Origin of the sequence: Streptomyces sp. 549 (assembly GCF_030124175.1) — a bacterium.
Classification (GTDB): Bacteria; Actinomycetota; Actinomycetes; order Streptomycetales; family Streptomycetaceae; genus Streptomyces.
Genome location: NZ_JASKMT010000005.1, coordinates 225,553 through 283,223 on the forward strand (window position 1 = coordinate 225,553; position 57,671 = coordinate 283,223).

A 57,671-nucleotide genomic window follows, 5' to 3' on the forward strand; every position below is an offset into this window, starting at 1 on the left:
AGTACCGCGGTGCCAGAGGCGGCGGGAACGACGCTCGTGACGGGTCCGCCTCTGTGCTCACCGGCACCCCCTCATGCTCAGACGGCCGCCCGGACGTGATGCGGGGGCAGGCCGGATCGTTCCCGGGCGGCGTGCGTTCGTCCGGGCGGTCACGGTGTGTGCGTCACTCTACGGTGCGTGCACTCGGGTGCGGCAACCCGCGGTTGCGGGGGCTGTGCCCGCGGCCCGCGCTCTGGCAAGCTGCCAAGGTGCTCCTTCCAGACGCTCATCCCGCAGCAGACCGGGCCCGCTACGACCGGGCCACCGCTCACCTGGACGCGCCACTGGCCGTGGTGGACCTGGCGGCGTTCGACGCGAACGCCGCCGACCTGGTCCGCCGGGCGGCCGGCAAGCCGGTCCGGGTCGCCAGCAAGTCGGTGCGCTGCCGCGCACTGCTGGAACGGGCCCTGGCCATGGAGGGGTTCGCCGGCGTGATGGGCTTCACGCTGGCGGAGTCGCTGTGGCTGGCGCGGTCCGGTGTTCCCGACGTGCTGCTGGCCTACCCGTCGGCCGACCGGGCCGGTTTCGCGGAGCTGGCGGGTGACCCCAAGCTGGCCGAGGCGGTCACCGTGATGGTCGACGACCCGGCGCAGCTGGCGCTGATCGACGCGGCGCGGGACGGCGGCACGGAGGAGATCCGCGTCTGCCTCGAACTGGACACCTCGCTGCGGCTGCTGGGCGGCCGGGTGCGGGTGGGCGCGCGGCGCTCGCCGCTGCACTCGCCCGAGCAACTGGCGGAGCTGGCCCGGTCGGTGGCGCGCAGGCCCGGGTTCAGGCTGGTGGGCCTGATGGCGTACGAGGGTCATGTCGCCGGTGTGGGGGACGCGGTGGCGGGCAGTCCGCTGCGTTCACGCGGCGTGCGGCTGATGCAGCGCGCCGCGCGGCGTGAGCTTGCGGTGCGCCGGGCGGCGGCGGTGCGTGCCGTCCGGGCCGTCCAGCCGGACCTGGAGTTCGTCAACGGCGGCGGCACCGGCAGTGTGCAGCACACGGCGGCCGAGGACTGCGTGACGGAGATCGCGGCCGGGTCGGGCCTGCTGATGCCGCGGCTGTTCGACAACTACACGTCCTTCTCGGGTCGTCCGGCGGCGCTGTTCGCGCAGCCGGTGGTCCGGCGCCCCGGAGTGGGCGCGGTGACGGTGCTGGGTGGCGGGTATCCCGCGTCGGGGGCGGCCGGCAAGGACCGGCTGCCCACTCCGTACCTGCCGGAGGGTCTTGCCTACGACCCGCAGGAGGGCGCGGGCGAGGTGCAGACGCCGCTGCTGGGAGCCGCGGCGGACGACCTGCTGCTGGGCGACAAGGTGTGGTTCCGGCACGCCAAGGCCGGCGAACTGGCCGAACGGTTCGCGGAGTTCCACCTGGTGGACGGCGAACGGATCACCACGACGGTGCCGACGTACCGGGGTGAGGGCCGCACCTTCCTCTGAGCGGACCTCGGGGGCTGCTCGGAGCACCCCGCGCGGTGCGGCCGGCTCCCCCTGCGGGGGATCCGGCCGGCTCGGCGGTGGTGCCGGTGGGTCCGGCCCCCGCGTGGTGCGGGAGACCGGACCGGAAGGGTCGGACGGTACTGCGTCAGGCGGCTGGCCGCCGGGTCACTTCGGGGGAACGACCGTCTTCTCCACGTCGGCGAAGGTCTCGGGCGTGACCAGGCCGGTGTCCTCCAGGACCTCCAGGTGGTCCAGGACCGTCTGGTTGGCCTCGCGGGCGTGACGGCGGATCAGGTCGTTCTGGGTGGCGCCGCGGGCCTGCGCGATGGTGGCGAAGACCTTGCCGTGAGCCGCCCGCAGCAGGTTGGTGAAGATGCGGTCGAACTCGGCGCCCTTGGCGTTGCGCATCTCCTCGACCCAGCCCTGCTGCTCCTCGGTGGCCTCGTTGGGGATCTCCACGCCGAGGATCTTCGCGTCCTCACGGACCATCTGGTCCAGCTTGGAGTGCCCGTCCATGAGGTGCAGTCCGGCCCGCTTCACGGCCTCGCTGGAGGCGTTGGTCTGCGCGAGTCTGCCGGCCGGCAGCTCCCACAGGCCGGCCCGGCGCACGGCGACGAGCAGGTCCTTGTCGAGCTGGGTCAGCGGTCCGGCTGCGGAGACGTTGCCGGAAGCGTCGGCCGCGCCCTGCGGGCGGGTGCCGTCGTACTGGTTGCTGCCGGAGTCCGCGGCGGGCAGCGCGCCGACGTCCGCCTGGCTGTTGCTGCCCTGGAGGGTCAGCAGGATCGTGGCGACCGCGATGAGGATCGCGGCGGCGACGGTCACTGCGGTGAAGCGTGGCGGCACGGTACGTGTAGCCAGTCGTCGCCTCAGTCGCATGGGTCCTCCTTCATCACACCGGCCCCCCGGCATGCCCCGCACACTGCACGGTGTGCGGGGCATGCCGGGAAAGTTGCGCCGGAAAGGCAAAGGAATACTCAACTTATCGGCATGTGCGGTAGCGTGAGTCGGCTACTGCGGCGTGACGTAGGCGCCGGCGATGCCGCCGTCCACCAGGAACTCGGCAGCGTTGACGAACGAGGCGTCGTCGCTGGCGAGGAAGGCGACCGCCGCGGCGATCTCCTCCGGTTCGGCGAACCGGCCCACCGGCACGTGCACCAGGCGCCGCTGGGCGCGCTCGGGGTCCTTGGCGAAGAGCTCCTTCAGCAGCGGGGTGTTGACCGGCCCCGGGCACAGCGCGTTGACCCGGATACCCTCCCTGGCGAACTGCACGCCGAGCTCCCGGGACATCGCCAGCACGCCGCCCTTGGAGGCGGTGTAGGCGATCTGCGAGGTGGCCGCGCCCATCACCGCCACGAACGAGGCGGTGTTGATGATGGACCCCCTGCCCTGCTGCCGCATGTAGGGCAGGGCGTGCTTGCAGCACAGGAAGACGGACGTCAGGTTGACCTGCTGCACCCGCTGCCAGGCGTCCAGTCCGGTGGTGAGGATCGAGTCGTCGTCAGGCGGGGAGATGCCCGCGTTGTTGAAGGCGATGTCCACCGAGCCGTAGGTGTCGTGGGCGGTCTTGAACAGCGCCTCGACCTGGTCGGAGTCGGTGACGTCGACGGGCACGAACAGCCCCCCGGTCTGCTCTGCGGCCGCCTTGCCGCCCACGGGGTCCACGTCGGCGCACACCACGTGCGCGCCCTCGGCGGCGAGCCGGCGGGCCGCGGCCAGGCCGATGCCGCTGCCGGCGCCGGTGACCACCGCGACCCGGCCCACCAGCCTGCGGCACACTGCTGCTTCGGTCATGGAGATTCCTTTCGGGTCCTTCGACGTGCTAAGGCGGACGCTCAGGCGCTGAGGAAGACGTTCTTGGTCTCGGTGAAGGCGGCCAGCGCGTCCGGTCCGAGCTCGCGGCCCAGCCCGGACTGCTTGAACCCGCCGAAGGGGGTCCAGTAGCGCACGCTGGCGTGCGAGTTGACGGACAGGTTGCCGGCGGCCACGGCCCGGGACATACGCAGCGCGCGGGAGACGTCCCGGGTCCAGATCGAGCCGGACAGGCCGTAGGGCGTGGCGTTGGCGAGGCGCACTGCGTCCTCCTCGTCGCGGAACGGCACGACCACGGCCACCGGACCGAACACCTCCTCGACCGCGGCCCGGTCCTGCGGGTCGCGTTCCAGGACGGTGGCCGGATACCAGAAGCCCTTGCCCTGCGGCGCGGTGCCCCGGATGGCCGCCGGGGCGTCCTCGGTGACGTAGGAGCGGACCCGTTCGCGCTGGGCCGCCGAGATGAGCGGGCCCATGGAGGTGCCGGCCTCGGTGGGGTCGCCGCAGGTGAAGGCGTGCACGGCCGGTTCCAGTCGGGCCATGAAGTCGTCGTACACGTCGGCCTGCACCAGGATGCGGCTGCGGGCGCAGCAGTCCTGGCCGGCGTTGTCGAGGAACGAGCCGGGCGCCGCGGCCGCGGCCTGTGCCAGGTCGGCGTCCGCGAAGACGATGTTGGGGCTCTTGCCGCCCAGCTCCAGCGTCACCCGCTTCACCTGCTCCGCGCAGGCCGCCATGATCGACTTGCCGACGGCGGTGGAACCGGTGAAGACGACCTTGGCGACGCCGGGGTGGTCCACCAGTGCCGCTCCCGCGACGGACCCGGCCCCGGGCAGCACCTGGAAGAGGCCTTCGGGCAGTCCGGCGGCGAGCGCCAGTTCGGCCAGCCGCAGCGCGGTCAGCGGGGTGGTCTCGGCCGGCTTGAGCAGCACCGCGTTGCCGGCCGCCAGGGCCGGTGCGCTGCCCCAGGCCGCGATCGGCATGGGGAAGTTCCAGGGCGCGATCACCGCGACCGTGCCCAGGGGTTCCTGGAAGGTGATGTTGACACCGCCGGCGACCGGGATCTGGTGGCCGGTGAGGCGTTCCACACCGCCGGCCGCGTAGTCGAGGAGGTCGCGGACGTTGCCGGCCTCCCAGCGGGCGGCGGAGACCGGATGTCCGGCCTCGCGGACCTCCAGTCGGGCCAGTTCCTCCAGGTGCTCGTCGACGACGGTGGCGAAGCGCCGCAGCAGTCGGGCCCGGTCACCGGGAGGGAGCGCCGCCCAGGCGGGCTGGGCGGCGGCGGCCCGCCGTACGGCGGCGTCCACGTCCTGCGGGGTGCTCGCCGGCACGGTGGCCAGCAGCTCCTCCGTGGCCGGGTTGAGCACCCGGTGCTCGGTGGGGGCGGGGTGTGCGGGGGTGGGCTGAGTACGCAAGGGGTGCGGTCCTCACATGCGTTCGAAGGAGCGGAAGCGCTCCCAGTCGGTCACGGCGGTGTCGTAGGCGTCGGTCTCGGTGCGGGCCATGTGGAGGTAGTGCTCCACGACCTCGTCGCCGAACGCGGCGCGCGCCAGCTCGCTGCGCTCCCACAGGTCGGCGGCGTCGCGCAGCGTGGTGGGGACCCGTTCGGCGTCGCCCCGGTAGGCGTTGCCGGTGCACGGCTCGGGCAGTTCGAGCTGCTGCTCCACGCCGTGCAGTCCCGCGGCGATCATCCCGGCCACCGCCAGGTACGGGTTGACGTCGCCGCCGGGCAGCCGGTTCTCCATGCGGTGGCCGCGTCCGTGTCCGATGACCCGGTAGGCGCAGGTGCGGTTGTCCGGCCCCCAGGCGACGGCCACCGGCGCGAAGGAGCCGGGGCGGAACCGCTTGTAGGAGTTGATGTTGGGGGCGTAGAGCAGGGTGAACTCGCGCAGCGCGGCGAGCTGCCCGGCGAGGAAGTGCCGCATGGTGGCGGACATGCCGTGCGGGTCGGTGTCGTCGGCCAGCACGGGCGCGCCCGCCTCGTCGAGCAGCGAGAGGTGGATGTGGCAGGAGTTGCCCTCGCGCTCGTCGTACTTCGCCATGAAGGTGAGGGCCTGGCCCTCCTGCGCGGCGATCTCCTTGGCGCCGGTCTTGTACACCGCGTGCTGGTCGCAGGTGGTGAGCGCGTCGTCGTAGCGGAAGGTGATCTCGTGCTGGCCGAGGTTGCACTCCCCCTTCGCCGACTCCACCGTCATGCCGGCGGCGCCCATCTCGTTGCGGATGCGGCGCAGCAGCGGTTCGACACGGCCGGTGCCCAGCACCGAGTAGTCGACGTTGTACTGGTTGACCGGGGTCAGGCCGCGGTAGCCGGCGTTCCAGGCGGCCTCGTAGCTGTCCCGGAAGACGATGAACTCCAGCTCGGTGCCCGCGTACGCCCGCCAGCCGCGTTCGGCGAGCCGGTCGAGCTGGCGGCGCAGTATCTGCCGCGGTGAGGCGACCACGGGCGAGCCGTCGTGCCAGGCGAGGTCCGCGGTGAGCATGGCCGTGCCTGGATGCCAGGGCGTGCGGCGCAGCGTGGCAGGGTCGCCGTGCATGGCGAAGTCGCCGTAGCCGCGTTCCCACGACGCCATGGCGTAGCCCTCGACGGTGTTGAGGTCGACGTCGACGGCGAGGAGGTAGTTGCAGCCCTCGGTGCCGTGGTCGAGGACGTCGTCGAGGAAGTGGCGTGCGGCGAAGCGCTTGCCCTGGAGCCGCCCCTGCATGTCGGTGAAGGCGAGTACGACGGTGTCGATGTCACCGATGTCGACCAGGCGCCGCAGCTCGCCGACGGTGAGCGGGGGCGTGCGGTCTGCCGGGGGGAATGCCGTGTGTTCTGCCACCAAGGGCCTCCTGTTCGAGCCGCCGGACGCCTTAAGGTAGTGGGAAATACCTTTGCATGGGAAGGGGCGCGATGGAGTCGGGCCGGGCAGTGGACGGCCCCGCGGGGAGCGGGGACGTGGCAGCGGGGGGCACCCCGGCCGGGGCACCGCCGGACGCGGCAGGCGGGCGGACGCACCAACGGCCCGACGCCGAAGACCGGTTGACGCCCGTGCTGCGCCCGGTACGGGCCGGCAGCGGTTTCGAGGAGGCGCTTGAGCAGATACTCCAGGTGATCCGGCTCGGCCTGGTGCCCGGCGGCGGGCGGCTGCCCGCGGAGCGGGAGCTGGCCGAGCGGCTCGGCATCAGCCGGGTGACGCTGCGGGAGGTGCTGCGGGTGCTCTCCGACCAGGGCCTGGTGGAGAGCCGCCGGGGCCGCTACGGCGGCACCTTCGTGCTGCCGCGGCCGCTGCCCGCCGCGCCGGCCCGGGCCCTGCGCGACCGGGCGGAGCCGGCCGAGCTGGAGGACGCGCTGCGCTTCCGCGAGGTGCTGGAGACCGGCGCCGCCGAGCTGTGCGCGGCCCGGGAGCTGACGGCGGCCGAGGCGGAGCGGCTGCGTGCGGCGCTGGCCGCCACCGGAGACGCGGCCCTGGACGACTACCGCAGGCAGGACACGCTCTTCCACCTCACGCTCGCCGAGCTGTCCGGCTCCCCCACCCTGCACACGCAGTACGCGGCCGTCCGGGCCAGGGTCAACGACCTGCTGGACTGCATCCCGCTGCTGGTCCGCAACCTGGAGCACGCCCAGCAGCAGCACGCCGCCGTGGTCGACGCCGTGCTGGAAGGGGACGCGGACGGGGCCCGGGAGGTGGCGCGGGAGCACTGCGCGGGCACCGCGGCGCTGCTCCGGGGCTTCCTGGCCTGACCTGCGCACGACCGGGCGGGCGCACCGAGGGACGCTGGGCGACGCGAGGGGGGCGCGACGCGATGGGCGGCGGGCAGCCGTTACTGCGGTTTAACGCACAGGGGTTGCGCCGGAGCCGGGTCGCACACAAAGGTATGGCCCCACACCAATGGTTTCGGCAGAGCGGGAGCGACCCATGGCCGAGGGAACCGACACATCCACCACCACCGGGGCCGGTCCGTCCCCCTCGGGCACGGACGGCTATCTGCAGCGCCGAACGCTGCGCCGCGGCACCGCCGGCTGGCTGCTGCTGACCGGCCTGGGCGTCGCCTACGTCGTCTCCGGCGACTACGCGGGCTGGAACTTCGGCCTCGCCGAGGGCGGCTTCGGCGGCCTGGCCATCGCCACCGTGCTGATGGGCCTGATGTACACCTGCCTGGTCTTCTCGCTCGCCGAGCTGTCGTCGGTGCTGCCGACCGCGGGCGGCGGCTACGGCTTCGCCCGCCGGGCGCTGGGCACCTGGGGTGGCTTCCTGACCGGCACCGCCATCCTGATCGAGTACATCCTCGCTCCCGCCGCCATCTCGGTGTTCATCGGCGGCTACGTCGAGTCGCTCGGGCTGTTCGGCCTGGAGTCGGGCTGGCCGGTCTACCTCGCGTGCTTCGTCATCTTCATCGGCGTGCACCTGTGGGGCGTCGGTGAGGCGCTGCGCTTCAGCTTCGTCGTGACCGGCATCGCGGTCATCGCGCTGCTCGTCTTCTCCGCCGCCGCCCTCACCCACTTCGACGCCGGTTCGCTGACCGACATCGCCGTCGACTCCGAGGCTCTCGGCTCCAACTCGTGGCTGCCGTACGGGCTGCTGGGTATCTGGGCCGCGTTCCCGTTCGGCATGTGGTTCTTCCTCGGCATCGAGGGCGTGCCGCTCGCCGCGGAGGAGACCCGCGACCCGGTGCGCACCATGCCCAAGGCGATGGGCCTGGCCATCGGCATCCTGGTGCTGCTCGCCGTCCTCACCCTGCTGCCGGCGGCCGGGGCCGCGGGCTCCGACGCCATCAAGGACGTGGACAACCCGCTGGTCGCCGCACTCCAGGCCGCCACCGGCGGCGAACCGACGACGCTCAGCCGCTTCGTCAACTACGCGGGCCTGGCCGGGCTGGTGGCCTCGTTCTTCGCTCTGATCTACGCCGGGTCCCGGCAGCTGTTCGCGCTGTCCCGGGCCGGCTACCTGCCGAAGTTCCTCTCCTTGACCAGCCGCCGCAAGGCCCCCTACCTGGGGCTGCTGGTGCCCGGCGCGATCGGGTTCACCCTGGCCGCGGCGACCGGCGACGGCGCGCTGATGCTGAACATCGCGGTGTTCGGCGCGGCGGTCTCCTACGTGCTGATGTCGCTGTCGCACATCGTGCTGCGCCGCCGCGAACCCGGCCTGCACCGCCCCTACCGCACTCCCGGCGGCCTGCTGACCTCGTCGGTCGCCTTCGTCCTGGCCTGCACCGCGGTGGTGGCCACCTTCCTCGTCGACCCGCGGGCGGCAGGCATCGCGTTCCTGCTGTACCTGGTCGCCGTCGGCTACTTCACCTTCTACTCGCGGCACCGGCTGGTGGCCGCCGCGCCGGAGGAGGAATTCGCCGCTCTGGCGGAGGCCGAGGCAGAGTTGGAACGCGACTGATCCGGAGGTACCCGTGTCCACACCCCTTGTCGGAATCACCACCTACCTGGAGGCGTCAGCCCGCTGGGGCGTGTGGGAACTGCCCGCCGCGCTGCTGCCCGCCGGATACCACCGGCTGGTGCAGCGGGCGGGCGGGCTGGCCGCGATGCTCCCGCCCGACGAGGCGCCCGGCGCCGCCGAGGCGGTGGTGGCCCGGCTCGACGCCCTGGTGGTGTCCGGCGGCCCCGACGTGGAGCCGGTCCACTACGCCGCCGAGCCGGGCCCGCACACCGGTCCGCCGGCGCGGGAGCGCGACCGGTGGGAGCTGGCCCTCATCCGGGCCGCGCTGGACGCCGGGCTGCCGCTGCTGGGCGTCTGCCGCGGCATGCAGCTGCTCAACGTCGCGCTGGGCGGCACGCTCGTCCAGCACGTCGAGGGGCACGGCGGACCGCCCGGCCGGTTCGCGGCCCATCCGGTGACGGTGGTGGCGGACAGCACGCTCGGCCGGGTCCTGGAGGGCCGGGTGAGCGTGCCCAGTTACCACCACCAGGCGGTGGATCGGCTGGGGCGCGGTCTGCGGGTGTGCGCGCACGCCGAGGACGGCACCGTGGAGGCGGTAGAGCTGGCCGGCACGGACCGCTTCGCGGTGGGCGTGCAGTGGCACCCGGAGGCCGGCGACGACCTGCGGGTCATGTCAGCGCTGCTCGCAGCGCGTCGCCCAGCACGGCCGGAGCCCGTACCAGCGACGGGCCGTACCAGGTGAGGTGACGTCCGTCGACCAGCGCGCAGGGCAGCCCGGGGAACGCCTCCGGGCCGTCCTCCGCGGTGAAGCGGTACGGCTCGTCCGGCAGCACCACCAGGTCCGCCCCGCAGCCGTTCAGCTCGGCGAGCGGCAGCGCCGGGTAGCGCTCGGGGTGGTCCTGCCACACGTTGGCCACCCCGAGCCGGGCGAGCACGTCGGCGGCGAAGGTGTCCCGGCCAAGCACCATCCACGGACGGCGCCACACCGGCACCACCGCGCGTACGGGGGCCGCCGGCCGCACGTCCCGCCAGGCCGCGCGGGCCTCGTCCAGCCAGCGCGGCCGGGGCAGGCCGCAGCCGCGGGTCAGCACCCGGTCCAGCTCGGTGAAACCCTCGTCGAGGGTGCGGATGCGGGTGACCAGCACCTCCAGTCCGGCCGCGCGCAGCGCGTCCAGGTCGGCGGGCCGGTTCTCCTCCTCGTTGGCGAGGACGAGGTCGGGGGCCAGCCGAACGATCCGCTCCACGGCCGGGTTCTTGGTACCGCCGACGCGGGTCGCGTCCAGGCCGGCGGGGTGGCTGCACCAGTCGGTGGCCCCCACCAGCAGGCCGGGCCCGGTCTCGGCGACCGCCTCCGTCAGGGACGGCACCAGCTAGACGACCCGCGGCGCACTCACGCGGCCGGTTCCGGCTCGGCGTGCAGCGTGCCCGCCCCGGTGACGCTGATGCCGGTGGTGTCGCCCGGGCGCAGCGCGACCGGGCCGGGGTGCCGCACGTCGACCGTGCCGGGCACACCCTCGACGGCCACCGACACCAGCGCGTCGTGGCCGTAGAAGCACACGTCGCGGACCGTGCCGCGGGCCGCGGCCCCGTCCGGCCCGGTAAGCGCCAGCTGCTCCGGTCGCAGCACCACGGTGCCGCTGAGTCGCGACCCCGCACCGCCGGTGAGCGGCACCCGGCCCAGCGCGGTGGCCGCCGTCTTGCCCTCGACCCTTCCCGCGAGCAGCACGGCGTCGCCCACGAAGGACGCCACCCAGGTGTCGGCCGGCTGCCGGTAGACCTCCTCGGGAGTGCCGCACTGCGTCACCCGGCCGCGGCGGACCACCGCGACCAGGTCGGCGGTGGACAGGGCCTCCTGCTGGTCGTGGGTGACCATGACGGCGGTGGCACCGGCAGCCCGCAGGGCGGCGCGCACGTCCGCCCGCAGGCCCGCCCGGAGCGCGCTGTCGAGCGCGTTGAACGGCTCGTCCAGCAGCACCAGCGCCGGGCTGGGCGCCAGTGCGCGGGCGAGTGCCACCCGCTGCTGCTGGCCGCCGGAGAGTTCGTGCGGCATGCGGTGCCCGTAGCCGCCCAGCCCCACCAGCTCCAGCATCTCCTCGGTGCGGGCGGCGCGTGCGGCGCGGGAGGTGTGCGAGCGCCCGGTGAGGCCGAAGGCGACGTTGCGGGCGGTGCTCAGGTGCGGGAACAGCGCGCCCTCCTGCGCGACGATGCCGATGCTGCGGCGCTCCGGCGGCAGGTTCACGCCGGGCCCGCACACGACGCGGTCGCCGACGGTGACGGTGCCGGCGTCCGGGCGCAGGAAGCCGGCCACGACCCGCAGCAGCGTGGTCTTGCCGCAGCCGGACGGGCCGAGCACGGCCGCGAGCCGCCCGGCGGGCACGGTGAGGTCGAGGCCGTCGAGCACGGCGGGGCCGGGCCCGTAGGACTTGCGCAGCGCGCTGATCCGCAGAGCGGTCACGGGCGGTGCCTCCCCAGGAGATAGGCCGGAACGGCGGCGATGAGGACGAGCGCGGCGGCGTAGGGCGCGGCGCCCGCGTAGGCGGACAGTGCGGTCTGCGACCACAGGCGGGTGGCGAGGGTGTCCATGCCGGTCGGCCGCAGCAGCAGTGTCGCCGGCAGCTCCTTCATGATGACCACGAAGGTGAGGGCGGCGCCGGCGGCGACCCCGGGCGCGGCCAGCGGCACGGTGATCTCGCGCAGTACCCGCAGCGGAGAGCGGCCCAGCGAGCGGGCGACGTCCTCCAGCACCGGCGGCGCCTGGAGCACCGCGGCACGGGTGGCGCCCACCGCGAGCGGCAGGAAGAGCACCGCGTAGGCGGCGAGAAGCAGCGGCAGCTGCTGGTAGAGCGGGTAGGCGTAGCGCACCGAGAAGAAGACCAGCGCCAGGGCGACGGTGATGCCGGGCAGGGCGTGCCCGGCGTAGGCGGCCTGCTCCAGCAGTTGTGCGGTCCGGCCGCGGTAGCGGGCGGCGATCACCCCGACGGGCAGGGCGAGCGCGGTGGTCAGGGCTGCACCGGCGGCAGCCACGGTGACGGTGTTGAGCGCGGTCTCCAGCAGGCGGGGCGCGTCCCAGGTGGCGGTGTTGCCGACCGCGATCCAGTAGCCGAGCGTGGCGAGCGGGAAGCCGACGGCCGCCGCCGCGACGGTGCCGCACCACAGCTGTGCGGGCAGCGCGTGCCGGCCGAGCGGCACCCGGAGGGGCGGGCGGGAGGTGCCGCGCCCGGTGCGGGAGTGCCCGGCCCGCCCCCTGGTGCGGACCTCCGCCAGTACCAGGGTGATGGTCAGGGCCACCAGCACGCAGCCGAGCACCGCTGCGGGGGTGCGGTCGAAACTGGCCCGGTAGGAAGTGTGGACGGCCCGGGTGAACGTCTCGTACCGCATGATCGACACGGCGCCGAAGTCGGAGAGCACGTAGAGGGCCACCAGCAGTCCGCCGCCCGCTGCGGCCGGGCGCAGCTGCGGCAGGGTGACCCGCCGGAACGTCTGCCAGGGGCCGTTCCCGAGGGAGCGGGCGGCCTCCTCCTGCTCGGGGTCGATGCCGCGCAGCGTGGCGGCCACCGGCAGGTAGACGTAGGGGAAGCAGGCCAGGGTGAGTACCAGGGCCGCGCCGGTGAAGCCCGCCAGTCCGGGCAGCGCGGACACCCAGGCGAAGGCCGCGACATAGCTGGGGACGGCGAGCGGCAGCGTCGCCAGCACCGCCCACAGGCGCAGTCCGGGCAGCCGGGTGCGCACCGTCAGCCAGGCGAGCGAGACCCCCAGCAGCAGGCAGCCCGCGACGACCACGGCGGCCAGGCCGGTGCTGCGGGCCAGCAGTTCCAGGGTGCGCTGGTCGGCGGCGATGTCCCAGGCGTAGCCGGGCCCGTGCTCCAGGGCGCGGACGCCGAGGTAGCCCAGCGGCAGCAGGGCCAGGGCCGCGGCCAGCGCCGCCGGCACGGCGAGCACGGCCGGGGGCCTGCGCCTGCCGCGCCGGTGCCCGGCCGGCGCTTGCGCGCCGGCCGGGCGGGTGGTGGTGCTCATTCCGGGTCAGACCATTCCGACGTCTTTGAGCATCTCCAACGTCTGCTCGAGCGAGTCGAGTTCGGTCAGGTCGATGTCCGGTCCCTTGAGGGTGTCCAGGGCGGGCAGGCCCTCGACCGGGCTCTCGACTCCGCTCGCCAGCGGGTACTCCTTCGTCTGCTCGGCGAAGTAGGTCTGGCCCTCCTTCGACAGGAGGAAGTCGGCCGCCTTGCGTGCGGTCTCGCTCTGGTCGCCCTGCAGCACGCCGACACCGGCGACGTTGACCAGCGCCCCGGGGTCGCCGGCGCGCAGGAACTTCAGTGCGGAGTTGAGCTTGTCCTCGCCGACCTCGGAGGCCTTCTCGTACCAGTAGTAGTGGTTGATCAGCCCGAGGGAGACCTCGCCGGCGTCCACGGCGTCGCGCACGGCGCCGTTCTTCTCGTACGGCTTGGCGTCGTTGGCCTTGAGGTCGGTCAGCCACTTGCGGGTGCGGTCCTCACCCTCGGAGACCCTCATGGCGGTGACGAAGGCGTGGAAGGAGGCGTTGGTCGGGGCGTAGCCCACCTTGCCCTTCCACTCCGGCTTGGTGAGGTCCAGGACGCTGTCGGGGACCTCGTCCGTCTCGACCTGGTCGGTGTTGTAGATGAGGACGCGGGACCGGCCGGAGACGCCGACCCAGTCGCCCTTGCCGCCGCGGTAGGTGGAGTCGACCTTGTCGAGGGACTTCTGCGGCAGCTTCTCCAGCATTCCGGCCTTGGACAGCGCACCGAGCGCGCCGGCGTCCTGGGCGAAGAACAGCCCGGCCTTGGTGCGGTCGCCCTCTTCGAGGATCTGCGCGGCGAGTTCGGCGCTGTCGCCGTACCGGACCTCGACGTCGGTGCCGGTGGCCTTCTCCAGTTGCTCCAGCAGCGGCGCCACGAGTTCCTCGTCCCGGCCGGAGTAGACGACCAGTCGGGACGTCCCACCGTCGGTCGCGGAGGTGCCGGCGGACTTGTCGGAACTGTCGTTCCCGCAGGCGGCGGTGGCGGGCAGCAGCACCGCCACCGCGGCGAGCGCCGCGAGCCGTGGTGCGGACTTCTGTCGCATCTGGGTGCCTTTCCGTCTGCCCGCCGTGCCGGACACGGGACTGCGGTCCGGCGGGCGGGAGGGTTCTCATTGAGCACCCTATGGTTAAGGTAATCCTTACCTAAGTGTCAACACGGGGCAAAAATCGTGCTGTCCCCGTGACGTGTGTGAGCCGCCGCACAACCCGCCGCACAACCGTGCGCCCCGGCGCCGACCGGGGTCGGCGCCGGGGGCGCGTGCCTCACGTACCTGTCTGCGAGGGCGCCTGCGAACGTGCCTGCCGTCAGGGCTTCTTGCCCAGCGTGACCGGCTTGCCGTCGGCGTCTCCGCCGCCGCGTCCGCCACCCTCGGAGGAGGCGGACCCGTTCTCCAGGCCCTCCTCGATGGCGGCGACCGCCTGGTCCACGATGCGCTCGTGCTGCCTGCGGCGGCGAGCCGCCAGAAAGGCCTGCCGCTCCTGGTGGAAGGACTTCAGGGTCGCCACGCACATCCCGATCATGACCACGCTGAACGGCAGCGCGATGATGATCGCCATGGTCTGGAGCGTGGTCAGCGCGTCGCCTCCGGTGCCGCTGGCGACCAGCAGCGCGATGGCGACCAGTCCCTCCGCGGCGGCCCAGAAGACCCGGCTCCACACCGGCGGCTCCGGGTCGCCGCCGGAGGCGAGCATGTCCACCACGTAGGAGCCGGAGTCGGAGGAGGTCACGAAGAACAGCACGATCAGCAGAATCGTCACGCCGGCGAAGAAGGTCCCGCCGGGCAGGGTGCCGAGCAGCTGGAACAGCGCGCTGTCGGTGACCACCGATCCGTCCTCGCCGACGATCCCGCCGTCCTGGAACATCTCGTTGTACAGGCCGCTGCCGCCGAAGACCGAGAACCAGAAGAAGGTCAGAAGGGTCGGCACCAGCAGCACGCCGCACACGAACTCGCGCACGGTCCGGCCGCGCGAGATACGGGCGATGAAGATACCGACGAAGGGGGCCCAGGAGATCCACCAGCCCCAGTAGAAGACCGTCCAGCCGTTGACCCAGTCGGTTCCCTCCTGGCCCTGCGAGGCGCCGGTGTCGAAGCTGAGACCGAGGATGTTCTGCAGGTACGCGCCGATGTTCTCCACGAAGTCGCCGAGGATGAACAGCGTGGGGCCGGCGATCAGCACGAAGAGCATGATCAGCGCGGCCAGGCCCATGTTGATGTTGGACAGCCACTTGATGCCCTTGCCGATGCCCGTCACCACGGACACGGTGGCGATCAGGGTGATGCCGATGATCAGCGCCACCTGGAGTCCCTTGCCGGGTGAGTCGACCCAGCCGTTGAACTCCATGCCCGCGGCGATCTGCATGACACCGAAGCCGAGTGAGGTGGCCACACCGAAAACGGTTCCGACGACGGCGACCACGTCGATCAGGTCACCCCACCGGCCCCTGATCCGGTCGCCGAGGATCGGCTCCAGCGCCCAGCGGATGGACACCGGGCGCCCCTTGCGGTGCACCGCGTAGGCGACGGCCAGGCCGACGACGACGTAGATGGCCCACGGGTGGATTCCCCAGTGCAGGAACGTCTGCACCATGGCGAATTCGGCCCGCTCGGCCTCTCCGGTACCCACTCCCGGCTTCGGGCTGCCGTAAAAGCTCAAGGGCTCGGCGACGCCCCAGAAGACCAGGCCGATGCCCATTCCGGCGGCGAAGAGCATCGACAGCCAGGACCCGAGGCCGAACTCCGGCTTCTCGTCGTCCTTACCGAGCTTGATGTCACCGAAACGGCCGACGCCGACCCACAGCGCGAATACCACGAACAGCGAGACAAGAATGATGTAGTACCAGCTGAGACCGCCGATGACCTCGCTGTTGACCGTGCTGACCGTGTTCTTCGCCGACTCCCGGAAGACGACGGCCCACAGGACGAAAGCGAGGATGACAAGAGCGGCAGGATAGAAGACACGCGGTGCGATCGACGGCTTGCGCGCCGCCATGGGTTGTCGGGGGGTATCCGGAGTGTCACTCGGCGCGTTTGCTGGCTGCTTCGCGGGCACGTGCGGCTTCCTTCTCTTTCGAGGGCAGGCGACTGGCAAGCTGGGGGCTCACGCCCCGAGTGGCCATGCCTGCCCCCAAATTATGAACCCACGCGTCACGAACTCGCATCCGGCGATCCGCCGCAGGGCCCGGCGGCAGCCGGGGTGCGGCATGATCGGAGGGTGACGACACCCTCCGATGGCGCCGCCCCCCGGCTGATGCTCCTCGACACCGCGTCCCTGTACTTCCGCGCCTACTTCGGCGTGCCGGAGTCCGTCCGCGCACCCGACGGCACCCCGGTGAACGCGGTCCGCGGCCTGCTGGACTTCATCGCCCGACTGGTACAGGACCACCGCCCGGACCACCTGGTGGCCTGCATGGACGCCGACTGGCGGCCCGCCTGGCGGGTGGCGCTCATTCCCACCTACAAGGCCCACCGGGTGGCCGAGCAGCACGACGGCGGCCCCGACACCGAGGAGACCCCGGACACCCTGGCGCCGCAGGTGCCGATCATCGAGGCGGTGCTGGACGCCCTCGGCATCGCCCGGGTGGGCGTACCCGGCTACGAGGCCGACGACGTGATCGGCACCCTGAGCCGCCGTGCCGCCGGACCGGTGGACATCGTCACCGGCGACCGGGACCTCTTCCAGCTGGTGGACGACACCGCCGGGGTGCGGGTGCTCTACCCGGTGAAGGGCGTGGGCACACTGGCCGTCTTCGACGAGGACGCGCTGCGGGACAAGTACGGGGTGGACGGCGCCGGTTACACGGACCTGTCGCTGCTGCGCGGCGACCCGAGCGACGGCCTGCCCGGTGTCCCCGGTGTGGGCGAGAAGACGGCGGCGAAGCTGCTCGCGCAGTTCGGCGACCTGGCCGGCATCATGGCCGCCGTCGACGATCCCGCGAGTCGGCTGACGCCCGCGCAGCGCAGGCGGCTGGACGAGTCCCGCCCCTATCTGGCGGTCGCACCGCAGGTCGTCCGGGTGGCGGACGCCCTCACCCTGCCGCCCTTCGACCCGGAGTTGCCGGGCCGGCCCGCCGACCCGGAGGCGGTGGCGGCGCTGGGCAGCCGCTGGGGACTGGGAGGTTCGTTGCAGCGGGTGGTGACCACTCTCGCCTCATAGAGCCGCTCCCGCCTCGCAGCCCCATCCGACGGACTGCTAGGTTAGGGTCACCTAACCTAGCAGTGCCCGGGAGGTACCGTGCCAGAGCGACCGGCCCGCAACAAGCCCCGCGTCCGCAGGGCGACCGTACTCCGGACCCAGCAGCTCAGCCCGCACATGGTCCGGGTGGTGCTGACCGGACCCGAGCTGGAGGGCTTCCCCGTCGGCGGGCACAGCGACGCCTACGTCAAGCTGGTGTTCCCCCGCCCCGGCACCGAGCTGCCCGAGCCGTTCGACCTGGCACAGGTCCGCGAGGAGCTGCCCCGGCACCGGTGGCCGGTGACCCGCACCTACACGGTGCGCCGTTGGGACGCCCAGACCGCCGAGCTCACACTCGACTTCGTGGTGCACGGCGAGGAGGGCATTGCCGGCCCCTGGGCGGCGGGTGCCAAACCGGGCGACGTGGTGCACCTGCTGGGCCCCGGCGGCGGTTACGCACCGAGCCGGGAGTCCGACTGGCACCTGCTCGCCGGCGACGAGAGCGCACTGCCGGCGATCGCCGCCGCCCTGGACCGGCTTCCGGCGGACGCTTCCGCCCGGGTCCTGATCGAGGTGGCGGGACCGGCGGAGGAGCAGCGGCTCACCGCCCCGCCCGGCGCCGAGGTGGTGTGGCTGCACCGCGAGGGCGCCCCGCCCGGTCGCCTGCTGGTGGACGCCGTGCGGGCGCTGGACTTCCCCGAAGGCCGGGTCCAGGCCTTCGTGCACGGAGAGGCCGGCTTCGTGAAGGAGTTGCGGCGCCACCTGCGACTGGACCGCAACCTGCCCCGCGAGCTGCTGTCGGTCTCGGGCTACTGGCGGGCCGGCCACGACGAGGACGGCTGGCAGGCGTCCAAATCCCAGTGGAACGCCCAGGTCGAGGCCGAGCAGGAGACAGCGGCGACGCCGGCCGCCCCCTGACCGCTCGACCGGCTCCCGACCGCGTCGCACTGCCTCTCACCCCGCCGCCCTGGCCGCACCGAAACCAGCCCCGCCAAGGGCTCAGCAGTCGTCGGCGGGCGGCGCCGCGCGCGGAACGCCTTCGCCGAACTGCCCGGCGGAGGCGTTCCGCTGGGCCAGCCGGCGCAGCGCGCCCAGCGCGCTGTCACCCAGCAGCGTGCCGACCACCACGGCCTCGGCCATCGCCGCCGTGGACCCGACGTCCGCCACCGAGGCCAGATCCGCACGGGCGATGAGTTCGCTCGCGGCCGCGTACTCCTCCAACCGGTCCGCGAAGGACGTGTATCCCAACCGGTGCATCGCCGCGATCGCCTCGACGAGCACCCGGGCGGACGGGTGCTCGGAAGACACTGCCCAGCCGAGCCCGTCGAGCAGGGCGGTCACCCGCCCGGCCGCCGCCCGGTGGGCCTCGTCCAGCTCTCCCCCGCCGTTCGCCCCGTCCGGTACCGGGCGGGTGATGCTGTGCTGCACCACACCGAGCGCCTTGTGCACGGGCCGGTCGGCCTCCGACACCGCCTGCACGACCTCGCGCACCCGGCCGACGGAGACGCCGCCGACCTCGATGAGCGCCCGGATCAGCCGCAGTCGGCGCTCGTGCTCGGCGCCGTAGCTGGCCTGGTTCGGCCGGCTCAGCTCTCCGGGCGGCAGCAGTCCCTCGCGGACGTAGTACTTGATCGTGGGCACGGACACGCCGGTCCGCCTGCTGAGTTCACCGATGCGCATGCAGTGATCATCCCCGGCCGGCGCCGACGAGGCGAGTGCCCTTGTGTACCCGCTCGACACTATGGATAGTACCCCTATCCATTAACGGATACTTCTACTATCCATTCAGCTGCCGGTCCCGCCACGGGGTGCGGGACCGGCGCCCGGGCCGCCCGTCAGCCGACGGAGGAGTAGGCGACAACACCGCGGCGCATCGCCTCGACCGCCTTGCGGGCGTTCGCCGACACCGTGCTCCCCTCGGGAGCGGCGGCGGCGAGCTGGCCCAGCACGTCGATGACCTGCTTGCACCAGCGCACGAAGTCACCAGCCGGCATCTCGGCCTCGCGCAGCACCGCGTCCAGCTCGTGCCCCTCCGCCCAGCGGTAGGTGGCCCAGGCGAACCCGAGATCGGGCTCGCGCTGGCCGACGCCCTCGGCCTGGTTGATGCGGTGCTGCTCCTCCAGCGCGTCCAAGCGCCCCCAGATGTGCACCATCTCGCCGAGCGCCGTCCGGGCCGCACCACCGGGCACCTTCGGCGGCATCGCGTCGTCTGCCGAGCGGGCCTCGTAGACCAGCGCGGAGGCGCAGGCCGCCAGCTCGGCGGGCGGCAGGCCGTCCCACACCCCTTCCCGCAGGCACTCGGCCGCCAGCAGGTCCAGCTCGCCGTAGAGCCGGGCCAGCCGCTTGCCGTCCTCGGTGACCTCGTCGCCTCGCAGGTACGCAAGGTCCGACAGCAGTGCGTACACCCGGTCGAAGGTGCGGGCGATGGTGTTCGTCCGGCCCTCGATGCGCCGCTCCAGCTGGCGGGTGTCGCGGGTCAGCCGGTGGTAGCGCTCGGCCCAGCGGGCGTGGTCCTCCCGCTCGTCGCAGCCGTGGCACGGGTGGGCCCGGATCTCCGTCCGCAGCCGTGCCAGCTCGGCGTCGTCGGCAGCCGCCGCACGCTGCTGCTTGCGGCGGCGCTGCGGCGATGCGCCGTCCAGGGCCGCGCCCGCCCGGCTGCGCAGAGTCGAGGCGAGATCCCGGCGCGACTGCGGGCTGCGGGCGTTGAACGACTTCGGGACGCGCATCCGGTCCAGCGCCTCCACGGGCACGGGGAAGTCGATGCCGGCCAGCCGCTTCACCTGGCGCTGCGCGGTGAGCACCAGCGGCCGCGGCCCGTCGTGCACTTCGTGGCCCCCGTGGCCGGGGCTGCGCCCGGCGGGCAGACCCGGGTCGAGCACCAGGGCGAGACCGGCGTACTTGCCGGTGGGCACCTCGATGATGTCGCCCGCCCGGAGCTTCTCCAGGGACGCCGCCGACTGCGCCCGGCGCTGCACCACGCCCTGCTTGGCGAGTTCCGTCTCCCGGTCCTTCAGCTTGCGGCGCAGCCGCGCGTACTCCTCGAAGTCGCCCAGGTGGCAGGTCATGGCCTCGCGGTAACCGGCCACGCCCTCCTCGTTCTTCTGCACCTGGCGCGAGATGCCGACCACCGAGCGGTCGGCCTGGAACTGTGCGAAGGACGTCTCCAGCAACTCGCGTGAGCGGTGCCGGCCGAACTGGCCGACCAGGTTGACGGCCATGTTGTACGACGGCCGGAAGGAGGACCGCAGCGGATAGGTGCGGGTACCGGCCAGACCGGCGAGCGCGCCCGGGTCCATGCCTCGCTGCCAGAGCACCACGGCGTGGCCCTCGACGTCGATGCCGCGCCGCCCGGCCCGCCCGGTCAGCTGGGTGAACTCGCCGGGGGTGATGTCGGCGTGCTGCTCGCCGTTCCACTTCACGAGCTTCTCCAGCACCACCGAGCGGGCGGGCATGTTGATGCCCAGCGCCAGCGTCTCGGTGGCGAAGACCGCCTTCACCAGGCCGAGGGTGAACAGCTCCTCCACGACCTCCTTGAAGGTCGGCAGCATGCCGGCGTGGTGGGCGGCGATGCCCCGCTCCAGCCCCTCCAGCCACTCGAAGTAGCCCAGGACGTGCAGGTCCTCGTCGGGGATGGAGGCGGTGCGGCGCTCGGTGATCTCCCTGACCCGCTCGCGCTCGGCGGTGTTGTTGAGCCGCATGCCCGCGTACAGGCACTGCTGCACCGCGGCCTCGCAGCCGGCCCGGCTGAAGACGAAGGTGATGACGGGCAGCAGGCCCTGAGAGTCCAGCCGGTCGATCACCTCGGGACGGCTCGGCGTCCAGATCCGGGACCGCTGACGGCGTTCACGCTCGCGGTCCGCCTCCCGCACGTCCCGGCCGCGTCGCCGCTCCCGCGGCCCGGCCACCCGGCTGTTCTCCATCCGGGCCATCCGCACCAGGTCCGGGTTGACCTCGCGCTTTCCGCCCTTCTCCTCGAACAGGTCGTACAGCCGCCGGCCGGCCAGCACGTGCTGCCACAGCGGGACCGGGCGGTGCTCGGAGACGATCACCTGGGTGTCGCCGCGCACGGTGTCCAGCCAGTCCCCGAACTCCTCCGCGTTGGAGACCGTCGCGGAGAGGGACACCAGGGTCACCGAGTCGGGCAGGTGGATGATCACTTCCTCCCACACGGCGCCGCGGAACCGGTCGGAGAGGTAGTGCACCTCGTCCATGACCACGTAGCCCAGGCCGCGCAGCGCCTGCGAGCCGGCGTACAGCATGTTCCGCAGGACCTCGGTGGTCATCACGATCACCGGCGCGTCCGCGTTGACGCTGTTGTCGCCGGTGAGCAGCCCGACCTGTGCGGCACCGTACCGCTTCACCAGGTCGTTGAACTTCTGGTTGGACAGCGCCTTGATCGGCGTGGTGTAGAAGCACTTGCGGCCCTGGGTGAGGGCCAGGTGGACGGCGAACTCGCCGACGATCGTCTTTCCGGAACCGGTCGGTGCGGCGACCAGCACGCCCTTACCCGACTCCAGCGCCCTGCAGGCGTCGAGCTGGAAGGGGTCGAGCTCGAAGTCGTACATCTCGCGGAAAGGGGCCAGCGCGGTGGCCTGCTCGGCTGCGCGCCGACGGGCGGCGGCGTAGCTCTCGGCAGGGGACATGTCCTCGGTCATCGTGGACCGAGCCTACCGGCCACCCCCGACAACCCACACGATCTTTACCGGCGCCCCGCCACGCCGGCGCCCCACGGCCGGAGCGGCACGCGGGGCGCGTCGGGTGAGCGGGTGGGACGGGCGCGGAGCCCGGGGCCGGCCGGTCAGGTCGCGTCGTCGTAGCCGCCGCGGCGCGGGATGCCGTCGTCGCCCTGCTGCTCGGTGAGCGGGCCGCTCGGGGCCACCGGCTCCGGGGTCAGGTCCAGGTCGGACGCCTCGTTGTCGCTGATCGCGGCCTCGGTGTCCCGGGCCAGCCGGCGGCGGTCGTTGAAGAGCGAGAAGGCGACCGCGCCGAAGTACAGGGCGGTGATGGGTACGGCCAGTACCAGCATGGACAGCGGGTCGGTCGGGGTGACGACCGCGGCGAACACGGCGATGCCCATGACCATGCCCCGCCACCAGCTGAGCATGCGCTGCCCGGTCAGCACCCCGCCGAGGTTCAGCAGGACGAGCACCAGGGGAAGCTGGAAGGCCAGGCCGAAGGCGAGCACCAGCTTGACCGAGATGTCGACCATGTCGTCGACGGTGATCAGGTTGGTCGAGCCGTCGAGGCTGAAGCTGAGCAGCACCGGCACGGCGTGCGGCAGCACCCACCACGCGAGGTAGGCGCCGACCAGGAACAGCGGGGTGCCGAAGGCCACCGTGGACAGCGCGTACTTCTTCTCGTTCCGGTGCAGGCCGGGAGCGAGAAACGCCCACATCTGGTAGAGCCAGACCGGCGCGGCGGCCACCAGGGCGGCGATCAGCGCCACCTTGACGTAGGTGGTGAAGGGCGAAGTGAGGCCGATCTGGGAGAGCACGGCGCATCGACCGCCCTGCCGGGCCGCCTCCGCCTCCGTGGCGCAGACAGGCACGGGGTCGGTGATGAACTCCCCGATGTCCTTGGCGAAGAACAGGGCGACGATCATCAGCGGCACGATGGCCAGCAGCGCCTTGACCAGCCTGTTGCGCAGCTCCCGCAGATGCTCGACCAGAGGCATCCGGCCCTCGGGATCGCTGGGCTCGGCCTTCTTGCGGGCGGACTTGAGCAACCCACGTCCTCGTCTCGTGGGGCGGCCGGCTGGCGGCGCGGCGGCCCGGAACCTGTGGTGTGAACCGAGTGGGCCGGTCAGCCCTGGTTGGTGTGCTTCGGCTCCTCGACAGGGCGCGAGCTGCTGACGTCACCGGGGGCGGCCTTGATCGTCCGGGGCGCGGTGGTCTCCTCCGCGGTGCCGGACTTGGCGCCGTCCGCCGTGTTGCTCTCGTTCTTCATGGCCGCGGTCTCGCTCTTGAGGATGCGCAGCGACTTGCCGAGGGCACGAGCGGTGTCGGGCAGCCGCTTGGCGCCGAAGATCAGCACGATGAGGCCGATGATGATGACGAGCTGCCAGATTCCGATCTGACCGGGCATGAGTGCCTACCTTCTCACCGAGGCCATGTGGATGTTGCCGGGGCGGCCGTGCGGCCAGGTGTCCGACCGTCGTCCGGGCAGTCATCGTAACGCGCGGGGGTAAACACCGGGCAATGCCCGTGCGTCCCCCTGGCCACGGCTTCCCCCGCCTGGCCGTTTGGTCGCCTGTCCAGGGCCCTGAGGCCGCCGGGACGGTACGGGCGGGCCGCCGCCCTCAGCTGCGGCGCTGCCCGTCGGCCGGGGCTCCGGCTCGTCCGGCCAGCGGCACGGCGGCCCGTTCCAGGTCCTCCGCAGCCCGCGTGATGCGTTCCGCGCTGTCCCCGACGGCGGCCGAGAAGCGGCGGACCTCCAGGGCCACCCGTACGGCCAGCACGCCCAGCACCGCGATACCGCAGAAGGCGAGTGTGAGGAAGAACATCGGCCAGAGCATGGGTCGAGCGTAGCCGAGGCCCGCGGCGCCGATCGGAAGGACCCGATCGGCGCCGCCGTCGCGGCCGGTCCCGTCGGTCAGTGGTCGTAGGCGGCCAGTGCCGCCTGCGCCGCGCGGCGCGCGCTGTCGGCCAGCTCGGACGGCGCGGTGATCCGCCCGTCCTGCCCCAGCCGCAGGGCCAGGCGGCGCAGCGACGCCGGGTCGGGGGTGCGCAGCGTGATGCGCAGGCCGCCGTCGGGCAGTTCCTCGGCGCTGTCGTGCGGGTAGTACTCCGCGACCCAGCGTCCGCCCGGCCCCACCTCGACCACCACCTCCGGGTCGTCCGCGGAGGGCTGGACCAGGCCCTCGGACAGGTCGCGCGGGGTCACTGACGGCGGGTCTGCGGGCTCGTCGAGCAGGCGGATCTCCGCGACGCGGTCGAGCCGGAAGGTGCGCCTTGCCTCCGAGAGCCTGCACCACGCCTCCATGTAGGTGTGGCCGAGGACGAAGAGGCGGACCGGGTCCACCTCGCGTTCGGTCAGCTCGTCCCGCGCCGGGGAGTAGTAGCGCAGCCACAGGCGGCGGCGTTCGGCGATGGCCCGGTCGACGTCGGCGAAGACGCCGCCCTCGGACTCGAAGGTCACCGACAGGCGGGAGCTTGCGCCCGCGTTCTCCCCGGCGGCCGTCTCCAGCTTGGCGGTGGCCCGCAGCAGGGCCTCCCGGTCCCCGGCCCGCAGCCCCGGCAGGGTGGCGACGGCGCGGGCCGCGACGAGCAGCGCGGTGGCCTCGTCGGCGGCGAGTCGCAGCGGCTCACCGGTGGAGTCGCTGGCCTCCGCGTTGTGCCACCAGATGTGCTCGCCGTCGGTGTCGATGTCCAGCAGGTCCCCGCCGCGGAAGCTGGTGCCGCACATCGGCAGCACGTGCAGGTCGGAGATCAGCTCGTCGGGGGTGATGCCGAAGGCGCGGGCGACCTCGTCGACCCTCGCCCCCGGGCGCTCCCGCAGGTACGTCACCAGGGACAGCAGTCGCCTGGTCTGGTCGATGGCGTTGGCAGCCATGCCGGTCCTCCCCCTCAGCCCTTGGCCACGGCGCGCAGCCGGTCCACGACGTCGGCCCGCAGCTCGGCCGGTTCCAGCACCACGACGTCGGGCCCGAACTCGACCAGCCAGGCGTCCAGGCCGTGCCCGTACGGGATCTCCAACTCCTCCCAGCCGTCGCCGAGATCGCGCACCTCGCCGGCCCGGGCGCGGAGCGGGTAGCCGGCACCCCGGCGCAGCCGGATGCGCGCGGTGGCCGTCGCGGACTCCCCCGCCCAGCGCTCGACCGTCTCGCGCACCCGTACCTGGTCGGGCACCTCGGCCGTGTACGCGCCGGCCCGGGAGCGCACGGGGCCGGTGATGCGGGAGAGCCGGAAGACACGTTCGGCACGGCGGTCCCGGTCCCAGCCGGCGAGGTACCAGTGCCCGCGCCAGCACTCCAGGATCCACGGCTCGACCTGACGCTTCTGCGGGTGCGGGGAGTTGGACCTGCGGTACTCGAAGACGACCGGGCGCCGGTCCCGGCAGGCGAGCATCAGCGGCTCGAACGCGGCCTCGTGTGCCGGGATGCGCGGTTCGAGGCTGCCGTACCCGCCGTAGGGGTCGTCGGCCAGCGGCATGCCGGCCGCCCTCAGCTTCTGCAGGGCGCCGCTGGCCGCGCCGGCGAGCCTCGCCTGCTGCCAGACCTTGGCGGCGACGCCGAGGGCGGCTGCCTCCGCCGGGTCCAGGGTGATCGCCGGCAGCCGGTTGAGGTCCCGCCGGGCCTGGTAGGCGGCTTCGCCCTCCAGGTTCTCCACCGTGTCGATGACCAGGCCGAGTTCACGCAGATCGTCCTTGTCGCGTTCGAACATCCGGTTGAACGCGTCGTCGCTGCCCGCTTCCAGGTAGGCCTCTATGGAGGTCCTCAGCTCCCGTTTGGTCAGCGGGCGACGGGTCCCGAGCAGGCACAGTGCGAGGTTCATCAACCGCTCGGCCTTGGCGATGGCCATCGAAGCCTTCTTTCTGGCAGGTCCCGACCGATGACCGTACCGCTACCTGACCGGGGTGCCAAAACGCGTTCAACGGAGCCCGGGCCCGGCCCCCGCCTGGTAGCGGGGGCCGGGCCCGGGTACGGGTGCGCCGCGCCCTCGGGGCACGGGACTGGTCAGACCGCCACCAGGTCGCAGACGAAGATCAGGGCCTCGTTGGGCTTGATCACGCCGCCCCCGGCGCCGCGCTCGCCGTAGGCGAGGTGCGCCGGGATGGTCAGCCGGCGGCGACCGCCGACCTTCATGCCCTGCACGCCCTGGTCCCAGCCGGCGATGACCTGGCCGACGCCCAGCTGGAACTGCAGCGGCGTGCCGCGGTTCCAGGAGGCGTCGAACTCCTCGCCGGTGCTGAAGGCCACACCGACGTAGTGCACTGACACGGTGTCACCGGCCTGGGCGACGGGGCCGTCGCCCTCCCAGATGTCCTTGATCTCCAGGTCGGCCGGCGGCTCGCCCTCGGGGAAGTCGACCTCGGGCTTCTCGATGCTCACGAATTGCTCCTAGCAGAGTTGCGCGGAAAACCGGTCAATCCTCGCACGTCACTTCTCGTCGACGCTGATGACGTCCACCGAGAACACGACCGGGGACTTGAACTCCTCGCGCTGGTCCTTGGTGAGTTCGTCCTCGGGAACGATGATCAGGACGCGGCTGCCCGCCTTCTGCCCCTTCAGCCCCTCTTCCCAACCAGGAATCCCGGGCTGGTCGCCGATGCCGGCGACCGGGATCTCCTGCGGGCCGCCCTGCTGCCAGGTGTCCGCCGCCAGCTTGCCGTCGTTCCACAGCACGGCGGTGTAGTGGGCGAAGACGGTGCTCTTGGCGCCGACCTCCTTGCCGTCGCCCTGGATCACCGTGCTGCTGACGATCTTCTTCGGCGCGTCCTGGTCCTTGGGCACCTCGATCTTGGGCGCCTCTTCACCGATCTCGGTGCCGACCTTCGGAAGCTCGGGGTCCTGCTTCTCGACCGGCTTGCCGTCGATCTTGGTGGGGACCGTCTTGTTCAGGTCCACCACGAAGACCAGCGTCGAGTCGGCGGGAATGGTGGGAGGGGAGCCCTGCTCGCCGTAGCCCTTGTCCGGGGGGATGACGAGTTCGATGCGGCTGCCGAGCTTCTGCCCGGCCACACCCTCGTCCCAGCCCTCGATGACGTTCCCGGCACCGACCTCGAAGGTGAACGCGGAACCCCGGTCGTAGCTGTTGTCGAAGACCTTGCCGTCCCACAGCTGGCCGAGGTAGTCGACGTTGAGCGTGTCGCCCTTCTTGACCTCCTCGCCCTTGCCCTCGCTGAGGACCTTGACCTTCAGCTCCTCGGGAGGGTCTCCCTCCCCCTTGGCGACCTTCGGCTTCTTTCCCGCCTCTCCGGTCACGGCCGGAAATTCTTTGGAGTCGCCGTCGCCGTCGCTGCCGCACGCGGCGGCGGAGACCAACAGCAGGGGAACGAGCAGCGCCGCTGCGACGCGGCGCACAGACTTCTTCGGATTCATGGGCCCAACTCGCGGTATCGGGGGTAGGCGGGTACTGCCCTTGCCACCCTACGGGGAAGCTCCGGCCCACCGGCCACCCCCGACACCACGAAGCGACCGGTACCTCACCCGTCGCACACGCCCGCAGGCGGCGTCACATACCCGCGATCAGCTTCTCCACCCGTTCGTCGACCGAGCGGAAGGGGTCCTTGCACAACACCGTGCGCTGCGCCTGGTCGTTGAGCTTGAGGTGGACCCAGTCGACGGTGAAGTCCCGCCGCTGCTCCTGCGCACGCCGGATGAAGTCGCCGCGCAGCCGCGCCCTGGTGGTCTGCGGCGGCACCGACTTGCCCTGGAAGATCTTCAGGTCGTTGCAGATCCGCTCGGCCTGTCCGTTGCGTTCCAGCAGGTAGTAGAGCCCGCGGCGCCGGTGGATGTCGTGGTACGCGAGGTCTATCTGCGCGACCCGCGGGTGGGACATCGTCAGGTTGTGCTTGGCCCGGTACCGCTCGATCAGCTGGTGCTTCATGACCCAGTCGATCTCGGTGGCGATCTTGCCCAGTTCCTGGGCGCGGATCGACTCCAGGGTGCGGCCCCACAGTTCGAGGACCTGCTCCACCACGCCGGTGCGGATACCGCGGCGCTCGCAGAAGTCCACCGCCTTGTCGAAGTACTCCTGCTGCACCTCCAGCGCGGACGCCTCCCGGCCGTTGGCCAACCGCACCTTGCGCTGCCCTGTGGTGTCGTGGCTGACCTCCCGGATGGCCCGGATCGGGTTCTCCAGGGTGAGGTCGCGCATCACTGTGCCCGCCTCGATCATGCGCAGCACCAGGTCGGTGGCGCCGACCTTGAGCAGCATCGTGGTCTCGGACATGTTGGAGTCGCCGACGATGACGTGCAGCCTGCGGTAGCGCTCGGCGTCGGCGTGCGGCTCGTCGCGGGTGTTGATGATGGGCCGGGAGCGGGTCGTCGCCGAGCTGACGCCCTCCCAGATGTGCTCGGCTCGCTGGCTGACGCAGAACACCGCGCCGCGCGGCGTCTGCAGTACCTTGCCCGCACCGCAGATCAGCTGGCGGGTCACGAGGAAGGGGATGAGGACGTCGGCCAGCCGGGAGAACTCCCCGTGCCGGGCGACCAGGTAGTTCTCGTGGCAGCCGTAGGAGTTACCGGCCGAGTCGGTGTTGTTCTTGAACAGGTAGACGTCGCCGGCGATGCCCTCCTCGTGCAGCCGGCGTTCGGCGTCCACCAGCAGGCCCTCGAGGATGCGCTCGCCCGCCTTGTCGTGGGTGACGAGTTCGGTCAGGTTGTCGCACTCGGGAGTGGCGTACTCCGGGTGCGAGCCCACGTCCAGGTAGAGACGGGCCCCGTTGCGCAGAAAGACGTTGCTGCTGCGGCCCCATGACACGACACGGCGGAAGAGGTACCGCGCCACCTCGTCAGGGGACAGGCGTCGCTGCCCCCGGAACGTACATGTGACGCCGTACTCGTTCTCCAGCCCGAAGATTCGGCGGTCCATGAGTGAACATTACGCCTGATGCCCCGTTCTGAAACCGGCTTCGGGCGTGCCGTTGCGATCATTTTCCGCGAGCGGGACCGCCCCGACCGGTGCGCGGGGCGGTGCCAGCGCCCGCTTCGTCAGGAGCAGGACCAGCAGCGCGGCCAACCCCGCGGCGCCCGGCACGGCGAAGCCGCCCGCCGCGCCCGCCCCCTCGATCACCGGGCCCACCACCGCGGTGCCCAGCGCCGCTCCGACACCGAAGGTGGTCACCAGCCAGGAGAAGGCCTCGGTCACCGTGCCGCGCGGCGCGTGCCGGTCCACCACCACGAAGGCGCAGCTCAGTGCGGGTGCCAGGAAGACACCGGCGACGCAGGCCAGCACGGTCATCGCCACCGGCCCGGGGACCGCGGCCAGCGGCAGGTAGCCGAGGGCCAGCAGGCCGATGAGCACCCGGAGCCGGCGCTCCGGCTCGCCCGTCCACTGCCGCGCACCGTAGGTGAGGCCGCCGACGAGCGCGCCGAACCCGATGCCGGACATGATCAGCGCGTAGACGAGGTCGCCGCCGTTTCCGTCCGCGTACGCCACCGCGGCCACCGTGATGGAGCCGAGCGCGATGCCGACGAAGAGGAACGAACCGAGCAGCGCCAGCAGCCCGGACGAACGCAGCGCGCCCAGCCAGTGGGCCTCCCGGGGCGCGCTGCGCCACGCCCTGGAGGGTGCCGAGACGACCACCGAGAGCGCGCCGAGCACCCCGAGCACGTTGACCACCAGGAGCGCGCCGGCCTCCGACCACACCGCGACCGCCAGCGTCACGAGCAGCGGCCCCACGGTGAACATGACCTCCTGGGCCACCGAGTCCAGCGCGTAGGCGGTGTGCACGCGGTCCTCACGCTTGAGCACGCTCGGCCACAGGGCCCGCAGACCGCCCTCCAGCGGCGGGGTGAAGAGGCCCGCGACCAGAACGGCCGCGGCGGCGAGCGGCAGCGGGTCGATGCCGACGAGTGCGAAGGCGGCCATGCCGAGCGCGGACACCACCGCGGACGGCAGGATCACCCGGGGCTGGCCGAGCAGGTCCACCGCGCGGCCGAGCAGCGGCTGGCCCACCGCCGTGGCCAGGCCGTACACCGTGGCCAGCACGCCGGCGAGGGTGTAACTCCCGCCCTCCGCACGGGTGAACAGCACGATCGCGATGTGTGCCGTCGCGTTCGGCAGACGGCCGACGAGCGTTCCGACCAGCAGGCGCACCGCGTGCCTGGCACGCAGCAACTCCCCATAACCCGTCGCCATCCGGCGGCACCTCCACAGGTTTTACGTATAACGTCGGACGCCATACGTACCATGTCCCCAGTCCGCAGGTCCATCCAGCAGCCGGAGTGCCGCAGTGCCCACCGCCCGCTCGCGGCCCACAAGCCGGGACGTCGCCCGAGCCGCCGGGGTGTCGCAGGCCACCGTCTCCCTCGTGCTGCGCGACAAGTGGCGCGGGCGCGTCTCCGCCGCCACGGCGGACTCCGTGCGGGCCGCCGCCCGGCAGCTGGGGTACCGGCCCAACCTCGCCGCCCAAAGCCTGCGCACCGGACTGACCCGGACCGCGCTGCTGGTGGTGCCCGCGCTCACCAACGAGTTCTTCGCCCGGCTGCACACCGGCGCCGCCGGGGTCGCCGCCGAGCACGACTTCGGCGTGGTGCTCTACCCCTCGCCCCAGGGCATCGGACGCGCCCGGGACCCCTTCGCCTCGGCCCGCACCGCCCTGGACGGCGTCATCGCCTCCTCGATGGCCGCGGAGGCCCTGGGCGCGCTCAGCGGGAACGGGCTGCCGCTGGTGATGCTGGACAGCGACCCGGCGCGCACCGACTCGGCGGCGAAGGTGAACGTGGACCTCGCCGACGGTATGCGCCAGACCGTGGCGCACCTGATCGGCCTGGGGCACCGGCACCTGGGCCATCTGGCCGCCGGAGTGCCCAGCTGGACCTTCGAGGTGCGCAGCGAGGCGCTGCACGAGGCGCTGCGGCCCTCCCCCGGCGTCCGGCTGCAACGGGCCGAGTCGCCCTCGCTGAGCGTCCAGGACGGCCTCCAGGCCGCTTGGCGCCTGCTCACCGCCGAGCCGCGGCCCACCGCGCTCATCTGTGATGACGACCTGCTGGCCGCCGGCGCGTGCAAGGCAGCCCGGCGGCTGGGGCTGCGGGTGCCCGACGACGTGTCGGTGAGCGGGTTCGACGACCTGGGCCTGGCCACCGCCGTCGACCCGGAGCTGACCACCGTGCGCCTCCCGGCAGAGGAGGCCGGCGCGGCGGCGATGCGCGCGCTGCTGGCCGTGCTCGCGGGCGAGGCGCCGGCAACGGCGGTGCTGCCCGTCGAGCTCGTGCGCCGCGGCTCCACGGGCCCGGCCCCGGGCTGGATCTGAGCGGTGCGCGCCTGAGTGAGGTGTGCACCGGATCGACGCGTGCCCGAGCGGCGCGCGCCTCGTAGCGCGGGCCGCCGCACAGACGCGCCGCCGTCCCGGGCGGCCCGGCGCGTCAGCGCACGGGTCGCCCGGGACGGCGGCGCCGGGCCGGTCATCCCGACCCGGTCGTCACTCCGACGCGGTGGGACCGGCCTCCGGGTCGGCATCCGCGTCTGCGGTGCCGGTGCTTCCGGCGGTGCCGCTGGTGCCGGTGCTTCCGGCGGCCGGGGACTTCTCCAGCAGGCGCGCCAGCTGCCCGCCCAGCACCCGCTTGAACTTCCGCTGCGGCCGACCGCGGTCCAGTACCGCCACCTCGAGCTGGTCGGCGGTCAGGGTGCGCTCCCCGCCGTTGTTGTCCCTGGTCAGCGCCTCCATGGCCAGTTGCAGCACCTCGGCGAGCGACATGTCGTCGCGGTGCCGCTCCTCGAGGTAGTTGCCGATCTGCTCCGAGTTGCCGCCCACGGCAACCGAGCCGTGCTCGTCGACGATGGACCCGTCGTGCGGCAGCCGGTAGATCTGGTCGTCCTCCGGCGCCTCACCGACCTCGGCGACGATCAGCTCCACCTCGTAGGGCTTCTCCCCGACGCTGGAGAAGATGGTGCCGAGCGTCTGCGCGTAGACGTTGGCGAGCCCGCGGGCCGTCACGTCGTGGCGGGCGTAGGTGTACCCGCGCAGGTCCGCGTAGCGGACGCCGCCGATGCGCAGGTTCTCGAACTCGTTGTACTTGCCGACCGCGGCGAAGGCGATGCGGTCGTAGATCTCGCTGACCTTGTGCAGCGCCCTGGAGGGGTTCTCCGCGACGAACACGATGCCTTCGGTGTACTGCAGCACCACCACGCTGCGTCCGCGCGCGATGCCCTTGCGGGCATACTCGGCGCGGTCGGCCATGGCCTGCTGGGGTGAGACATAGAACGGCGTGGACACCGGCTTTCCCGTCCCTTCCTGTGCCTAGAGAACCGGGGCCTGGGGCCCGTTGGGGAGCTGCAGCCGGCCGTCGTGGACCGCGCGGGCGACCTCGGCGACCTCCTGCTCGGGGAGGCGGCGGTAGCCGTCCTCGGTGATGACGGCGACCACCGGGTAGATGCGGCGGGCCATGTCGGAGCCGCCGGTGGCCGAGTCGTCGTCCGCGGCGTCGAACAGCGCCTGGACGACGACGGTGGCCGCCTGCTCCTCGGTGAGGTCGGGGCGGTGGAGCTTCTTCAGGGAGCCGCGGGCGAAGACCGAGCCGGAGCCGACCGCCGCGAAGGCGTGCTCCTCCGACCGGCCGCCGGTGACGTCGTAGGAGAAGATCCGGCCCCTCGCACGCACGGTGTCGAAGCCGGCGAAGAGCGGGACCACCGCCAGTCCCTGCATCGCCATGCCGAGATTGCTGCGGATCATCGTGGACAGCCGGTTGGCCTTGCCCTCCAGGGACAGCTGCGCGCCCTCGACCTTCTCGAAGTGCTCCAGCTCCAGCTGGAAGAGCTTGACCATCTCCACCGCGAGACCGGCGGTGCCGGCGATGCCGACCGCGGAGTACTCGTCGGCGGGGAAGACCTTCTCGATGTCGCGCTGGGCGATCATGTTGCCCATGGTCGCCCGGCGGTCACCGGCCAGGACCACTCCGCCGGGAAAGGTCACCCCGACGATGGTGGTGCCGTGCGGTGCCTGGACGGCACCCTGCACGGGCGGCAGCGGCCGGTTGCCCGGCAGCTGCTCGGGAGCGTGATCGGACAGGAAGTCCATGAACGACGACGAACCGGGCGTCAGGAAGGCAGCCGGCAGACGCCCGGTGCCACGAGTGTTGGCTTCCACGCGTTTCCTTCCACGTATGCGGCCGTACGCCCCGTGACGTCCGACCGGTGCTTCGACTGCTCCGCCGCCCGGAGGGGCGGCTGGTGCAAGGGTTACGTCGGGGACCCTACCCGCCCGGTGATCGTGATCCACATGCTTTGCCGCAGCAGCTGTGGCGGTACCGCCACAGCTGCGTGTAGGGGCGCGGCGGGCGCGGCATCCCCTGACGGGAGGTACCGGGAAGCCCTGAGACGGCCGGGAGCGCGTCACGCGCTCCCGGCCGTCTCACGGCTGGACGGCGAATTCCGTGCGCCGCGGTCTGCGGCGGACGGCCGAGCCCTATTCGCCGCCCTTTTGCACGAACGACCGGACGAAGTCCTCGGCGTTCTCCTCGAGGACGTCGTCGATTTCGTCGAGAACCGAGTCGACGTCGTCCGTCAGTGCTTCCTGGCGTTCCTTGAGGTCCTCGGAGGCCTGCGTCTCCTCCGCCTGCTGCTCGGTCTCCTCGGTGGAGCGCGTCGCCTTCTGCTGTCCGCCGCCGGTGTCCTTGGTTGCCATACAGCTCACCCCGCTCGGATTAGTCGTTCAAGATCAGACCCTACAAGCAGGGACTGACATCGGACCCTGTTTTGCTACAACGCCCGGGGACGGCCCGGATGATTCCCGGCTCGGGACGTTTTCAGCTGCCTGAGAGCACCCGGACGAGTTCCTCCGCGGTGCGGCAGCGGTCGAGCAGCTCCTGCACGTGCGCCCGGGTACCGCGCAGCGGCTCCAGGGTCGGCACCCGCTGGAGGGAGTCCCGGCCGGGCAGGTCGAAGATCACCGAGTCCCAGGAGGCCGCGGCCACGTCGTCGGCGTACTTCTCCAGGCAGCGGCCCCGGAAGTACGCCCGGGTGTCCTCCGGGGGCTTCGTCCTGGCACGCTCCACGTCGGCCTCGTCCAGCAGCCGGGTGATGCGGCCGCGGGCCGCCAGCCGGTTGTAGAGGCCCTTGTCGGGGCGCACGTCCGCGTACTGGAGGTCGACGAGCTGGAGGCGGGCGGCGTCCCAGTCGAGGCCGTCACGGCGGCGGTAGCCCTCCATGAGCTCCCGCTTGGCCACCCAGTCCAGCTCACCCGACAGGCTCATCGGGTCCCGCTCCAGCCGGGTCAGCACGTCCTCCCACCGGGTCAGCACGTCCACCGTCTGCTCGTCGGCGTCCGCGCCCCAGCGCTCCTCGACGTACTTGCGGGCCAGCTCGTAGTACTCCATCTGGAGCTGCACGGCGGTCAGCGTGCGCCCGCTGCGCAGGGTGACCAGTCGGCGCAGGTCCGGGTCGTGGCTGACCTGGTGCAACGTGCGCACGGGCTGGTCGACGGCGAGGTCGACGGCGATGAAGCCGTCCTCGATCATGGACAGCACCAGGGCGGTGGTGCCCAGCTTCAGGTAGGTGGACAGCTCCGAGAGGTTCGCGTCGCCGATGATCACATGGAGGCGCCGGTAGCGCTCGGCGTCGGCGTGCGGTTCGTCCCGGGTGTTGATGATCGGCCGTTTGAGTGTCGTCTCCAGGCCGACCTCGACCTCGAAGTAGTCGGCGCGCTGGCTGATCTGGAAGCCGTGCTCGCCGCCGTCCTGGCCGATCCCGACCCGGCCTGCCCCGCAGACCACCTGCCGGGACACGAAGAACGGGGTGAGGTGCCGGACGATGTCCGAGAACGGCGTCTCCCGCTTCATCAGGTAGTTCTCGTGGGTGCCGTAGGAGGCGCCCTTGTTGTCGGTGTTGTTCTTGTACAGGTGGATCGGCTGGGCACCGGGCACCTCGGCGGCCCGGCGTGCGGCCTCGGCCATGATCCGCTCGCCGGCCTTGTCCCAGAGCACCGCGTCGAGCGGGTTGGTGACCTCGGGCGAGCTGTACTCGGGATGGGCGTGGTCCACGTAGAGCCGCGCGCCGTTGGTGAGGATGACGTTGGCGAGGCCGATGTCCTCGTCGGTGAGCTGGCTGGAGTCTGCCGCCTCCCGGGCCAGGTCGAAGCCCCGGGCGTCCCGCAGCGGGTTCTCCTCCTCGAAGTCCCACCGGGCCCGCCGGGCCCGGTGCATCGCCGCGGCATAGGCGTTTACCACCTGGGACGAGGTGAGCATGGCATTGGCGTTGGGGTGCCCGGGGACGGAGATCCCGTACTCCGTCTCGATGCCCATTACTCGCCGTACGGTCATGCGGCCCTCCTTGCCCGGCGGTGGCCCGCAGTGGCCCACCGCTCAAGTCCCGCTGCGCATCCGTCCCGTGTGCGGCCTCCTGAACCGCACTGCGCCGGCCGGCGTCACGCCCGAGCCTAGGCGGCTCCGGCGGCGGTGGGGAGAATGCAGCGGACCTTTGTCGAAACGGTCCGGCTGCGGCTGCCCGGTCGGGCAGCCGCAGCCGGACGGTGTCTTCTTACAGGTACTGGCCGGTGTTCGCCACCGTGTCGATGGACCGGCCGGTGTCGGCACCCTGCTTTCCGGTGACAAGGGTGCGGATGAACACGATCCGCTCGCCCTTCTTGCCGGAGATCCGGGCCCAGTCGTCCGGGTTGGTGGTGTTCGGCAGGTCCTCGTTCTCCTTGAACTCGTCGACGCATGCGGCGAGCAGGTGGGAGACGCGAAGACCCTTCTGGTTGTGGTCGAGGAACGCCTTGATGGCCATTTTCTTCGCCCGGTCGACGATGTTCTGAATCATCGCTCCGGAGTTGAAGTCCTTGAAGTAGAGGACTTCCTTGTCGCCGTTGGCGTACGTCACCTCGAGGAAGCGGTTCTCCTCGGATTCGGCGTACATCTGCTCCACGACGGACTGGATCATTCCGGCGACCGCGGCTTCACGGTTGCCGTTGTTCTCGGCCAGGTCCTCGGAGTGGATCGGCAGGTTCGGCGTGAGGTACTTCGAGAAGATGTCCTTGGCCGCCTGGGCGTCCGGACGCTCGATCTTGATCTTGACGTCCAGCCGGCCGGGCCGCAGGATCGCCGGGTCGATCATGTCCTCGCGGTTGGAGGCGCCGATGACGATGACGTTCTCCAGGCCCTCCACACCGTCGATCTCCGACAGCAGCTGCGGGACGATGGTGTTCTCCACGTCCGAGCTGACGCCCGAGCCCCGGGTCCGGAACAGCGAGTCCATCTCGTCGAAGAAGACGATGACGGGTGTGCCCTCGCTGGCCTTCTCACGGGCCCGCTGGAAGACCAGGCGGATGTGCCGCTCGGTCTCGCCGACGTACTTGTTGAGGAGCTCCGGGCCCTTGATGTTGAGGAAGAAGCTCTTCCCGGCCGGCTGGCCGGTCACCTCTGCCACCTTCTTCGCCAGCGAGTTGGCGACGGCCTTGGCGATGAGCGTCTTGCCGCAGCCGGGCGGGCCGTAGAGCAGCACACCCTTGGGCGGGCGCAGCTCGTGCTCCTTGAAGAGGTCCGGGTGCAGGTAGGGAAGCTCGACGGCGTCCCGGATCAGCTCGATCTGCCCGCCGAGGCCGCCGATCCTGGTGTAGTCGATGTCGGGGACCTCTTCGAGGACGAGCTCCTCGACCTCGCTCTTGGGCACGACCTCGTAGACGTACCCCGAGCGCGGCTCCAGGAGGAGTGCGTCACCGGCCCGCAGTGTCGTCTGCAGCAGGGGCTCGGCGAGCCGGACCACCCGCTCCTCGTCGGTGTGCCCGAGGACCAGCGCACGCTCGCCGTCCTCCAGCACCTCCTTGAGCGTGACGATGTCGCCGGCGCGCTCGTACTCCATGGCCTCGACCACGTTGAGCGCTTCGTTGAGCATCAGCTCCTGGCCGCGCCGGAGCTCCTCCAGCTCGACGCCGGGGCTGACGTTCACCCGGAGCTTGCGGCCCCCGGTGAAGATGTCGGCCGTGCCGTCCTCGTTGGCCTGCAGGAAGACACCGAAACCGGCAGGCGGCTGAGCGAGCCGGTCGACCTCCTCCTTGAGTGCGACGATCTGGTCGCGGGCCTCACGCAGCGTGTTGGCGAGCCGCTCGTTCTGCGCGGACACGCCGGCCAGATTGGTCTGAAGCTCGACGATCCGCTCCTCGAGAACTCGAGTGTGGCGCGGAGAGTCGGCGAGCTTGCGGCGCAGGACGGCGATTTCCTGCTCGAGAAAGGCAACCTGGCCAGCCGGGTCTTCGGAACCCCGACCGGGCCGGATGCCGCGGTTCATGTCGTCGTCGTGGGCTGCCACGGTCCTCACCTCCTCCAGGGGGAGCTGGACGCTTCCTGACCCTACCTGGGCCCGCAGTGGTTGAAACCCCTAGATCACAAAGACTGTCGGGGTGTGTCCGATCTTCACCCTTGCGCACTCCCTCACGTCAGGGGGATACCCACCCGGCGACCTCCGGAAGCAGCCGGTTGTTATCGTCGGAGGGGTCAACACCCTTCCAAGTTGGCTTCCATGAGCACCGCAGGCAGGAACGGCAGGCGACATGACCGTGCGACACGAGGCAGCGACCGGCGAGCTCGAGGTCTGGATCGACCAGGACCTCTGCACCGGTGACGGCATCTGCGCCCAGTACGCGCCGGAGGTCTTCGAGCTGGACATCGACGGCCTGGCCTACGTCAAGGGCGCCGACGACGAGCTGCGGACGGCGGCGGGCGCCACCGTCCCCGTGCCGCTGCCGCTGCTGACCGACGTGGTGGACTCGGCCCGCGAGTGCCCCGGCGAGTGCATCCACGTGCGCCGGGTCGCGGACAGCGTCGAGGTGTACGGCCCGGACAGCGCCGAGGCCTCCTGACCGGACCCGCCAGGGCCCCTGCCCGGCGGGTCCGAGTCCGGCGGCCCCTGCTCGCCCGCGTCAGCGCGGCCCGCTCAGACGGGCGCGGTGTGCGGCGCGGCGCGGAGGGCGAACTCGCCCTGCCGCCACTGCCAGCTGACGTCCCGCTCCTGGTCGGGGCAGCAGCGCGGTACGGACTCCGAGGAGTAACCGTGCAGTTTCGCGGAGATACTCCCCTCGTCGACCCGGAAGTCGGAGACGGAGAGCTGCTCGCCGGGGTCCACCAGCGTCTCGGCTATGCGGACGGTGCCGTCCCGGCGTGCCGCGAGCACGTAGACGCCGCTCGGCGGCGTGCCGATACCGCTTGAGCACCGCACCACGGCGACCGTCTCGCGTCGGCCGTCGCCGTCGAAGTCGGTGGCGTGGCGGCTGATCACGTCCGTCCCCCACGGCCCGCAGTCGAGGGGGTAGTCGGCTCTCTCGGGATCGGGGGCGTCACCCGTGCCGGCGTCGGCCGGTTCGGGGTCGCCGGTCGCCTGCGCGCCGGCCGGCATGAGCAGGGCGGCGGCGAGCAGACCGGCGAGCGCGCCCGCGGTGGCGAGCCAGTGCACCGCGCGGGCGCGGGTGTGCGGGAGGTCCTGGCCTGCGGAGGGCTGCACGCGGGAGTTCTCCTGGGAGCCGTGCCGATGGGAGTGCCAGCATGGTGCCACAGGTCACATCGCGTGGGAACGCCGGGGCGGGGCCCAACCGTCCGGGACGGTGATCGGCTTTCCGGCCCCGACACGCCCGCGGCCGGACCCCCGGGGGGATCCGGCCGCGGTACGTGCGGGCTCTCAGGCGCCGGAGCGCGCTGCGGCCTCCTTGCCGGGGCCGGTGTAGTCGTCGCCGTAGGCACCCTTGGAGGGGCGGCGGCGGCGCAGCGGCGGCTCCACGCCGTCGGCGAGGCGCCGGGCGGTGAGCAGGAAGCCGGTGTGGCCGATCATGCGGTGGTCCGGGCGGACCGCGAGGCCCTCGATGTGCCAGTTGCGGACCATGGTCTCCCAGGCGGACGGCTCGTTGAACGTGCCGTGCTCGCGGATCGCCTCGACGGTGCGGGCCAGCTGGGTGGTGGTGGCCACGTAGGCGCAGACGATGCCGCCGGGCACCAGGGCCTTGGACACCGCCTCCAGGCACTCCCAGGGCGCGAGCATGTCGAGCACGACCCGGTCCACGTCGGTGTCGGCCAGGTTGTCCTGGAGGTCGCCGACGGTGAGCTGCCAGGCGGGGTGCTCGCCGCCGAAGTAGCGCTCCACGTTCTGGCGGGCGATGTCGGCGAAGTCGGCACGGCGCTCGTAGGAGTGCAGCATGCCCTGGTCGCCGACGGCGCGCAGCAGGAAGGTGCTCAGCGAGCCGGAGCCGACACCGGCCTCGACCACCCGCGCACCGGGGAAGATGTCGGCCATCGCGAGGATCTGGCCGGCGTCCTTCGGGTAGACGACGGCCGCTCCGCGCGGCATGGACAGGACGTAGTCGGGGAGCAGGGGGCGCAGCGCGAGGTAGGCGACGTTTCCGGTGGTACGGACGACACTGCCTTCGGGAGCACCGATCAGCTCGTCGTGGGGGAAGGCACCCTTGTGGGTGTGGAAGCTCTTCCCGGCCTCGAGCGTGAAGGTGTAGTGGCGTCCCTTTGGGTCGGTGAGCTGGACCTGGTCCCCGACCTGGAAGGGGCCGCGACGGCGGGCGGCACCGGTCGGTTCGGACATGGGGGCAACCCTAGTCCAGTGCGCTGCGGGGACCGAATCGGGGCCGTACCGGCCGCCGTGACCGACCCGCCCGCGCCGTCCGCCGGGGTGCGGGCGGACTCAGCCGGACTGCTTGGCCATCGCGGCCACGAACGCCCGCTCTACGTCGCTGGTGGAGAGCACGCCGTAGATCTCCCCGGTCTCCTCGACCACGAGGTACTCCGTGGCCGGGTTCTCCTTCAGGTGGTCGATGAGCTGCTCGCCGGCCAGTTCGGCGGAGACCCGCATGCCGTCGGTGAGGTCCTGGGCGAGTGTGCCCACCGGTACCCAGGGGCGGCGGTGCTCGGGCACGGGGACGATGCCGCTCTCGCGCACGACGGCGGTCGGGTCGCCCTGGCCGTCGACGACGACCAGCGCCCGCGCACCGGCCTCGTTGGCGCGTCGCAGCGCCTCCGACAGCGGTGTGTCGGCTGTGACGGGGACCGCGCGGCGGGTAAGGCGCCGGGCGCGCAGGTCGGGCAGGCGGGCGCGCAGCCTGGCCATGCGCAGGCTGTTGCCGGCGCCGGTCCAGATGATCGCGGCGAGGATGGCGGCGAGCAGCGCGTCGGTGAGCGAGTTGAGGTTGCTGACACCCTCGCCCCGGGAGAGGCCGCCGGCGTGGGTGGCGAGCGGCAGACCGATCAGCACCGCGACCGCGAGGCCGCGTCCGGTCCAGGCGGCGGCGACGGTGCCGGTCATCGGGTCGCCGCTGAACTTCCACACCACGGCCCGCAGCATGCGCCCGCCGTCGAGCGGCAGGCCCGGCAGCAGGTTGAACGCGGCGACGATGAGGTTGGAGATCATCAGTCCGGCCAGCAGCACGCCGGGCACGCTGCGCGGCTCGACGGGCTGCATGGCGAGGTAGAACACGCCGCCCAGAACCAGGGAGAGCAGCGGCCCGACGAAGGCGAGCACGAACTCCCGCCCCGGGGTCTCGGACTCCTTCTCGATCTCCGAGACGCCCCCGAAGAACTGGAGTTGGATGCGCCGCACCGGCAGCTTGAACCGCAGCGCGGCCACGGTGTGGGCCAGTTCGTGCACCAGGACGGAGCCGTAGAAGGCCACGGCGAAGAAGAGCGCGATGAGGTAGCGGACGGCGCCCAACTCAGGCAGGACCCTGTCGAGTTGCCCGCCGAACACCCAGGTGATCAGGGCCGCGACCAGGAACCAGCTGGGCGCCACGTAGACGGGCACGCCGAAGGGGCGGCCCATGAGGATGTTGCCGCCGCCTTCGCGCGGGCGCCGGGGACGGCCGTTCCCCGGGGACTTCTCCCCGGTCGGCTGCGTCGGCTTCCCGCTGTTGTCCGTGTCTCCCACGGGCTCCCCTCGGTCCTGCTTGGTCGCGCACCACGCGGCGTGTCTGCTGCTGCCCCGTGGGGCCACCGGTGCTCCCGTCGATGGTATGTGCCCCGGTGTCAGTGTCGGGCCTTAGGGTCTTGGTCCATGGGAACCACCGCCGACCGGCCCGCCGCGCCGCCCCGCTCGCTGTCCCCCTCGCGGGCGGCCGACTTCATGCAGTGCCCGCTGCTGTACCGCTTCCGGGTGATCGACAAGCTGCCGGAGAAGCCGAGCGCGGCGGCTGCCCGGGGCACCGTGGTGCACGCGGTGCTGGAGCGCTTGTTCGACAGCCCCGCGGCGCAGCGCAGCGTGCCGCGGGCGCGCGGGCTGGTGGCGGGCGAGTGGGAGCGGCTGCTGGCGAAGCGGCCGGAACTCGCGGAGCTGTTCGCGGCCGACACCGAGGAGGACGCGGAGCTGGCGCGCTGGCTGGCGGAAGCCGAGGCGCTGGTGGAGCGGTGGTTCTCGCTGGAGGACCCGACGCGGCTGGAGCCCGCGGAGCGGGAGCTCTTCGTGGAGGCGAAGCTCGACTCGGGTCTGCGGTTGCGCGGCATCATCGACCGGGTGGACATCGCGCCCTCCGGTGACGTGCGCATCGTGGACTACAAGACGGGCAAGGCGCCGCGCCCGGAGTACGCGGCGGGCCCGATGTTCCAGATGAAGTTCTACGCGCTGGTCCTGTGGCGGCTGCGGGGCGTGGTGCCGCGGCGGCTCCAGCTGGTCTACCTCGGCAGTGGCGACGTGCTCACCTACGATCCGAACGAGGACGACCTCGCCGCGGTGGAGCGCAAGCTGCTGGCCCTGTGGGAGGCCATCCAGCTGGCGACGGACTCCGGCGACTGGCGGCCGAAGCGCAGCCGGCTGTGCGACTGGTGCGACCACCAGGCGCGGTGTCCGGAGTTCGGCGGCACTCCCCCGGCCTACCCGCTGATGATCCAGCCCAGGCTGCCGCTGGACGATCTCCCGTCCGGCCCGGCGGCTGCCGCCCCCGCCACGGAGGCGCCCGCCGGCACGGCTGCCGCCTCCGGTGCGGCGGACGAGGGGACGGCCTCGCAGTCGGGGCCCGACCCGCGTCCGTAGCCGGCCTCGGCGGCCGGTCGGGGGCGGCGGGCAGCCCGGCGGGATCTTCGGCGCGGTGTTGGGCGACAATGGGCGCGTTCCCACCCGGCGGCATGTGAAGGAGTTCCCGTGGCAATCCGCGTCCTGCTGGTGGACGATCAGCCACTGCTGCGCACCGGCTTCCGGATGATCCTGGAGGCCGAAGCGGACCTCGCGGTGGTCGGCGAGGCCGGGGACGGCCTGCAGGCCCTGGACCAGGTGCGGGTCCTGCAACCCGACGTGGTGCTGATGGACATCCGCATGCCGCGGATGGACGGCGTGGAGGCGACCCGCCAGATCACCGGGCCGGCCAAGGACGGCCCGGCGAAGGTGCTGGTGCTGACGACCTTCGACCTGGACGAGTACGTGGTCGAGGCGCTGCGGGCGGGCGCCAGCGGCTTCCTGCTGAAGGACGCCCCGGCCCAGGAGCTGGTGCAGGCGATCCGGGTGGTGGCCGCCGGTGAGGCGATGCTCGCGCCCAGCATCACCCGGCGGCTGCTGGACAAGTACGCCGAGCGGCTGCCGACGGGCGACGACCCGGTTCCGGACACCCTGCACACGCTCACCGACCGGGAGGTGGAGGTGCTGAAGCTGGTGGCCCGGGGGCTGTCGAACGCGGAGATCGCCGCGGACCTGTTCGTCAGCGAGACGACGGTGAAGACGCACGTGGGCCATGTGCTGACCAAGCTGGGGCTGCGGGACCGGGTCCAGGCAGCGGTGTACGCCTACGAGAGCGGCCTGGTGCGTCCCGGCGCGCAGTGAGGCGGCCCGCGGAGCTGTGGACGCCCTCCCCGGCCCCTGGCGGGGGCGGGGAGGGCGTCCACAGCTCCGCGGGCGGCGCAGCCGCCGGGTGGCTCAGTCCTGCGCGTTCTTGCTGATCTCCCAGAAGCGGAAGACGGTGGAGGCGTCGAGCGTCCACTCCAGTCCGGCGATGTTGTCCTGTGCGACGGCGTACTGCTTGCCCTGCCAGATCGGCAGCAGCGGCAGGTCCTCGGCCACCTGGTCCTGGATGGCGGCGAAGTCCTCGACGGTGGCGGACCGGTTGCTCTGAGCGGCGGTCCTGGGCAGCAGGTCGTCGGTGATGCGTCCGGCGTCGTAGTTGTTGTGCAGCACGTTGCCGTCGCCGAAGAAGGGGGCGGTGAAGTTGTCGGCGTCCGGGTAGTCGGGCACCCAGCCCTTCACGTAGACGCCGTACTTGCCCTTGGCGATGTCCGCCTCGTACCGGCTGAGTTCCACGCTCTTGACGTCGGCGTCGAACAGGCCGCTGGCGTTGAGCTGGGCGGCGATGGCCTCCAACTCGGCGTCGGTGGCCGGGCCGTAGCGCACGGGGGTGGACCACAGGGTGAGTTCCACCTTGTCGGTGATGCCCTCCGCCCGCAGGGCCGCGGCGGCCTTCTTGGGCTGGGGGCGCTCGCCGAACCGGTCGAAGAAGGCCGTGTTGTGGCCGGTGATCCCGGCCGGGACGAGGGAGTAGAGCGGTTCGGCGGTGCGCTGGTAGACGTCGCGCATGAGGGTGGACCGGTCGACGAGGTAGGCGATGGCCTCGCGTACGCCGGTCTGTCCGGCCACCGGGTCGTCCAGGTTGAACACCAGGTGGTGGACCTCGGCGCTGCTGCCCTCGACGATCTTGATGCCGTTCTTGGCGCTGGTCGTGGAGTTCTCCAGCTCGGCGATGTCCTCGGCGGACAGTCCGCGGTAGGCCAGGTCGACGTCCCGGCGGTCCAATGCCTCGCGGAGATCGCCGTGGTCGTCGTAGAAGCGCAGCCGCAGCCCGGAGTTCTGCGCCTCGGCGGCACCGCGGTAGTCGCCGTTGGCCGAGAAGACGGCCTCCTCGTCGTTGAAGCTGTCGAGGGTGTAGACGCCCGAGCCGGCAGCCTTGTTGTCCTCACGCAGCGCGTCGGCCGGGTACTCGCGGTGGTCCACGATGGAACCGGCACCGGAGGCGATCTTCTGCGGGAAGGTCGCGTCTGAGGTGTTGAGCTTGAAGACGACCGTGCGCGCGTCGGGGGTCTCCACACTGTCGATCGACTGGAGCATGACGGCCGGGCCGTCCTCGTCGTTGATCTTCAGGGTCCGGTCGAAGGAGTGCTTGACGTCCTTGGCGGTGAGGTCGTTGCCGTTGCTGAACTTCAGGCCGTTCTTGAGCGTGCAGCGGAAGACGCGGCTCTTGCGGTCGGTGAAGCCGCACTGCTCGGCGGCCTCGGGCTGCGGTTCGGTGCTGCCCTTGGGGAAGCTCAGCAACGACTGGAAGACGTTGTTGAAGACCAGCCAGGACCCCGGGTCGTAGCCGGAGGCCGGGTCGGTGGAGAACACCTTGTCGGTCATGCCCATGCTGATCCGGGCGTCCTTGCCGACGCTGCCGTTGTCGCTGGCGCCGCAGCCGCTCAGCAGCACCGCCATGGCGGCCGTGGCCGCGGGCAGCGCCGCCCGCTTCTTTCGGTTGCTCACGCGCACGTTCCCACTTCGTTCGGCGGTCGGCGGGCCGGTGCCCGTCGACCGTGTTTCGCGGCGGCCCGGCCGGCCCGCCCCGGGATCAGCTCTGCGCACCGCGGCCCAGCTCCCACAGCTGGAGCACCGCGGAGGAGTTCAGGGCCCACTCGACGCCGGTGAGGCCGTCGCGCGCGGCGAGGTACTGCTTGCCCTGCCACAGCGGCAGCACGGGCACGTCCTCAGCGATGAGGTCCTGTGCGCGGACGAAGTCCGCCGTGGCCGCGGCCCGCTCGGTGCGGGTCCGGGACTGCGGCAGCAGCTGCTCGGTGATCTTGCGGTTCCGGTACGGCATGTTGAGGAAGTTGTCCTTGCCGAAGAACGGCGCGATGAAGTTCTCCGCGTCGGGGAAGTCCGGGACCCACCCCATGCCGTAGACCTCGTACGCGCGGTCGGTGGCAGCCGGCCGGTAGGACTTCCACGGCACGCCCTTCACCTTCACCTCGAACAGCCCGCTGCGGTTGAGCTGGTCGCGCAGCGCCTCGAACTCCTCGCCGGTCGCGGGCCCGTAGTAGTCCGTGGTGTGCGTCAGCGTGAGGCGCACCGGGGTCTCGACACCCGCGTCGGCGAGCAGCGCGCGGGCGGCTTCCCTGTCGGGCTCGCCGTAGGTGTTGTAGAACGAGTTGCGGTGGGACGGCAGCCCGCCGGGGACCAGGGAGTACAGCGGTTCTGCGGTGCGCTGGTAGACGTCCCTGACCAGGGCCTTCCGGTCCACCAGCTGGGCGACGGCCTGCCGCACGGCCTTGTCCTGGACGGCGGGGGCGTCGGTGTTGAAGACCAGGTAGCGGATGCCCTGACCGGGCATCTCGACCAGGTTCACGCCGTCCGAGTCCTCCAGGCCCGCGATCTGCTCGGGGGACAGTGTGCGGTTGACCAGGTCCACGCTGCCGCTCTTCAGGGCGGACTCCAACTTCTCGGAGTCGCTGAAGAAGCGCATCTCGATCTTCTTGTTCTTGAGTTCGAGCGTGCCGCTGTAGTTGCCGTTGCGGCCCAGGACGGCGCGGTCCTCGTCGACGGACTCGACCGTGTAGGGGCCGGAGCCGACCACCTGCACGCCCTCGTACAGACCCTTGGCCGGGTACACGTCGCTGTCGACGATGGCGGCGGCCGGAGTGGCCAGCTTGTACGGGAAGGTGGCGTCCGGCTTCTTCAGGTGGAACACCACCTCCTTGCCGGAGGGGGCCTCCACCTTGTCGATGTTGCTCAGCAGCGACGAGGGGCCGTTGGGGTCCTTGATCGCGAGCACCCGCCGGATGGAGAACTCCACGTCCTCGGCGGTGAGCTCGCTGCCGTTGGAGAACTTCTGCCCGCCCTTGAGGGTGCAGCGGTACTGCTCGTTGCGGGAGTCGGTGAACGCGCAGGTGTCGGCGGCGTCCGGCTCCGGCTCGGTGCCCGACCGGGGCAGCCTCAGCAGGGACTGGTAGGTGTTGCGCAGGACGTTCCAGGAGGCCACGTCGTACGCCGCCGCCGGGTCGAAGGGCGCGGGGGTCTCCTTCGAGGCCGAGAAGGTGTCGGTGGTACCGACGACGATCGTGTCACCCCCGGCCGCCGGTCCCTCCTGCGCACCGCACCCGGCGAGTGCGACGGCCAGAACTCCCGTCAGCGCGGGCAGCACGACGATTCTGCGATTCATGTTCGGTGGTCTCCTCAGCCGGCGCCGGGCGGTTCCTGGTAATGCGTGGTGCCGGCAAGCAGAGATTAGTAGTTGGGATAGCCGCCCCCTGAATCCGGAGCCGCGGCGCAGCACACCCGCAGGCCTGCCACGCCTGCCGCATCCGCTATCCGGACGGCTGCGTGAACAGTGCGAGCCGCCACCAATCCGGACACATGGGTGCGTCACAAGCCCGGCAAAGCCCCCAAGGGGCGTCCGTCGGCGCCGCCGACCGACCGGCACGGGGTGACCAGGATCACCCGGATCCCCGAAAAGCGGACAGGCCGGATCAGGCCACCGGATACATCACGGAGAATGACGACCCGACGCGGGGTGTTCACCGGCAGTTTTCGCGTTCCGACCGGAACGGCACACTCAGTGCCCGGGTGTGATCAGAGAGCGCAGAAAGGGCAGGTCGACCTGTTCCAAAGAGCGGACCACGGTGCGGCCGGGCACAGGCTCGATCCTGCTGATGGAGGGCACGGCCACCACACGGCAGCCGGCGGCCTCGGCGGCGGTGACCCCGGTGACGGTGTCCTCCACGACCGCGCACCGGCCCGGCTCCGCGCCCAGCAGGCGGGCCGCCGTCAGGTAGGGCTCCGGGTGCGGCTTGGTCCGCTCGACCTCGTCGCCCGCCACCGAGAGGTGGAAGTACTCCGAGCCGACGGAGGCCAGTACCCGGTCGATGACCGTCCGGTGCGAGGCGGACACGAGCGCGGTGGGCACCTCGTGGGCTGCCAGCTGGCTCAGCAGCCGGCCCGCCCCGGGCATCAGGGTGACGCCTTGCTCCAGCCGCGCGGTGAAGGTCGAGTTCAGCAGCGGTGTCAGCTCGTCGACGGTGATGTCCGCGCCGGTGACCCCGATCAGGTAGGCGGCGCTGCGGCTCATGGGCCCGCCCACGACGACCTCGCGGTGGTGGTCGGCGAGGTGGTGCCCGAGCTGCGCGAACACCTCCCTCTCGGCGTCCCACCAGTAGTCCTCGGTGTCCACGAGAGTGCCGTCCATGTCGAGCAGCACGGCCTGCAGCGCCGAGCCCTCCGCCGAACGGGTGGCAAGGGCGGGGATCGAGCTGGTCATCCGCGTACACCTCCGTAGGAACGGGAAGGCCGGTTGCCGCTTCGGTGAAGAAGGGCAACCGGCCTCTACCGGACCGATCATTGTACGCGGGGTACGGCTGTCAGCTACCGGGCGTTGAAGTACGTGGCGTCCGGGTGGTGCAGCACGATGGCGTCGGTGGACTGCTCCGGGTGCAGCTGGTACTCCTCGGAGAGCTTCACCCCGATGCGCTCGGGCTGGAGCAGCTCGGCGATCTTCGCCCGGTCGGCCAGCTCGGGGCAGGCCCCGTAGCCGAGGGAGAAGCGGGCGCCCCGGTAGCGCAGCGCGAACATGTCCTCCATGGCCTCGGGGTCCTCGGCGGCGAACCCGAGTTCCGCGCGCACCCGGGCGTGCCAGTACTCCGCCAGAGCCTCCGCGAGCTGCACCGACAGGCCGTGCAGCTCCAGGTAGTCCCGGTAGGAGTCGGCGGCGAAGAGGTCGGCGGTGGCCTCACCGATGCGGGAGCCGACGGTGACGACCTGGAGGCCGACGACGTCGGTCTGTCCCGACTCCCTGGGCCGGAAGAAGTCCGCGAGGCACAGTCGCCGCCCCCGGCGCTGGCGGGGGAAGGTGAAGCGGGTGCGCTCGGAGCCGTCGTCGTGGAGCAGGACGAGGTCGTTGCCCTCGGAGTGGCACGGGAAGTAGCCGTGGACGACGGCCGCTTCCAGCAGGTTGTCCGTGTGCAGCTTGTCCAGCAGTCCGCGCAGCCGCGGGCGGCCCTCGGTCTCGACCAGCTCCTCGTAGCCCGGCCCGTCCCCGCTGCGCGCCTGCTTCAGCCCCCACTGGCCCTTGAAGAGGGCGCCCTCGTCCAGCCAGGAGGCGTACTCCTTGAGCTGGATGCCCTTGCTGACCCGGGTGCCCCAGAACGGCGGCTCGGGCACCGGGTTGTCGGCTGCCACGTCGGAACGGGTGGTGTCCTCGACCTCCTCGACGGACGCCGCGCCGCTGTCGCGGCGGGCCACCCGGCGCTGCCTCAGTTCGGGCAGCGCGGCCCCGGGGACGCCGCGCTTGACCGCGATGAGTGCGTCCATCAGGCGCAGCCCCTCGAAGGCGTCGCGGGCGTAGCGGACCTCGCCCTGGTAGACCTCGTGCAGGTCCTGCTCGACGTAGGCGCGGGTGAGGGCGGCGCCGCCGAGGATGACCGGGTAGTCGGCGGCCATGCCCCGCGAGTTCAGCTCCTGCAGGTTCTCCTTCATGATCACCGTGGACTTCACCAGCAGCCCCGACATGCCGATGACGTCGGCCCGGTGCTCCTTGGCGGCGTCCAGGATCGCGCCGACGGGCTGCTTGATGCCCAGGTTCACCACCGTGTAGCCGTTGTTGGAGAGGATGATGTCGACGAGGTTCTTGCCGATGTCGTGCACGTCGCCGCGCACGGTGGCCAGCACGATCGTGCCCTTGCCTTCGGCGGCCTCACCGTCCGCGGCCTTCTCCATGTGCGGTTCCAGGTGCGCGACGGCCGTCTTCATCACCTCGGCGGACTGGAGCACGAAGGGCAGCTGCATCTGCCCGGAGCCGAACAGCTCACCGACCACCTTCATGCCCGCCAGCAGGGTGTCGTTGACGATGTCCAGCGCGGGCCTGGTCTGCAGCGCCTCGTCCAGGTCGGCCTCCAGACCGTTGCGCTCGCCGTCGATGATGCGGCGCTGCAGGCGCTCGTCGAGCGGGAGTGCGGCCAGCTCCTCCGCCCGGGTGGCGCGTACGGAAGTGGCGTCGACCCCCTCGAACAGTTCGAGCAGTCGCTGCAGCGGGTCGTAGCCCTCGCGTCGGCGGTCGTGGATCAGGTCGAGTGCGACCTCGACCTGCTCGTCCTCCAGGCGGGCGATCGGCATGATCTTCGACGCGTGCACGATGGCCGAGTCCAGACCGGCCTTGACGCACTCGTCGAGGAAGACCGAGTTGAGCACGATGCGCGCGGCGGGGTTCAGGCCGAAGGAGATGTTGGACAGGCCCAGCGTGGTCTGCACCTCGGGGTGGCGCCGCTTCAGCTCCCGGATGGCCTCGATGGTGGCGACCCCGTCCTTGCGGGACTCCTCCTGGCCCGTGCAGATGGTGAAGGTGAGGCAGTCGACGAGGATGTCCTCCTCGCGCACGCCCCAGTTGCCGGTCAGGTCCTCGATCAGCCGCTCGGCGACGGCGACCTTGTGCTCGACGGTGCGGGCCTGGCCCTCCTCGTCGATGGTCAGCGCGATCAGGGCGGCGCCGTGCTCCGCGGCGAGCGCGGTCACCTTGGCGAAGCGCGAGTCGGGGCCGTCACCGTCCTCGTAGTTCACGGAGTTGATGACGGCCCGGCCGCCCAGCTTCTCCAGACCCGCCCGCAGCACCTCGATCTCGGTGGAGTCCAGGACGATCGGCAGCGTGGAGGCGGTGGCGAACCGGCCGGCCAGCTCCGCCATGTCGGCGGCGCCGTCCCGACCGACGTAGTCCACGCACAGGTCCAGCATGTGGGCGCCCTCGCGGATCTGGTCGCGGGCCATCTCCACGCAGTCGTCCCAGCGCCCCTCCAGCATCGCGGTGCGGAACTTCTTCGACCCGTTGGCGTTGGTGCGCTCGCCGATCGCCAGGTAGGCGGTGTCCTGACGGAAGGGGACCGTCTGGTAGAGCGAGGCGGCGCCCGGCTCGGGGCGCGGGTCGCGCGGTGCCAGCTCCGCACCCCTGACCCGCTCGACGACCTGGCGCAGGTGCTCGGGCGTCGTGCCGCAGCAGCCGCCCACCAGGGACAGGCCGTAGTCGCTGACGAAGTTCTGCTGCGCGTCGGCCAGCTCGCCGGGGGTCAGCGGGTAGTGCGCCCCGTCCTTGCCCAGCACGGGCAGGCCGGCGTTCGGCATGCACAGCAGCGGGACCCGGGAGTGGCGGGAGAGGTAGCGCAGATGCTCGCTCATCTCGGCGGGGCCGGTCGCGCAGTTCATGCCGATCATGTCGATGCCGAGCGGTTCGAGCGCGGTCAGTGCGGCGCCGATCTCCGAGCCCAGCAGCATGGTGCCGGTCGTCTCCACGGTGACCGAGACGATCACCGGCAGGTCGGCGCCCCCGACCGCGGCGAGCGCACGCCGGGCCCCGACCACGGCGGCCTTGGTCTGCAGCAGGTCCTGGGTGGTCTCCACCAGCAGGGCGTCTGCGCCGCCGGCGACAAGGCCCTCGGCGTTGGCCTGGTAGGCGTCCCGCAGGGTGGCGTAGGGGGCGTGGCCGAGGGTGGGCAGCTTGGTGCCGGGGCCCATCGAGCCGAGCACCCAGCGGGCGCGGCCGTCACCGCCGGTGAAGCGGTCGGCGACCTCGCGGGCGATCCGGGCGCCGGACTCCGACAGTTCGAAGACCCGCTCGGGGATGTCGTACTCGGCCAGTGCGGCGTGGTTGGCGCCGAAGGTGTTGGTCTCGACGCAGTCGACGCCCACCGCGAAGTACGCCTCGTGCACGGAGGCGACGATGTCGGGGCGGGTGATGTTGAGGATCTCGTTGCAGCCCTCCAGCTGCTGGAAGTCCTCCATCGTCGGGTCCTGGTCCTGGAGCATCGTGCCCATGGCGCCGTCTGCGACCACGACCCGGGAGGCGAGTGCCTCGCGGAGGGTCTCAGGTTCGGCGGCGGGTGTTGTCGGCGCGTGGTGCGAGGACATGTGGGTGCTCCCTGGAGTGCGACGGCTGTCGGCTTTGCGTCCGGTGTGGGGCGGACGCACCCGGCAAGGGTATCCGCACGGCCCTTTCCCGCCCTGAGGCGTTCCGAGGCGTGGACCGCCGTAGACTCGCATCGATTACCACGGGAACGACATGATCCGATACCGTTCGGCATTGTCGACCACCGGCCGGTAGGCCGGCCCGGGAGAAAGAGGTTTGACCGATGGCCCGGAGTATCCAGTCCCTGGAGCGGGCAGCTGCGGTACTGCGCCTGCTCGCCGGCGGCGAGCGCCGACTCGGACTTTCCGACATCGCGTCCACCCTCGGGCTCGCCAAGGGCACCGCCCACGGCCTGCTGCGCACCCTCCAGCAGGAGGGCTTCGTCGAGCAGGACGAGGCGTCCGGCCGCTACCAGCTGGGCGCGGAGCTGCTCCGCCTGGGCAACAGCTACCTCGACGTGCACGAGCTGCGCGCCCGTGCCCTGGTCTGGTCGGACGACCTGGCCCGATCCAGCGGCGAGGCGGTCTACCTGGGGGTGCTCCACCAGCAGGGCGTGCTGGTGGTGCACCACGTCTTCCGGCCGGACGACAGCCGGCAGGTGCTGGAGATCGGCGCGATGCAGCCGCTGCACAGCACCGCCATGGGCAAGATACTGGCGGCCTACGACCCCGTGGCGCACAGCGAACTGGTGGACGGCGAGCGGCAGGCGTTCACCGAACGGACCACGACCGGACTCTCCGACCTGGAGGGCTGCCTCGAACTGGCCAGGGCGCGGGGGTGGGCGTCCGACCTGGAGGAGACCTGGGAGGGCGTGGCCTCCGTCGCCGCACCCATCCACGACCGCCGCAGGCTGCCGGTGGGGGCGGTCGGCGTGACCGGGGCGGTGGAGCGCCTCTGTGAGAACGGCGCCATCCGACCAGGACTCATCGCCTCCGTACGCGACTGCGCACGCTCGGTGTCCCGCGACCTCGGGGCCAGCCGCTTCTAGAACAGGCCGCCTGCGCCACTGCAAGCCACAATTGAGACACGTTCGAAGAGCCCGTTACCCAACCTCTTGACGATGCCCCCGAGGAGGACAACACTGCCGTTCGGCGGTCGACAATGTCGAACACCGGACGGGACCCGGTTCCGCCATCCCCCTGTGAACAAAGGAGTCGCGGGTGTCCAGCTCCGACATCATCATCGGCGAGATCATCGGAACCGCCGTTCTCATCCTCCTGGGCGGCGGCGTCTGCGCCGCTGTGACCTTCAAGCGCTCGAAGGCGTACAACGCCGGCTGGGTCGCCATCGCCTTCGGCTGGGGCATGGCCGTGCTCACCGCCGCCTACATGGTGGCCGGCGTGTCGGGCGCGCACATCAACCCGGCCGTCACCGTGGGCCTGGCGGTCCAGGGCGGCACGGAGTGGGCCGACGTGCCGCTCTACGTCATCTCCCAGCTGATCGGCGCGATGATCGGCGCCGCGCTGGTGTGGATCGCCTACTACGGCCAGTTCCACAGCCACCTGACGGACCGCGAGATCGTCGGCGAGGCCGACCGCGACCCCACGCAGAAGCCGAAGACCGCCGGCCCCGGTCCGGTGCTGGGCATCTTCTCCACCGGCCCGGAGATCAGGAAGTACTGGCAGAACCTCGCAACGGAGATTATCGCCACCGTCGTCCTGGTACTCGCCATCCTGACCCAGGGCCTGAACCAGGACGGTGACGGCCTCGGCCCGCTCGGCGTGCTGATCGTCTCGCTGGTCGTCGTGTCGATCGGCCTGTCGCTGGGCGGACCGACCGGTTACGCGATCAACCCGGCCCGCGACCTCGGCCCGCGCATAGTTCACTCGCTGCTGCCGCTGCCGAACAAGGGCGGGTCGGACTGGGCATACGCCTGGGTACCCGTCGTCGGACCGCTGATCGGTGGCGCGCTGGCCGGCGGCATCTACCAGCTCGCGTTCGCCTGAGGACCTTCGACCACTTCGACTTCCGGGAGCTTCCACAATGACTGACAGCCACTCCACCGGCCCGTTCATCGCCGCGATCGACCAGGGCACCACCTCCAGCCGCTGCATCGTCTTCGACACCGACGGCCGCATCGTCGCCGTCGACCAGAAGGAGCACGAGCAGATCTTCCCCAAGCCCGGCTGGGTCGAGCACGACGCCGCGGAGATCTGGACCAACGTCCAGGAGGTCGTCGACGGGGCCGTGCGCAAGGCCGGGATCACCCGTGACGACGTCAAGGCGATCGGCATCACCAACCAGCGCGAGACGACGCTGCTCTGGGACAAGGCCACCGGCGAGCCGGTGCACAACGCACTGGTCTGGCAGGACACCCGTACCGACGCGCTCTGCAAGGAACTGGGCCGCAACGTGGGCCAGGACCGCTTCCGCCGCCAGACCGGGCTGCCGCTCGCGTCCTACTTCGCCGGCCCCAAGATCCGCTGGCTGCTGGACAACGTCGAGGGCCTGCGCGAGCGCGCCGAGCGCGGCGAGATCCTCTTCGGCACCATGGACTCCTGGGTCATCTGGAACCTCACCGGCGGCACCGACGGCGGCGTGCACGTCACGGACGTCACCAACGCCAGCCGCACCATGCTGATGAACCTCCACACCATGGCCTGGGACGAGAAGATCTGCGACTCCATGGGTGTGCCCATGGAGCTGCTGCCCGAGATCCGCTCCTCCGCCGAGGTGTACGGCGAGGCCGCCAGCGGCGCGCTGGCCGGCGTGCCGGTGGCCTCCGCCCTCGGCGACCAGCAGGCCGCGCTGTTCGGCCAGACCTGCTTCTCCACCGGTGAGGGCAAGTCCACCTACGGCACCGGCACCTTCCTGCTGATGAACACCGGCACCGAGCCGATCAACTCCTACAACGGCTTGCTCACCACCGTCGGCTACCGCATCGGCGACCAGGACCCGGTCTACGCCCTGGAGGGCTCGATCGCGGTCACCGGTTCGCTCGTGCAGTGGATGCGCGACCAGATGGGGCTGATCAGCACCGCGGCGGAGATCGAGACGCTCGCCAGCTCCGTCGAGGACAACGGCGGTGCCTACTTCGTGCCGGCCTTCTCCGGCCTTTTCGCCCCCTACTGGCGCTCCGACGCCCGGGGCGTCATCGCCGGCCTGACCCGGTACGTGACCAAGGCGCACCTGGCCAGGGCCGTGCTGGAGGCGACCGCCTGGCAGACCCGGGAGATCGTCGACGCCATGTCGAAGGACTCCGGCGTGGAGCTGACCGCGCTGAAGGTCGACGGCGGCATGACGTCGAACAACCTGCTGATGCAGAACATCGCCGACTTCGTCGACGCGCCCGTGGTGCGCCCGATGGTCGCCGAGACCACCTGCCTCGGCGCCGCCTACGCCGCCGGCCTCGCCGTCGGCTACTGGCCCGACACCGACACGCTGCGCGCCAACTGGCGCCGGGCCGCCGAATGGACCCCCCGAATGGACGCGGAGACCCGCGACCGCGAGTACAAGAACTGGCTCAAGGCCGTCGAGCGGACCATGGGCTGGATCGAAGAGGAGAACTGATCAGAATGAACACCCTGCAGAGCGTCCCCACCCTCGGGGCGCACCCGGCTGCCGGTCCCAACCCAGGCCGGGCCGAGGCCAGAGAACTACTCGCGAACGCGACGTACGACCTCCTGGTCATCGGCGGCGGCATCCTGGGCACCTCGGTCGCCTGGCATGCGGCGCAGTCGGGGCTGCGGGTGGCGATGGTGGACGCCGGCGACTTCGCCGGCGCCACCTCGTCCGCGTCCTCCAAGCTGGTGCACGGCGGGCTGCGCTACCTGCAGACCGGCTCCGTCAAGCTGGTCGCGGAGAACCATCACGAGCGTCGGGTGCTGGCCAAGGACGTGGCCCCGCACCTCGTCAACCCGCTCACCTTCTACCTGCCCGTCTACAAGGGCGGGCCGCACGGCGCCGCCAAGCTCGGTGCGGGCGTCTTCGCCTACTCGGCGCTGTCCGCGTTCGGGGACGGCGTCGGGCGGGTCATCTCGCCCGCCAAGGCCGCGGCGGACAACCCGGGACTGCGCACCGAGAACCTGAAGGCGGTCGCGGTCTACGGCGACCACCAGATGAACGACTCCCGGGTGGCCGTGATGACGGTCCGGGCGGCGGTGGAGTCCGGTGCCGTGGTGCTCAACCACGCCGAGGTCACCGGGCTGCGCTTCACCCACGGCCGGGTAACCGGCGCCGAACTGAAGGACCGTCTCGACGGTTCCGAGTTCGGGGTGAACGCCCGGCTGGTGCTCAACGCCACGGGGCCGTGGGTGGACCACCTGCGGCGCATGGAGCACGCGGGTGCGGCACCGAGCATCCGCCTCTCCAAGGGGGCGCACGTGGTCCTGAAGCGGCGCGCGCCGTGGAAGGCCGCGCTGGCCACGCCGATCGACAAGTACCGCATCACCTTCGCGCTGCCGTGGGAGGACCAGCTGATGCTGGGCACCACCGACGAGAAGTACGAGGGTGACCCCGCGGAGGTCGCCGCGACCGACGCCGACATCGACCAGATCCTGGACGAGGCGGCGATCTCGGTCCGCGACGAGCACCTGTCGCGCGACCTGATCACCTACGCCTTCGCCGGCCTTCGGGTACTTCCCGGCGGCCCCGGCGGCGTGGAGTCGGCGAAGCGCGAGACGGTGGTCTCCGAGGGGCGCGGCGGCATGCTGTCCGTGGCGGGCGGCAAGTGGACGACGTACCGGCACATCGGCCGCACGGTGATGAACCGGCTGGCCAAGCTGCCCGGCGGGCTGCTGAGCGAGGACATGCAGCCGGTGTCCACGCTGCCGCGCCGGGTGCCGCTGCCGGGCATCGCCAACCCGAACGCGGTCGCCCACCGGCTGATGGTCGACCGCGACCCGGGCACCCGCCCGGACCCGCTGACGGCCCGCCACCTGGCCACCCACTACGGCTCGCTGTCGTTCGACATCGCGCGGCTGGTGGCCCAGGACCCGGCACTGGGCGAGCGCATCCACCCCGACGGGCCGGAGATCTGGGCGCAGGTCGTCTACGCACGGGACCAGGAGTGGGCCATGACGGCGGACGACGTGCTGCGGCGCCGCACCACGCTGACCGTGCGCGGCCTGGACACCCCCGAGGTGCGCGAGCGCGTGCAGCAGCTGCTCGACGCCCGCGACGCCTGAGCCGTCCCAGGGGCCCGGGGGTCCGCCGCAGGTGACGGCGGACCCCCGGGCCCCACGTCTGCCCGGGAGCGGGTGCGGGCGCGGCGGTGCCGGACGGATAGGCGTGCGAGGGCTGCGGCTTGGGCAAGGTCACGCCGTAGGCTGGGCCCGCACGCAACACGAACGGCAGCCGGACAGGGGCGTCTCGCCTGCGTCCGGCACTGGAAGGAGGCACTGGGTGATCGAGCTCGAGGGGGTTCCCGAGCTGGTCGACCCGGTCATGGTGGCCGCGTTCGAAGGCTGGAACGACGCCGGCGACGCCGCCTCCACCGCGGTCGGGCACCTGGACCGGGAATGGAAGGGTGAGGTCTTCGCCGCGCTCGACGCCGAGGACTACTACGACTTCCAGGTCAACCGGCCGCACGTGTGGCTGGACGACGGGGTGCGCAAGGTGACGTGGCCGACGACCCGGCTCTCCGTGGTGCGGATCGGCGGCGACAAGCCGCGCGACCTGGTCCTGGTGCGCGGAATCGAGCCGAGCATGCGGTGGCGGTCGTTCTGCAACGAGCTGCTGGGCTTCGCCCACGAGCTGGGCGTGGAGATGGTCGTGGTGCTGGGCGCGCTGCTCGGCGACACCCCTCACACCCGGCCGGTTCCGGTCACCGGCATCACCTCCGACGCCGACCTCGCCCGCACTATGGGCCTGGAGGAGTCCCGTTACGAGGGGCCGACCGGCATCGTCGGCATCCTGCAGGAGGCCTGTACGCACGCCGGTGTGCCCGCGGTCAGCCTGTGGGCGGCCGTGCCGCACTACGTCTCGCAACCGCCCAACCCGAAGGCGGCGCTGGCCCTGCTGAACCGGCTGGAGGACCTGCTGGGCGTCCGCATCCCGCTGGGCGAACTGCCCGAGGACGCCAGGGCCTGGCAGGTGGGCGTGGACCAGCTCGCCGCCGAGGACACCGAGGTGGCCGAGTACGTGCAGTCGCTGGAGGAGGCCCGGGACACCGCCGAGCTGCCCGAGGCGTCCGGCGAGGCGATCGCGAAGGAGTTCGAGCGCTACCTGCGGCGCCGGGACGGTCAGCCAGGCGGTCCACCGGGCGGCACCCACGCGTCGGAGAGTGGCCTGGGCGGCGACGCGGGTTCCTACCTGCGCGATCCCGGCAGCGGCCGTTCCCGGCCGCAGTGGCACAAGCCGGGTGAGGCGAACGAGCCCCCGGAGCCGCCCGCCTCCGGTGAGGGCTCCGAGAGCGGCGACGGCCCCGACTGCTGAGAACCCCGCCCCCGCGGTCACCTTCCCGACTCCCCGGGGTCGGGTCAGCCCCACCCCCTGCGGCGGGTCAGCCGGATGGTTCGCGTCAGCGCGCCTCCGTAGCGTCCTGGACATGGATCTCACAGCGGGGAAGGGGCCGGGCCGACGCGCACCGGCCAGGGCGGCGAGGGCCGCGAGGACGACCACGGCGGCGGTGTGCGTGGGCGCGATGGTGGCCGCCGGCCTGCTGGCCACCGGAGCCACCGCGCACGGGGCGGATGCGGGCGGCGCGCAGCTGCGGCTGCAGAGGGACGCCGACGCGGTGCGCCACACCGGCGCCACCGGGCTGCTGGTGGAGGTGCGTGACGCCGCCGGTCGCACCACCACCGCCCGGTCGGGTGTCGCCGACCTGCGGCGGGGCGGGCCCGTGCCGCAGCGGTCCTACTACCGCATCGGCAGCGACACCAAGACGATGGTGGCGGTGGTGGCCCTCCAGCTCGTCGCCGAGGGCGCGTTGAGCCTCGACGACACGGTGGAGCGGAGGCTGCCCGGGGTGGTGGCCGGGAACGGCAACGACGGCAGCCGCGTCACTCTTCGAAACCTGCTCCAGCACACCAGCGGGCTGACCGACTACACCGACATCCTCTTCGAGGACCCCGAGAAACTGACTCCCGCGTACTACCGCGAGCACCGCTTCTCCGCGCAGACGCCCGGGGAGCAGGTCGCGCTGGCCATGACACGCGCGCCCGGCTGGCTGCCCGACGCCGACGACCCCGGCTCACAGACCCGTTGGGCCTACTCCAACACCAACTACGTACTGGCCGGCATGATCATCGAGAGGGTCACCGGCCGCCCCTGGGAACACGCGGTCCACGAGCGGATCGTCGAACCCCTGGGCCTGCGCCGCACCATGAGCATGGGGACGTCGGCGTACGTGCCCCGTCCCACCGCCTCCGGCTACACGCAGTTCCCCGGTCGCCGCGGACTGACCGACACCACGGTGTC

49 protein-coding genes (2 of these 49 only partly in view) are annotated in these 57,671 nt (G+C 71.7%); 16 read left to right on the forward strand and 33 right to left on the reverse strand.

The features are described 5' to 3' along the window. A protein-coding gene (locus QNO07_RS08745) for a hypothetical protein (RefSeq protein WP_349636817.1) crosses the window boundary here: on the reverse strand, nt 1-61 show its 5' end (the start). 857 nt of this gene lie to the left of the window's left edge; only the first 61 of its 918 coding nucleotides appear in the window; it begins with the start codon at nt 59-61; its stop codon lies off the left edge, out of view. A gap of 187 nt (nt 62-248) precedes the next feature. Here QNO07_RS08745 and QNO07_RS08750 point away from each other — a divergent pair, with 187 nt between their 5' ends. Then, the gene (locus QNO07_RS08750; protein ID WP_283991110.1) at nt 249-1,463 is read left to right on the forward strand and encodes an amino acid deaminase/aldolase; all 1,215 of its coding nucleotides are present in this window, start codon (nt 249-251) and stop codon (nt 1,461-1,463) included. A gap of 165 nt (nt 1,464-1,628) precedes the next feature. Here QNO07_RS08750 and QNO07_RS08755 read toward each other — a convergent pair whose 3' ends face one another. From QNO07_RS08755 to QNO07_RS08770, 4 genes are all read right to left on the reverse strand, one after another. After that, nucleotides 1,629-2,339 carry a DUF4142 domain-containing protein gene (locus QNO07_RS08755; protein WP_283991111.1) on the reverse strand — a complete coding sequence of 237 codons (711 nt, stop codon included), beginning with the start codon at nt 2,337-2,339 and terminating at the stop codon, nt 1,629-1,631. A 132-nt stretch (nt 2,340-2,471) separates the two neighbouring features. Beyond that, on the reverse strand, nt 2,472-3,254 hold the full coding sequence (locus QNO07_RS08760; RefSeq protein ID WP_283991112.1) for a 3-oxoacyl-ACP reductase: 783 nt from the start codon (nt 3,252-3,254) through the stop codon (nt 2,472-2,474). Nucleotides 3,255-3,295: 41 nt separating this feature from the next. Beyond that, on the reverse strand, nt 3,296-4,684 hold the full coding sequence (locus tag QNO07_RS08765; RefSeq protein ID WP_283991113.1) for an aldehyde dehydrogenase family protein: 1,389 nt from the start codon (nt 4,682-4,684) through the stop codon (nt 3,296-3,298). Between the two features lie 12 nt (nt 4,685-4,696). Continuing rightward, nucleotides 4,697-6,088, reverse strand: coding sequence for a glutamine synthetase family protein (locus QNO07_RS08770; protein WP_283991114.1), 1,392 nt, complete (start codon nt 6,086-6,088; stop codon nt 4,697-4,699). A gap of 71 nt (nt 6,089-6,159) precedes the next feature. Between QNO07_RS08770 and QNO07_RS08775 the strand changes: the two genes are divergently transcribed. The 3 genes from QNO07_RS08775 (at nt 6,160) to QNO07_RS08785 (ending at nt 9,377) form a co-directional block, all read left to right on the forward strand. Next, nucleotides 6,160-6,990, forward strand: a complete 831-nt coding sequence (locus tag QNO07_RS08775) for a FadR/GntR family transcriptional regulator (protein ID WP_502961804.1) — start codon at nt 6,160-6,162, stop codon at nt 6,988-6,990. Nucleotides 6,991-7,165: 175 nt separating this feature from the next. Further along, nucleotides 7,166-8,635 carry an ethanolamine permease gene (gene eat / locus QNO07_RS08780; protein WP_283991116.1) on the forward strand — a complete coding sequence of 490 codons (1,470 nt, stop codon included), beginning with the start codon at nt 7,166-7,168 and terminating at the stop codon, nt 8,633-8,635. Nucleotides 8,636-8,648: 13 nt separating this feature from the next. After that, complete coding sequence (locus QNO07_RS08785; protein WP_283991117.1) at nt 8,649-9,377, forward strand: gamma-glutamyl-gamma-aminobutyrate hydrolase family protein; 729 nt, start codon at nt 8,649-8,651, stop codon at nt 9,375-9,377. On the opposite strand, the gene QNO07_RS08790 is transcribed toward QNO07_RS08785, so the two are convergent. The 5 genes from QNO07_RS08790 to QNO07_RS08810 all read right to left on the reverse strand — a co-directional run bounded on the left by QNO07_RS08790 (nt 9,304) and on the right by QNO07_RS08810 (nt 15,662). Continuing rightward, the gene (locus QNO07_RS08790; protein ID WP_283991205.1) at nt 9,304-10,005 is read right to left on the reverse strand and encodes a helical backbone metal receptor; all 702 of its coding nucleotides are present in this window, start codon (nt 10,003-10,005) and stop codon (nt 9,304-9,306) included. The genes QNO07_RS08785 and QNO07_RS08790 overlap by 74 nt on opposite strands. A gap of 20 nt (nt 10,006-10,025) precedes the next feature. Beyond that, nucleotides 10,026-11,090, reverse strand: a complete 1,065-nt coding sequence (locus QNO07_RS08795; protein ID WP_283991118.1) for an ABC transporter ATP-binding protein — start codon at nt 11,088-11,090, stop codon at nt 10,026-10,028. After that, a complete protein-coding gene (locus tag QNO07_RS08800; RefSeq protein ID WP_283991119.1) occupies nt 11,087-12,649 on the reverse strand; it encodes an ABC transporter permease in 1,563 nt (520 codons plus the stop codon). The genes QNO07_RS08795 and QNO07_RS08800 overlap by 4 nt, the downstream gene beginning before the upstream one ends. 6 nt (nt 12,650-12,655) lie before the next feature. Continuing rightward, nucleotides 12,656-13,714 (reverse strand): iron ABC transporter substrate-binding protein, encoded by a 1,059-nt coding sequence (locus tag QNO07_RS08805; RefSeq protein ID WP_283991120.1) that lies wholly within the window; start codon nt 13,712-13,714, stop codon nt 12,656-12,658. Nucleotides 13,715-13,976: 262 nt separating this feature from the next. Then, the gene (locus QNO07_RS08810; protein WP_283991121.1) at nt 13,977-15,662 is read right to left on the reverse strand and encodes a BCCT family transporter; all 1,686 of its coding nucleotides are present in this window, start codon (nt 15,660-15,662) and stop codon (nt 13,977-13,979) included. A 258-nt stretch (nt 15,663-15,920) separates the two neighbouring features. Between QNO07_RS08810 and QNO07_RS08815 the strand changes: the two genes are divergently transcribed. Next, the gene (locus QNO07_RS08815; RefSeq protein WP_283991206.1) at nt 15,921-16,826 is read left to right on the forward strand and encodes a 5'-3' exonuclease; all 906 of its coding nucleotides are present in this window, start codon (nt 15,921-15,923) and stop codon (nt 16,824-16,826) included. 78 nt (nt 16,827-16,904) lie between these two features. Further along, nucleotides 16,905-17,762: a siderophore-interacting protein gene (locus QNO07_RS08820; RefSeq protein WP_283991122.1), complete on the forward strand. Its 858-nt coding sequence runs from the start codon at nt 16,905-16,907 to the stop codon at nt 17,760-17,762. 81 nt (nt 17,763-17,843) lie between these two features. On the opposite strand, the gene QNO07_RS08825 is transcribed toward QNO07_RS08820, so the two are convergent. From QNO07_RS08825 to QNO07_RS08875, 11 genes are all read right to left on the reverse strand, one after another. After that, entirely contained in the window at nt 17,844-18,524 is a 681-nt protein-coding gene (locus QNO07_RS08825) for a MerR family transcriptional regulator (protein WP_283991123.1), read from the reverse strand. A 155-nt stretch (nt 18,525-18,679) separates the two neighbouring features. Continuing rightward, nucleotides 18,680-21,499 (reverse strand): DEAD/DEAH box helicase, encoded by a 2,820-nt coding sequence (locus QNO07_RS08830; protein WP_283991124.1) that lies wholly within the window; start codon nt 21,497-21,499, stop codon nt 18,680-18,682. A 143-nt stretch (nt 21,500-21,642) separates the two neighbouring features. Continuing rightward, the gene (gene tatC / locus QNO07_RS08835; protein ID WP_283991125.1) at nt 21,643-22,569 is read right to left on the reverse strand and encodes a twin-arginine translocase subunit TatC; all 927 of its coding nucleotides are present in this window, start codon (nt 22,567-22,569) and stop codon (nt 21,643-21,645) included. Nucleotides 22,570-22,646: 77 nt separating this feature from the next. Further along, nucleotides 22,647-22,928 (reverse strand): Sec-independent protein translocase subunit TatA, encoded by a 282-nt coding sequence (gene tatA, locus QNO07_RS08840; RefSeq protein ID WP_283991126.1) that lies wholly within the window; start codon nt 22,926-22,928, stop codon nt 22,647-22,649. A 214-nt stretch (nt 22,929-23,142) separates the two neighbouring features. Beyond that, nucleotides 23,143-23,358 carry a hypothetical protein gene (locus QNO07_RS08845; RefSeq protein ID WP_283991127.1) on the reverse strand — a complete coding sequence of 72 codons (216 nt, stop codon included), beginning with the start codon at nt 23,356-23,358 and terminating at the stop codon, nt 23,143-23,145. Nucleotides 23,359-23,435: 77 nt separating this feature from the next. Continuing rightward, a complete protein-coding gene (locus tag QNO07_RS08850; protein WP_283991128.1) occupies nt 23,436-24,395 on the reverse strand; it encodes a helix-turn-helix transcriptional regulator in 960 nt (319 codons plus the stop codon). Nucleotides 24,396-24,409: 14 nt separating this feature from the next. After that, nucleotides 24,410-25,363, reverse strand: coding sequence for a helix-turn-helix transcriptional regulator (locus QNO07_RS08855; protein ID WP_283991129.1), 954 nt, complete (start codon nt 25,361-25,363; stop codon nt 24,410-24,412). 155 nt (nt 25,364-25,518) lie between these two features. Further along, nucleotides 25,519-25,893, reverse strand: a complete 375-nt coding sequence (locus tag QNO07_RS08860; RefSeq protein WP_283991130.1) for an FKBP-type peptidyl-prolyl cis-trans isomerase — start codon at nt 25,891-25,893, stop codon at nt 25,519-25,521. 48 nt (nt 25,894-25,941) lie between these two features. After that, entirely contained in the window at nt 25,942-26,883 is a 942-nt protein-coding gene (locus QNO07_RS08865; protein WP_283991132.1) for an FKBP-type peptidyl-prolyl cis-trans isomerase, read from the reverse strand. A 133-nt stretch (nt 26,884-27,016) separates the two neighbouring features. After that, complete coding sequence (gene pafA / locus QNO07_RS08870) at nt 27,017-28,378, reverse strand: Pup--protein ligase (protein WP_283991133.1); 1,362 nt, start codon at nt 28,376-28,378, stop codon at nt 27,017-27,019. A 9-nt stretch (nt 28,379-28,387) separates the two neighbouring features. Beyond that, entirely contained in the window at nt 28,388-29,647 is a 1,260-nt protein-coding gene (locus QNO07_RS08875; protein ID WP_283991134.1) for an MFS transporter, read from the reverse strand. A 94-nt stretch (nt 29,648-29,741) separates the two neighbouring features. Between QNO07_RS08875 and QNO07_RS08880 the strand changes: the two genes are divergently transcribed. Then, nucleotides 29,742-30,761, forward strand: coding sequence for a LacI family DNA-binding transcriptional regulator (locus tag QNO07_RS08880; protein WP_283991135.1), 1,020 nt, complete (start codon nt 29,742-29,744; stop codon nt 30,759-30,761). Between the two features lie 168 nt (nt 30,762-30,929). Here the strand turns inward: QNO07_RS08880 and prcA are convergent, their stop codons facing one another. The 5 genes from prcA to arc form a co-directional block, all read right to left on the reverse strand. Continuing rightward, nucleotides 30,930-31,724 (reverse strand): proteasome subunit alpha, encoded by a 795-nt coding sequence (gene prcA / locus QNO07_RS08885; protein ID WP_283991136.1) that lies wholly within the window; start codon nt 31,722-31,724, stop codon nt 30,930-30,932. Nucleotides 31,725-31,748: 24 nt separating this feature from the next. Further along, nucleotides 31,749-32,594 carry a proteasome subunit beta gene (gene prcB / locus QNO07_RS08890; protein ID WP_283991137.1) on the reverse strand — a complete coding sequence of 282 codons (846 nt, stop codon included), beginning with the start codon at nt 32,592-32,594 and terminating at the stop codon, nt 31,749-31,751. A gap of 318 nt (nt 32,595-32,912) precedes the next feature. Beyond that, nucleotides 32,913-33,131 carry a ubiquitin-like protein Pup gene (locus tag QNO07_RS08895; protein WP_283991138.1) on the reverse strand — a complete coding sequence of 73 codons (219 nt, stop codon included), beginning with the start codon at nt 33,129-33,131 and terminating at the stop codon, nt 32,913-32,915. Between the two features lie 121 nt (nt 33,132-33,252). Then, nucleotides 33,253-34,764: a depupylase/deamidase Dop gene (dop, locus tag QNO07_RS08900; RefSeq protein WP_283991139.1), complete on the reverse strand. Its 1,512-nt coding sequence runs from the start codon at nt 34,762-34,764 to the stop codon at nt 33,253-33,255. A gap of 217 nt (nt 34,765-34,981) precedes the next feature. Further along, entirely contained in the window at nt 34,982-36,748 is a 1,767-nt protein-coding gene (gene arc, locus QNO07_RS08905) for a proteasome ATPase (RefSeq protein ID WP_283991140.1), read from the reverse strand. Nucleotides 36,749-36,989: 241 nt separating this feature from the next. On the opposite strand from arc, the gene QNO07_RS08910 reads away from it, so the two are divergent. After that, entirely contained in the window at nt 36,990-37,298 is a 309-nt protein-coding gene (locus tag QNO07_RS08910; RefSeq protein ID WP_283991141.1) for a ferredoxin, read from the forward strand. 74 nt (nt 37,299-37,372) lie between these two features. Here QNO07_RS08910 and QNO07_RS08915 read toward each other — a convergent pair whose 3' ends face one another. The 3 genes from QNO07_RS08915 to QNO07_RS08925 all read right to left on the reverse strand — a co-directional run bounded on the left by QNO07_RS08915 (nt 37,373) and on the right by QNO07_RS08925 (nt 40,354). Further along, nucleotides 37,373-37,936 carry a hypothetical protein gene (locus QNO07_RS08915; protein WP_283991142.1) on the reverse strand — a complete coding sequence of 188 codons (564 nt, stop codon included), beginning with the start codon at nt 37,934-37,936 and terminating at the stop codon, nt 37,373-37,375. A 174-nt stretch (nt 37,937-38,110) separates the two neighbouring features. Next, a complete protein-coding gene (locus QNO07_RS08920; protein WP_283991143.1) occupies nt 38,111-39,019 on the reverse strand; it encodes a tRNA (adenine-N1)-methyltransferase in 909 nt (302 codons plus the stop codon). Nucleotides 39,020-39,118: 99 nt separating this feature from the next. Next, complete coding sequence (locus QNO07_RS08925; protein WP_283991144.1) at nt 39,119-40,354, reverse strand: site-2 protease family protein; 1,236 nt, start codon at nt 40,352-40,354, stop codon at nt 39,119-39,121. A gap of 126 nt (nt 40,355-40,480) precedes the next feature. Between QNO07_RS08925 and QNO07_RS08930 the strand changes: the two genes are divergently transcribed. Both QNO07_RS08930 and QNO07_RS08935 read left to right on the forward strand, forming a co-directional pair. Beyond that, complete coding sequence (locus QNO07_RS08930; protein WP_283991145.1) at nt 40,481-41,452, forward strand: RecB family exonuclease; 972 nt, start codon at nt 40,481-40,483, stop codon at nt 41,450-41,452. Nucleotides 41,453-41,560: 108 nt separating this feature from the next. Further along, nucleotides 41,561-42,232, forward strand: a complete 672-nt coding sequence (locus QNO07_RS08935) for a response regulator (RefSeq protein ID WP_283991146.1) — start codon at nt 41,561-41,563, stop codon at nt 42,230-42,232. Nucleotides 42,233-42,325: 93 nt separating this feature from the next. Here the strand turns inward: QNO07_RS08935 and QNO07_RS08940 are convergent, their stop codons facing one another. The 4 genes from QNO07_RS08940 to metH form a co-directional block, all read right to left on the reverse strand. Further along, nucleotides 42,326-43,918 (reverse strand): ABC transporter substrate-binding protein, encoded by a 1,593-nt coding sequence (locus QNO07_RS08940; RefSeq protein WP_502961801.1) that lies wholly within the window; start codon nt 43,916-43,918, stop codon nt 42,326-42,328. 85 nt (nt 43,919-44,003) lie between these two features. Then, on the reverse strand, nt 44,004-45,590 hold the full coding sequence (locus QNO07_RS08945) for an ABC transporter substrate-binding protein (protein ID WP_283991147.1): 1,587 nt from the start codon (nt 45,588-45,590) through the stop codon (nt 44,004-44,006). A 393-nt stretch (nt 45,591-45,983) separates the two neighbouring features. Next, nucleotides 45,984-46,685 (reverse strand): HAD family hydrolase, encoded by a 702-nt coding sequence (locus tag QNO07_RS08950; protein WP_283991149.1) that lies wholly within the window; start codon nt 46,683-46,685, stop codon nt 45,984-45,986. A 104-nt stretch (nt 46,686-46,789) separates the two neighbouring features. Continuing rightward, nucleotides 46,790-50,314, reverse strand: a complete 3,525-nt coding sequence (gene metH / locus QNO07_RS08955; protein WP_283991150.1) for a methionine synthase — start codon at nt 50,312-50,314, stop codon at nt 46,790-46,792. Between the two features lie 221 nt (nt 50,315-50,535). On the opposite strand from metH, the gene QNO07_RS08960 reads away from it, so the two are divergent. The 6 genes from QNO07_RS08960 to QNO07_RS08985 all read left to right on the forward strand — a co-directional run. After that, nucleotides 50,536-51,300: an IclR family transcriptional regulator gene (locus tag QNO07_RS08960; protein ID WP_283991151.1), complete on the forward strand. Its 765-nt coding sequence runs from the start codon at nt 50,536-50,538 to the stop codon at nt 51,298-51,300. A 172-nt stretch (nt 51,301-51,472) separates the two neighbouring features. After that, nucleotides 51,473-52,258 carry an MIP/aquaporin family protein gene (locus QNO07_RS08965; protein WP_283991152.1) on the forward strand — a complete coding sequence of 262 codons (786 nt, stop codon included), beginning with the start codon at nt 51,473-51,475 and terminating at the stop codon, nt 52,256-52,258. A 37-nt stretch (nt 52,259-52,295) separates the two neighbouring features. After that, nucleotides 52,296-53,822, forward strand: a complete 1,527-nt coding sequence (gene glpK / locus QNO07_RS08970; RefSeq protein ID WP_283991153.1) for a glycerol kinase GlpK — start codon at nt 52,296-52,298, stop codon at nt 53,820-53,822. A 5-nt stretch (nt 53,823-53,827) separates the two neighbouring features. Then, nucleotides 53,828-55,438: a glycerol-3-phosphate dehydrogenase/oxidase gene (locus QNO07_RS08975; RefSeq protein ID WP_283991154.1), complete on the forward strand. Its 1,611-nt coding sequence runs from the start codon at nt 53,828-53,830 to the stop codon at nt 55,436-55,438. A 217-nt stretch (nt 55,439-55,655) separates the two neighbouring features. Then, a complete protein-coding gene (locus QNO07_RS08980; RefSeq protein ID WP_283991155.1) occupies nt 55,656-56,687 on the forward strand; it encodes a PAC2 family protein in 1,032 nt (343 codons plus the stop codon). Between the two features lie 208 nt (nt 56,688-56,895). Continuing rightward, a protein-coding gene (locus QNO07_RS08985) for a serine hydrolase domain-containing protein (RefSeq protein ID WP_502961805.1) crosses the window boundary here: on the forward strand, nt 56,896-57,671 show its 5' portion. It continues 391 nt past the right edge of the window; only the first 776 of its 1,167 coding nucleotides appear in the window; the start codon lies at nt 56,896-56,898; its stop codon lies beyond the right edge, outside the window.

Bases quoted from the DNA above. Each gene is read 5' to 3' on its own strand.
- QNO07_RS08755 (WP_283991111.1), bottom strand. From the start codon at position 2,339: ATGCGACTGAGGCGACGACTGGCTACACGTACCGTGCCGCCACGCTTC.
- QNO07_RS08760 (WP_283991112.1), bottom strand. From the start codon at position 3,254: ATGACCGAAGCAGCAGTGTGCCGCAGGCTGGTGGGCCGGGTCGCGGTG.
- QNO07_RS08775 (WP_502961804.1), top strand. From the start codon at position 6,160: ATGGAGTCGGGCCGGGCAGTGGACGGCCCCGCGGGGAGCGGGGACGTG.
- eat (WP_283991116.1), top strand. From the start codon at position 7,166: ATGGCCGAGGGAACCGACACATCCACCACCACCGGGGCCGGTCCGTCC.
- QNO07_RS08800 (WP_283991119.1), bottom strand. From the start codon at position 12,649: ATGAGCACCACCACCCGCCCGGCCGGCGCGCAAGCGCCGGCCGGGCAC.
- QNO07_RS08805 (WP_283991120.1), bottom strand. From the start codon at position 13,714: ATGCGACAGAAGTCCGCACCACGGCTCGCGGCGCTCGCCGCGGTGGCG.
- QNO07_RS08810 (WP_283991121.1), bottom strand. From the start codon at position 15,662: ATGGCGGCGCGCAAGCCGTCGATCGCACCGCGTGTCTTCTATCCTGCC.
- QNO07_RS08815 (WP_283991206.1), top strand. From the start codon at position 15,921: ATGCTCCTCGACACCGCGTCCCTGTACTTCCGCGCCTACTTCGGCGTG.
- QNO07_RS08825 (WP_283991123.1), bottom strand. From the start codon at position 18,524: ATGCGCATCGGTGAACTCAGCAGGCGGACCGGCGTGTCCGTGCCCACG.
- QNO07_RS08830 (WP_283991124.1), bottom strand. From the start codon at position 21,499: ATGACCGAGGACATGTCCCCTGCCGAGAGCTACGCCGCCGCCCGTCGG.
- tatA (WP_283991126.1), bottom strand. From the start codon at position 22,928: ATGCCCGGTCAGATCGGAATCTGGCAGCTCGTCATCATCATCGGCCTC.
- QNO07_RS08845 (WP_283991127.1), bottom strand. From the start codon at position 23,358: ATGCTCTGGCCGATGTTCTTCCTCACACTCGCCTTCTGCGGTATCGCG.
- QNO07_RS08850 (WP_283991128.1), bottom strand. From the start codon at position 24,395: ATGGCTGCCAACGCCATCGACCAGACCAGGCGACTGCTGTCCCTGGTG.
- QNO07_RS08855 (WP_283991129.1), bottom strand. From the start codon at position 25,363: ATGGCCATCGCCAAGGCCGAGCGGTTGATGAACCTCGCACTGTGCCTG.
- QNO07_RS08865 (WP_283991132.1), bottom strand. From the start codon at position 26,883: ATGAATCCGAAGAAGTCTGTGCGCCGCGTCGCAGCGGCGCTGCTCGTT.
- pafA (WP_283991133.1), bottom strand. From the start codon at position 28,378: ATGGACCGCCGAATCTTCGGGCTGGAGAACGAGTACGGCGTCACATGT.
- QNO07_RS08875 (WP_283991134.1), bottom strand. From the start codon at position 29,647: ATGGCGACGGGTTATGGGGAGTTGCTGCGTGCCAGGCACGCGGTGCGC.
- QNO07_RS08895 (WP_283991138.1), bottom strand. From the start codon at position 33,131: ATGGCAACCAAGGACACCGGCGGCGGACAGCAGAAGGCGACGCGCTCC.
- dop (WP_283991139.1), bottom strand. From the start codon at position 34,764: ATGACCGTACGGCGAGTAATGGGCATCGAGACGGAGTACGGGATCTCC.
- QNO07_RS08910 (WP_283991141.1), top strand. From the start codon at position 36,990: ATGACCGTGCGACACGAGGCAGCGACCGGCGAGCTCGAGGTCTGGATC.
- QNO07_RS08920 (WP_283991143.1), bottom strand. From the start codon at position 39,019: ATGTCCGAACCGACCGGTGCCGCCCGCCGTCGCGGCCCCTTCCAGGTC.
- QNO07_RS08930 (WP_283991145.1), top strand. From the start codon at position 40,481: ATGGGAACCACCGCCGACCGGCCCGCCGCGCCGCCCCGCTCGCTGTCC.
- QNO07_RS08945 (WP_283991147.1), bottom strand. From the start codon at position 45,590: ATGAATCGCAGAATCGTCGTGCTGCCCGCGCTGACGGGAGTTCTGGCC.
- QNO07_RS08950 (WP_283991149.1), bottom strand. From the start codon at position 46,685: ATGACCAGCTCGATCCCCGCCCTTGCCACCCGTTCGGCGGAGGGCTCG.
- metH (WP_283991150.1), bottom strand. From the start codon at position 50,314: ATGTCCTCGCACCACGCGCCGACAACACCCGCCGCCGAACCTGAGACC.
- QNO07_RS08960 (WP_283991151.1), top strand. From the start codon at position 50,536: ATGGCCCGGAGTATCCAGTCCCTGGAGCGGGCAGCTGCGGTACTGCGC.
- glpK (WP_283991153.1), top strand. From the start codon at position 52,296: ATGACTGACAGCCACTCCACCGGCCCGTTCATCGCCGCGATCGACCAG.
- QNO07_RS08975 (WP_283991154.1), top strand. From the start codon at position 53,828: ATGAACACCCTGCAGAGCGTCCCCACCCTCGGGGCGCACCCGGCTGCC.